Raw genomic sequence first — 56,759 nt, 5'->3', positions numbered from 1 at the left:
GCGGTACGGTGGGAGCGAGGAGGAGTTGGGGAAGTTCATAGACGACTTCTACAAGGTAATCACGTCATCTGGGATCTCGCCCTTCATAGTCTGCTTTAACCAGCCCATAACCATTGCCATGATGATGTACAACAAGCTGAACGAGGTAAGCGATGACAGCAAAAAGGTGATAGCCGAGATGTTGTTGAACTACTTCAGCCCAGTAGAGGTAAACGGGTGCAGGGTACTCATCTCCTACGACGGCGAGGGGAGGCCATACGCCATAGCAGCTAAGTGCAGGAGGGAAGGGATAAAGTTGAACTACTACTGCCCGGAGATCGAGAAGATAGTGGGTAAGGTAAATGCCACACTACCTAGAGGACTACGTTAAAGCCGGTTTCAATCCCTCGACTATCATGGTCACTTGCGACCTGGGTAAGGCATTCTCCTTGTTTTTAGGTAGGGGAAAGGTAAAGCTAGTTTTTGTCAACTCTCCAAAGCCCTACTCCTTTGACGCCCAAGTTGTGATACAGTACTTCTCGCTAAAGCGCGACGAGGCCTTCTCAAGGGAAGTCTCCCTAGAGAGGGAGGGAGGCGTCTCCGCGACTACGCTGAGGTTCGTGGACGTTGGAGTACCTCTGAGCTCCAGGCTCTACGATAGGGTCATGGAGGCCCTCTCCTTAAACCCCCTGGTAGTCAAGGGGGTAGTGGACGACCTACAGTTCACTAGGGAGGATGAGTTCTTCGGGTGGGGCCTCGGAGAAGGTAGGACGAACTTCTCGCTTAAGCCCTGTCAAGCTGAAAAGTACTGCCTCATAGGCGAGCTGGGCGAACTCCTGGCCCTCTCCGTCCACAACAGGGCAGTCCTCGGGATGCTCTCCACTGAGCCCTACCTACTGAAGCAGGGGGAGGAGTTCCTGGAGTCCCACTCCAAGGTATATAAGGAGCTCGGAGAGGTCATAAGGTCTAGGGAGGACGAGCTCCTCCTAAGCGAAGAGGTTGGGCTCAGCAGACCAGTGGAGAGGCTGAAAGGCCTTAAAGTCGACAAGTTTCCCGTAAGGGACCCATTTGCCTTGAGGAAGTACGGGGGGCTAATGAAGGATCCCTTTGCCTCTCCCTTCTTTGCTGTCGTCGTGGGAAAGACTAGGGCAGTGGAGGAGGTCTGCGAAAAGGCCAAGTCCCTCGGACTGAGGTCTGAAATGGGAACGGTTCGGACTCTCACTTCTTAATTAATCTTGTCTTCACTTTTTCGATATGAATGAGAAGCAATATATTGGTTTTTATTCTCATTGTGAGAAGTTAAAATTATGGATGACCCTATAGAGGAGGGGCTAAAGTTATTGGAGGAAAAAAGGCCAGAGGAAGTGTTACGCTTACTTGAGGGAATCGACTTGCCCGAAGCTTACGTCTTGAGGGCAAGGGCATACCTCCTCTCTGGGGACGAGGAGAAGGCGATGAAAGAGCTCGACAAGGGGACGGAGAGGTTCTCGTACTCCCACGCGTTGTACTTCGAGAAGGCCCTCCTGTTCTTCGAGATGAACAAGTCTGAAGAGGCGTTAGAACAAGTGGAGAGGGCCCTGGACATCATGCCCTACTCCTATGACTACAAAAAGTTAAAGGCAAATATCCTATTTAGGCAGGGGAAGTTCGAGGACGCCTTCAACGTGCTTGGCGAGGTGATAAGGCTCAAACCAGACGACGTGGAGGCAAGGCTCATGAGGGCTGAGTGCTTCTACGCTTTGGGGAAGTACTTGGACGCCCTCTACGAGATAAATAGGGCACTGGAGTACGACAACAAGAACCCTTACCTCCACTTCGTGAAGGGGAGGGTCTACCTGGAGACCAAGTACTACAAGCTAGCGGAGAGTGAGTTCAGGATAGCCCTAAGCCTAAAGGCAAACCCCGAGTTCATGGTCAGCTTGGCTGTGGCGGAGTTCTTGGGAGGGGAGAGGGAGAAGGCCCTCCAAGAGGTAGAAAAGGCGATGCAACTCTTCCCGGACTACAAGAGGGCGAGGGAAGTCTACGAGAGCATGTTGAACCAGACTGGAAATATTTCCTCTAAGTAATATCGTTTTCTCGAAAATATCCACTTTAAACCGGGCAATGAGACTAGAACTAGGGTGTAGCTTATCGTCCTTCTTACCGGCGTAGTGGTGTCCAAGAAGGTCAGGGAATACTTGGGAGACGACCTGCTGAGAGAGGTGTTCGAGGAGGGAGGGCTGGCGTACATAGCGGAGTTCGGCGATTACCTAGTGAACGACTTGAGGGATAACGGGGTTCAGTCGTTGGTGGTAGCGAGCGAGAGGGAAAACAAAGAGTTGGAGGACTTCCTTGAAAGAATAGACGACTTTACGCCCATCCACCCACTGTCCGTGGAGAGGGTCTACCTAGACTGGTTCCAGGGGAAAGAGCACGGGAAGGCGCTTCTCCTAGCCTACGTCAGCAAGGCGTCGATGTCCTACTTGGCAAAGAGGGTACAGCCCCTGAGGAGGAAGAGCATCTCCAGGAGGTCTCTGGTCAGGGGGAAGCTCTATTACTACAAGCCCTACCCAGTCCTACAACAGGAGGTACAGTTTGAGAGGGAGATGAACTACCTCTCCTCCCTCTGTCCCTTGATCGAGAAGTCCTTTGAGGGCCCCCATGTCTCAGACCCGGAGAAGTGCTCCGCCTGTGGCTTCTGCTCCGGGATGTCCTTCCTGGGCTACCTCGAGGTACCAAACTTCACGACAGACCAAGTAGTGCACTTCCTCAACGCCCTGAACAAGTACGCCCCAAGGGACAAGCCCAGTATAGTGCTGTTCACATGCAACAAGGCACTCAAGGTACCTAGAACGGATAGCGCGTACGTCTACCCCCTAATCGCCCCTTGCGTCGCCTCAGTCCACGACTCCTTCTTGGCGTTGACCTACGCTTCTGGTTTCTACCCCCTTGTGTACTCTCCTGACAGGGCATGCGAGCTGAGGGACGTGGCGAAGCTCAGGATGGAAGCGTCAATGAGGAAGTTCCCGGGGACCAAGGTCTCCTTCCCCTTCGCCCAGGACGAGGCTGAGGCCAAGGACTGGATGGAGAAGCTGTCCCGCATGCCAGTTCTCCCGGGAAAGCAGGTCCCGGAGGAGCTGGTCATGGGGAGGAGCAGGAGGAGGGGGCTACTGCTGTGGGCAATCAAAGAGACAACCGTGGAGGACGAAGAGGAGGAAGTTCCCGGCGTCTACAAGGTAGCTGTTGACCCTAACAAGTGCGTCCTGTGTGGGGTGTGCGTGAGGTCCTGCCAGATGCTCGTCTTCGAGCAGGTCTCCACTAGGGACTCCACCACCCTCTACTACGACTTGTCCTATTGCATAGGCTCCCAGAGATGCATAAGGAACTGCCCGGAGAAGGCCATAACCCTCGTGGGCCTCTCCAGGATAAAGGACTTGAAGAAGAGCGTCGCCTCCTCCAGCCAAGTAGTGAGGTGCAGGTACTGCGGTAAGCCCCTGGACTCCTACAGCCTCAAGAACAGGGTGAGCATAGTGCTGTCCTCCCTTGGGATAGACGACGTGGAGGACTACACGGACGTCTGCAACGACTGCAAACAAAAGTTATTAACCAAGAGGTGGGTAGAGAGGGTGTTGAAGAATGGACTTCGCGTTAACACTCGTTAACACCTTGGTGTACGTCCCAAACGCAAAGGAACTCCTAGAGAAGGTGGAGAAGGCTAACGACTACTTCGACGTAGACCTAGACCCCAAGTTAGTGAGGGCGAAGGAGGACGCCTACTTCCTCGAGGAACTGTCCTACAGGGGAAGGGTCTTCTTGGTAACTAACGTCAAGAAGTCCACCGCCATGAGGGTACTGGCCAGGCTGAACTTGGACTCGTTCATCACGAGGGTGGTCTCAGCTGAGGAGGTCAAGAGCTTCACCACTTCCCCCAAGTTCTTCGACTACTTCTACAAGGTAACTAACGTCAGAAGGGGGGCGTACTTCGTCACCTCCAACAAGCTCTCCTTGGAGTCTGCCAAGAAAGCCGGGCTAATAGTGGTCTACCAAGAGGGAAACGCCCTGAGGAGGCTCGTGGAGGCAACTGGCAAGAAATACGTGGAGTCTAAGATGGGAGACTCCGCCTTGAGGTGCACGTAATGAACGAGAACGACATCGCCAACTTGTTTGCCGAACTTGGAATGAAGGTGGAGAAGGGCAACGCCCCAGGGGTCTACACTCAGCTCATCATCTCGCCACCCTTAGGGGAGGGCCCCAGGGTCACCGTAATTAGGCCCTCCTCTACTTCCAACTACTTCGTGGTCACCATGGTCATAGAAGCGGACGAAGAAAGGCTAACCCCGAGTAAGGTAAGGGCAATAACCACCGAGCTGGCCAAGATGAACGTGGAGGTGTACTTGACACCTCCAGACAAGCCTAGGCTAATACACATTGCGAAGATAATCTACGCCGAAGGCGCAAACAAGAACGACGCGGTAAACGCGGTGACGTTGGTGAAGAACGCGGGCATAGTGGCCTTCAACCTGCTAGCAGATTGAAATATGTTCATTAAGTAATATTATATAGCTGAAACTAACCTTTATTTATGCTTTAGGAGGACTCACAGTCATGGGACTATTTACTGCACCCGTTCCAGGCACCAGTTTCGGAGTTCAAGCACCAATACTGCAGATAAACCAGTACCCAGAGTGGGATGTCACTGTGGCCCTAGCACTTTTCTTCACGGGGCTAGGAGGGATGCTGATGGCGATAACTGGCCTCCTGGAGGTGACTGGGAAGTACCCTGGGCTAGTGAAGAGGAACTCGGTGTTCGCATTCATCTTCACCGCCTTGTCGCTGATATTCTTCGACATACACCTAGGCAACCCGGAGAGAGGATTCTTCGCTCCCATAAACGCCTTCCCCCAGATGGTACACTCGTGGATGGCTAGGGGAATAGAGTTCGTGGGAGGACTACTGCTCTTTGCGTTCATATTCATGGCGTTAAAGGTCGTGCTAAACAGCAAGAACGTGGTCTTGAACTGGACTTTCGCTATCCTAGGCGTCATAGCGGGGATATTCTCAACTACCTACAGTGGCTTTGAGCTCTCCGCGGCAACTGGAGTGCCCTTCTGGAACAACGGAGGCCTCCCAGCCCTCTTCCTTGCCTCCGGGACAGTGGGAGGGGCAGCGTGGAGCTACATAATGAGCTTTGTTGGTAGCGGAGAAGAGTGGATAAGGGCAAGGAGGTTAACTGCCAAGCTACTGGCCTACTCCGCCATTGCCGAGCTAGCTACGTGGTTCCTGTTCGTGGCAAACGTCAACTTCATCAACGTCTTCGAAGAAGTAGGCTACATCTACTTAGTGACTTCGGCCACCTTCGCCCTAGACCTAGTACTGTTGGGCTTAGGCTTCGTTGTCCCAGGGATAGGGACGCTAATGGCGTGGAGGGCCACTAAGGCTACCGGCGCCGAAACCTTGAATGACTTCTCCACGCCAATAAAGGTGGCCATACTGGTAGTGGCAGTCCTAGCTCTAGTGGCAGGGTTCTTCACCAGGGCTGACGTGCTGTTCGCGGGACAGTACGCGTACCAGCTAGCTCCACTAACCCCGTTCCAGTACACGTCGAACCAGCCAGTGCCAATAGGGTCGTTCGGTTGGAGAAGTTAAGCCGTTTTTTATACCTTTTCTTCCCTTTCTGGCAACTCCTATCTTAGTCGGTCTTCTAGTTAAAAGTAAGAAAAAGGTATGACTTGGTTACTTAGAGGCGGTCCTTCCCTCTACCTTTACTGCTCTCTTGCTCCTCAAGTTCCTCTCTTCAGCTATCCTAACCTTTTCGTAGCACATATCATTATATAAGTTATTTTTCTAAATTATAAATATTTCTTGATTATGTCTCCTTAAAGTACAGCTTCCTGGCCTTTTCCACCCTCTCCCTCCAGTCCACAACAGGTCTTGGATACCCGGGGATATCCCTAGAGTAGGCCTCGTGGATGACGTGGGGCGGATAGTCCCTCAGCTCCTCCACCCACGTCTTAATGTACTTGGCGTTGGGGTCGAACTTCTTCTGCTGTTTCCAAGGGTCAAAGACCCTGAAGGTGTAGTCTACTCCGGTGGACGCCACCCACTGCCAGTTCCCGTTGTTAACGGAGGGGTCGTAGTCCACCAGCTTCTGGGCGAAGTACTTCTCTCCCCACCTCCAGTCCACGAGGAACACCTTAGTGAGGAGGAAGGCGGAGATCATCCTCACCCTGTTGTGCATGTAGCCCGTCTCGTTCAGCTCCCTCATTCCTGCGTCCACTATTGGGTACCCGGTCTTGCCCCTCTTCCAGAGCTCGAAGAGTATCCTGTCGTTCTCCCACTGAACGTCCTTGAACTGCGCCTTAAAAGGCTCCCGGAAAACCCTCTCGTTGTAGTAGGCTAAGAGGGTGTAGAAGTCCCTCCAGTAGAGTTGCCTTATGAAAGCCAAGTTTTCCCTCAACGCGTAGTACACCTCCCTGGGGGACACGGTTCCGAACTTTAGGTGGGGGGACAAGTAGCTCACGTTCCCCTCTGACGGATAGTCCCTCCTGAAGTAGTCTATGCGCTTCGCCCTCTCCACTAGGTACAGCCCCTCCTTCCTCCCTCCCTTGAACCTACCTGCTGATTGTGGCTCCGGCGGCTCCACCTCCTCGAGTAACTTCCCCGTGAAGAAGTTCTTGTATTCGTTCCTCAATGGCTCCCTGACCTTCAAGCCCCTTGCGTAGTTGTAGAAGGAGGTAAAGTTCCTGAACCCCTTGAACTCCGCCTTTGGCGTGAGGAGATAGTCCTCAAAGGAGCGGAAGGCCTTCCCCTTTCTCTTGCACGCCTCCGCTATTGCCGAGTCCCTCCTCTTGCTGAAGGGCGTGTAGTCCTCGTTCAAGTAGACCGCGTCCACCTTGTCGAGGAGCCTCGTTATGACCTCCTCCGCTATCCCCTTAAAGACGAAGAGCTTCCCTCCCCTCTCCCTTATCTCCTGGTCTAGCTCCCTGAGGGAGTTGAACATAAATGCCAACGCCTTCTCGGACTTGTACTCGTTGTCCTCCACTTGCCTCGGGTCTATCACGAAGACCGGGGCCACTTGTTCGCACTCGGACATGGCCGAGATGAGGCCGGCGTTGTCGTCGAGCCTTAAGTCCCTTCTGAACACGAAGGCACAGATCATATGGAAGAAGGGAGGGATAGGTTAAAATCGCTTGTTAACTTTGGACTAACATTGGACCCGCTCCATCTGTCCACTCCAAGTCACTCGACCGTGTACACTATTTCCATCTTGTCCTTCAGGCTCTGGTAGATGGGGCAGTTTTCCTTTACCCCCTCAGCTACCCACTTGGCGAACTCCTCGTCGCACTTCTTAGCGCAGACCTCCACCACGATCCTCTCGAACACGTAGTTCCCAGCGAACATCGCTATGGGGTCGAGCTTGTACCTAATCACTACTTTGAGCTCCACGTCCTCCTTCTTGTTCTCCGCCAATTGGGTGGAGGCCAAGTAAATGCAGTGGGGGATTGAGACCAGGAAGGCCATCAGGGGCCCCCTGGCGTAGAGCTCTATTGCCTTCCTCTTCTCCTTCCCCACGGTGACGTCTGGGTTCTGGGGGTTTCCGCTCAAAGTTATTGTTAATTCCATAAAAAATGATAATATCGCGTATTTTAAAATCTAACCTCTCAAGTACTCCTCGTCCTCCTTGCTCAGGGCCTCTAAGGCCTCGTCCACGTGGGCCTTGTTAGACGCCTTGGGTATTGGGATGGATCTCTTCATCAAGTAGTTCAACGCTATGGCTGAGGAGGGCTTCCCGTACTTCTTGGCTAGCTCAATCACCCTCTTGTCCCTGAGTACCCTCCCCTGTACCAGCGGAGAGTAGGCTATCACGTGTATCCCTTGGGACTGGCAGTAGGGTATTAACTCCCTCTCATGGGAGAGGTTGTACAAGTTGTATTCCACCTCGTCTGCCTCAATCCTTGCGTACTTCTGCGCCTCCTTTAGTAGGGGGAGGTCGAAGTTGCTGACACCGACGCACCTAACGAGGTTCTCCTCCACCAGCCTCTCCATTGCTGAAAAGGTCTCTGACAGGAGGACCTCCCTGCTAGGCCAGTGGATCAAGTAGAGGTCTATGTACTCTGTCTGTAGTCTCCTCAAGCTTGCCTTCGCCGAATTAATGACGTCGCTATACCTCAAGTGGTTTGGCCAGACTTTCGTTATGATCACGAGCTCCTCCCTGTCGAAGCCCTTGATTGCCCTGCCCACGAGCTCCTCCGCGTGTCCCCCTCCGTACATCTCTGCAGTGTCTATTACCCTGACGCCCCTTGAGAGGGCGTACCTTATCGCCTCAACGTCCTCCTGGTCCCTCTCGTAGCTGGGGGACCAGTAGCCCCCTCCCATCTTCCAAGTGCCCAGACCGAGGGGCGGTACTTCCTTTCCACAAAGCTTCATGTGTAGTATTTCGAGAGCGATTAGATATACTTATCTCAGCACTTCTCCAGCTGGATTGCCCTCTCCTCGAAGTCGGGGGTCAAGGACATGGTGCCAAGGATGACCCCGTCAGCCTCTTCTGCCCTAGACAGGAACTTCACCACCTTTTCCTCGAGGCCTAGTAGGAGACCTGCCCCTACAACCTTTCCCTTCCTCACTACGCCTAGGAGAGCCCCCCTCAGCGACTCTGCGTTCACCCTGTAGCCTACGCAGGGGGTCTCGTCCACTAGCTGGACGTACTCCCCCCAAGCGTTGAGCAGGAGCTCGGAGACCCTCTCCCCTAGGAAGTCCTCTAGGGGGATCACGTGGACCCTCCCCTGGCTAAAGTACTCCCTGAACTTCTGCGCCCTGTTCTTCCTCCTCCTCTCAGGGTCCTTTGAGAGCCCAACACCCTTAACCGTTACTACCCTCTGCCTGTATGGAGAGGGCAACCTCTCCCTTATCCTCTCGTCGAAGGCGACGACGAAGTCCGGGTCCACCCTCAAGGTGAGCTCGAACTTGTGGAGCATTGCCTTTACGCCCTTGAACCAGCCGTCTGTATCTACCACGGTTAGCCTCTCCTTCCCCCTGCCAACTAAGGAGGAAACGAGGTTTGCATGTAGCCTGTAGTTAATGGAAGGGGTTATTCCCCCAAAGAACTCCAGGTCCTCTGCCTTGGCCTCCAGCGTCAACCTCCTCCCGGACAGCCTAGTTGAGGCCACGAACCCGGGGAGGAAGAGTGACGACTGCCCCACGTCCCCGTCCACAAAGTAGGAGGGGGAGAGGTTTGAGAGGAGGGTGGAGAAGTAGGTCTTGCCAGAGTCAGTGGCCCCCAATAGTAGTACCTTCCCGCCGGACTGGGCGATCTTCTCTGCTACCTTTTCCCAGCCCAGACTGACCTCCCCTAGGGCCCTGCAGTCCATCTGGAACTTGGTGTTGTCCTCCACCACGACGGTGAAGGTCCTCGGGGGTAGCTTCAGCTCTTCTCCCTTCTCCACAGGTATCCCCACGACCTTGACCCTTCCCTCTAACACCTTAATGACGCAGGGCCCCTCTACCACCACTTCCCTCATAGGTTATTACCCCCCTCCAGGAATTAAAAAGGCGTGAGGAGATTTATAGACGCCAACACCCACTACGGCGTAGAGCTCTACAAGTACACGGCCACGCCTAGGATGGAGGAGGGAGACGTGGTGGTGGAGGGGGTTGTGCTGAACCCCCTCTACAAGTACGCGTGCGAGTGTTGCGTTGATGGGTTCTACCAGCAGTACTTGTGGGCAAGGGACAGGGGTGACAAGTTCCTGAGGCTGAGGTTATACAACCCTAGGTGCAGGGTGCCTGCAGAGACGGAGGTAAAGAGGCAACTGGAGAAGGGAGTAATAGGGTTTGTGCTGAGCCCTGTCCACCACGACTTCTCCCTCCTTGACGACAGACTGGGCTTTCTGTACAATGCAGTTGAAAGGGAGGGGCAACTCCTCTTCATACACGGGGCTAAAAGGGAGGAACTGGAGGAGCTGTTCTCCACTAGGGAGGTGAAAGTCCTCTTGCTCTACTCGTCCTTTACGTTGGACGACAGGAGGGTGTACTACGTAGTCGAGAGCGGGGAGGAGGCCTCGAGGTTCCCAAGGGAGAGGTCGGTCTACGGTAGCGACTCCCCCTACAGGGGCGTTGAGCTATTGGAGTCCGCTAAGGGTTTCCCCTACGACGAGGCAGTAGCGTACAAGAACTTTGAGAGGTTACTGTCCCTCTAACGCCTTCCTTAGAGCGCTGGCGTCCTTCTCGTACAGCCTTAAGTACTGGGAGAACTCCTTCCTGGACGTGAGCTCCCTCATCTGTCGAGTCCCCTTAACGACCTCTCCGTGACGTGTACCTCGTTGGACTTGGCTAGCTCGAAGGCGTAGTCGTGGTAGGCGTAGACGTTAGAGTCCACTAAAACCCTCTTTCCTACAACTTCTCCCTCACGTTTTTCGCGTCTTCCTCCTTCAAGAAACCCCTCTCGTACAGCTCCGCTATGAGGAAGAGCACGTTGAACTGGACGTCGTAGGCGGGGGAGTCCAGTAGGTCGAACAAGTACCGCTTCAGCGCTTCTGCCTCTCCCCTGACCACGACCCCTTCTGATATCATCTGGGGCACCAGCGACCAGCTAGCCACCTTGTTCAGCTCGTTCCCCTTGAGTAAGGAGAGGAATTGGGGCACCTTCTCCTTCAGCTCCTCCTTTGTTACCACCCTGCCCCTCAGCAAGTCCAGCGCTAGCAACCACCCTTCAGCGTCGTTAAGCGCGTCCAAGAAGTAGCCCTTCCTAACCTTTAGGTCCTCCAAGTTTATTACCCCCAGGGGCAGTAGCTTCAGAGATTGTTGCCATGCGTGTAACCTAACTGTCTCGTCCGGGTGCGAGAGCAACTCGAGGAAGTAATCCTTTAACCTCCCTAGCTCCTCCCTAGTCGCCATGCCGTTGTTTAGTAGCCACTCTGCCTTAAACCACGCGTCCAGCCTGTCGTAGGGGTTCTGGGACTTCAAGAGGTTAACGTAATCCATAGGTAGCTTATGGAATTGAACTATTAATTGGTTGTCTCCCTTTCCCTTCCTGCCCTCGTTACGGGGAGGTTAAGAGGACCTCTCAGCATCAAAGAAAGGCTCTCGTCGAACGAGAACTTAGCCTCTCAACTTCTGGACGCCCGCTAGGACCAGGAGTAGAGAGACTAGGGACACCACGCTCAAGCTTAAAGCCAGGGGTAAAGGTAAGAGCGCTACAAGGAAGACTCCGAACCCTCCCCCTAATAGTCTGCCCAAGAAGAAGGCGGTGTTTGTCCCAGTACCCTTGAGCTGTGGGGGGTAGAGTTCGCTTATCCAGACGCCAAAGTATGCGAAGAAAGAAGAGGAGAACATCAACAGGGGGTACACAAAGAGGAGGAAGTAGAAGTCCTTGAGCAAGGAGACCCCTACCAATAACGCTACTCCCACAAGGCCCACTGTGAGGAAGGCGAAGGTAGTCCTCCTCTTCCCTATGGCGTCCGCTATCCTCCCAGCTAGAGTAAAGCCGGCGAATCCCACAAGGAAAGAAACCGTAACAGCGAAGGAGGATAACGCCCTAGGAAACCCGGACTCGGAGAAGAGTGTGTACCCAAGGGACACTAGGGGGACAAGGAAGAGGAACGCTCCCACCACTGCCATGGAGCCAAAGACCGTGATCCCCTTATGTTTCCTGCTGAAGACCTCTACCGGTCTGAACTTCCCTCCCCTGAACTTGGACTCCGGCACCTTTGCCCAGGGCAAGAAGGAGAGCAAGGAGAGCAACGAGATGGTTAGTAAGAACTCTCTGAACCCAAGGAAGGCGGAAAGGCTTGCCCCTATCATTGCACCCAAGAAATAGAACCCCTGCATTAGGCTCCCGAAGGTTGCCCTCAAAGAAGGTGGTGAAAACTCCGCTATTAGGACGTAGCTAACCCCGTTATCCCCGTTCACCCCAAAACCTATCAGGAACCACAGGACGTAGTAGATGGCCAACACTCTGTCCACTAAAACGTTAACTAGGAGGGGGACAGAGAAAAGGGTAATGGAAATACCCAACGCTTTCTTCTTCCCTATTCTGTCGGACGCGAGACCAATCACTAGTCCACCTATCGCTCCCCCAATCCAAGAGGACGATATGATAAGCTCAACCTCTGACAGGGTAGACGACGTCAAGATGGAGACTTCAGTGAGCTTAAAGGTGATCGAATAGATTGCTATTGCGGATATAAGGAAAACGACCATGAGGAGTAATGCTGGGACTACCCTGTCCATTATTCAATTTCTATACAAAACTACTTTTAATTCTTTTCCTAGGACGTGGAGAAGACCAGATTTGACCGATAATAGCATTAAAAAGTTTAACTTTTTTAGTTCAGAAACTAACTATCTCGATGATCGAGAGGTTATTTGAGCCAATAAAGGTGGGCCACGTAGTTCTGAAGAACAGGATAGCCATGTCGCCTATGATAAGCAACCTCGCGACGCCGGAGGGCTACCCCTCTGAGGCGCACATAGCATACCTAGCGGAGAGGGCCAAGGGAGGGATAGGGTTGGTCATAACAGAGTACACCTACGTGGACAAGGTGGACTCCAGGGGGTCTGTAAACGAGCTGGGCATGTACAGCGACGAGCTCCTGCCGAAGTACTTTAGGCTTACCCAGCTCATCCACGACCTGGGTAGCAGGGTGTTCGTGCAACTTGTTCATGCAGGGAGGAAGACGACCAAGGAGGTCATATGGGGCAACACTCCCATTGCGCCTTCAAACCTACCCCTCATGGGAGAGATCAGGGAGATGACCAAGGAGGACGTGGAGAGGGCAAAGAGGGAGTTCATAGAGGCGTCAGTGAGGGCCAAGAGAGCAGGCTTTGATGGGGTCGAGTTGCACGGCGCCCACGGCTACCTACTAGCCCAGTTCCTCTCTCCTTCCACGAACAAGAGGACGGACGAGTACAGGGACGGGGCTAGGTTGGTGGAGGAGATCGTAAGGGGGATAAAGGAGAGGATCGACTTGACAGTGGGGATAAGGCTAAGCGTCACGGAGTTCGACAAGGAGGGCCTTACACCGGAGCTGGTGGCGGAGTACGCGAAGAGGTTCGAGAGGGCAGGGATTGACTACGTCCATTTGTCAGCTGGTAGGGACGGCCCCCTGTCCTCCTCCATGCCCTTCTACTACAGGACAGCGTCGTTTGTGGAGGAGGCAAAGGTCGTCAGGGAGACGGTAAACGTTCCTCTCTTCCTTGTGGGCTCCGTGATCACTGCGGAGGACGCGCTTAAGGTGAGGGAGGTCGCGGACGTCGTTGTGATGGGGAGGCAACTCCTCGCCGACCCCCATTGGCCTAGGAAGGTGCTCAAGGGACTCCCAATAAGGCCGTGCATAAGGTGCAACCAATCCTGCAGGGGAGTGGTGTACAAGGAGGTGAGGTGCGACGTTAACCCGGAGCTAGGCTGGGAGAGCTCTCCGCCCTTAGCAAGGGGAGAGGGAGAAGTGAAGATAGTGGGCGGGGGAGTCAAGGGTATGGAAGTGGCGAGGGTTCTGGCAATGAGGGGCTTCTCAGTGACGCTCTATGAGAAAGAGGGCAGGCTCGGCGGTCAGCTGAACATGGTGAGGGACCCCTGGAAGTACAGGGAGTTCTCCGTCCTCGTCAAGTACTACGAGGACGAGCTGAGGAGGTTGGGGGTAAAGGTAGTCCTCAACACTGCAGAGGAGTGCAAGGGAGGGGACGTATGCGTCTACGCCCTGCCAGAGGAAGGAGCACCAGAGGTACCTAGAGTTGTAGGAAAGAGGGTTTTAGTGGACTCTAACGTCTACGCCTACCACGACTACGCCTTCGAGCTAGCCAAGTCCAACGAGGTACACGTCACGGAGAGGTCGTTAAGGGGACTCGACAGGACTAGGGCGTACCTGCTTAGGGTCAACTTGGAGAGCTACGGGGTCAAAGTAGTGAAGGAACCTTCTGGAGAGTACGACCTCGTGCTGAGGAGGTTCTCCGACGACCAGTACAGCATAGGCAAGGCAATAAGGCAGGGGTACTTAATGGCGAGGGACTTCGGCCTCTCTTAGTTACTTGGCGTGGAGAGGAGAGCCAATTTCAAGGTTTCTGACCTACTCCTCGCCCTGCGAGGGTTCTGCATAGGTCTAAGGCGTTACTCCCCTTTAAGGGAGATACCCCGTGATGTGAAGAGAAAGGAAAGAGCCAAAGCGTTGACAATCTTCTTCACTCCTAGTTTCACAATGTTTAACGCTCCGCTAACGTCGCTGTGAAGTTAACGACCAAAAGGACAGCTAACGACACCCCTTGGGATTTCTGCCAACCTTAACGTTATGGTAAGCGCAGAGCCGCGAAGTGTTATGCTCAATCACTAGGTACGTGATTATGCCGTGCTCGTAGAGTTTGTTCACTGTAGCGCCAACTTGCGATAAGACCAAATGTTCGCAGTAAACTTGTTACCCTTATCTTGAGCGATAAGATATGGATATCCCAAGTAAACTGTGGAGACGCCGAGAGACCACAAAGAGTTAGCAAGATGAGAGGCTAAAGTTCTGTAAATGAAGAAGCCTACGGTAAAGCTTAGTGACTCTTTTCCTTTCCCCTCAACACCTCTTCCCTAGCTTTCACTTCTTGAACCTTTTCTGTCTCGCTCTTCAGCTCGTCGAGTTCGGCGATCTTTTTCTCAAAGTAAAAGTAATTGCTCTTCACTGCTGAACCACGGTAAAAGAGAACAGTACGTTCTCAACAACGACAGTAGCCAACATGTTGATACCTAAGTCAATTGACGCAACCTTTTCACTTTTAGGCTTCTCAACCTGAATCTCTCTCTCGCCGTGGACGACAAGAGAGTTCTTCATTGGCTTACGCTTTTCTTTGCGGTGGTTCTACCAACGTCAACGAAATGTGGGCGTAAAAGTTGTTGCCTTCAACGCGAATCTCCAGCCTACCTTGTACTCCAAACCACCTTAACCTACCTTCAAAGGGCATCTCCATTTCCCAATCCTTCAGAAAGAGAACGTGCCTTTCTTCGTCAACTTCGTAGCGATCTTGCCTAACGACTAGGATTTTCCTCTTACCGCCTTCCAATAGCTTGGCGATAAGACGTGATTCACGAACGGTAGGTCTTTCTTTAGTAAGGAGAAGAAGGACGACCAAGTTGTTCTTCTGAAAACAGCTTGAGCGTTAACTCCTAGAACCTCCTTGTACTTCCTCCACGCGTCATTGAGGTTCACTTTCTTTTCTTGATTGTTGTCTATCGTAGTTTGTCTCGTTCCACAGCTTTTCAGTCACGTCCGCCAACTTCCTCAATTTCCTCTGTTTACCCACTTGGGAAGAGCCTCACAACTGCGGTTTTGACGCTTCCGGAATTGCGGGAGTAATCGGGGCTCCTCATCTTTAGTTCGCCAAAGAAAGTTCCATAAAAGGAAATCGTTTTCATGTTAAAACCTTAACCCCGCCAAGCGAGGTTTGTCTTCTTATTTATAATGCAAGTTAAACGGTGAACGGTGTCTGGTGGACCGGCCGGGATTTGAACCCGGGACCTCGCGGGTGCAAACCGCGCACTCTTCCAGGCTGAGCTACCGGCCCAAGTTAGATTGGGGCAGAAATGGTAAAAAACGTTTTCCTCTTGATAGACTCTCTAGTAGGTCTTTTCTCCGCGAGATTGAAATCGTTTTCAAGCTTTTAGAAGGTAGTCCCGTTAGCCTTGAACGCGAATGCGTAAAAACCTAGGGTTATGAGACCCTTGTCCACGCGTCAAGCTGTTGCCTGTTACAGCGTGATCGTGACCATCTGCGAAACATACTAGGGCATACAGCTGTTGTTATTTAGCACCTTCAAGGGCTATAAGGCTCTGAAGCTAGAACTGTGTATGGCAACCAAAGAACTAAAGCTTACGTAGCAATTTCATAGTATACATATGTATACACCAACTCTTTTATACCTTATTGGAAAATGAGTATCCTAGATCTAGTATGGATATGAGTCGAAAGAAAAAGATAGGTTTAACTCTATTGTTGGTATACGCATTTAGCGTAGCGATATTTTTAACGACTTTAGTAAACGCTGCGAGCCAGCCACTGATACTAAAAGTGGTGAACCCAGTGACTGGTCAAAGCCTTGCGTGGGGCAGAGAGAACATAACGCTAGAGTCTGAATACGGTTCAATAAAAAATGTTAGCTTAACCTACATCCCGCAAACTGCTATACAGGTTACTTTCAAGGTAATCGAGTCCTACATTGATAATTATCCGTTCAATACCACCAACTACACCACTAAGGCACAAGAGTTCGGGATAAATACTGTGCCGTTAACTCCTGGTAAGACTTATACGATCTTGAGCAGGTTCACAGCCACGACTAACGAGACCACAATTAACAGCGGCATTACACCTTACACGTCAAGTGGAAGCTTCTACTACGTACAATTCAACGACACACCTCCAACACCCTTCTACTTCACCTATTCCTCTACTGACACCTTAAACGGCACGTTGAACGCTAACTACGCAAATGTAACTGCCACTATAAGCCAGATACCAATAGAGGTGCAGAACCTAAGTATAGGTAGTGGAGTAACAGTCAACGTTACAGTACAACCAGTCCTAAAGAATGTACCTAATAATTCTATTGTCAACATAAGCTTCTCGGTCAAGTTCAACTACACCAAAGTTGCAGGGGTGTACCTAGTGAACGCCTCATATTACGTAGCTCCAAACACACCTAAGTATAATTTCATCAATTACCTAGTAGATGCCGTAACTTCGGTGCCAGGTACTGCCTCTCAAACTGAGGGCATAACTGTACCGTTTGTCGTACCCAATAATGGTAGTTACATAGCGCTAGTTGGCCTAGGTCTGTGGTCCAACACGACCACGGTATATGTGAAGGGTATAAACCCCACGCTGTCATACAATAACGCAAGCTTCAAGCCAGTCATAATTCCACCGTCAATGAATGTAATCTACTCGATGTTCGGCCAGGGCAACGAGGTATTCGCTAACGTAACTGACAACTACATGATTGCCAATATAACGATATACGCCCCGGACGACATCTTAGATTGGTACTTGTCCACTCCGAACGGAGGGCCTATGGCAGCTTATGCTTATACATACAACGAGCCAAATGACACTGGGAAATATGCAGGGTATCAAGTTAAAAACGCTGGTCTTTACTTGACCCTTTACGTTAACAACAATCCTGTAAAGTCCATAAACGTACCCCTAGAGCTCTACTACACTGGGTCTGGCTACGTACCTTACGTGTTCAAGGCGTACGTCTCGTTCCTGTTGTCTCCAACGAACAACATCGAGGTAGCCCCTAACGCTGCAGGCTCGGTTAGTAACAGCAGCATGGTGTACGTGTTTATCAACCCAGCAGACTTGAAGAATGCTATGATAGTGGCCACGTTTAACGACAGCGACTACGCCGTGCAGTACTACTTCGGCCCATTAGGGAAAGCTTCCGTAAGTGATAACTTAGCTATAAACTTGACTGCTCCGGTGATACAGTTACCCTCAGTTGCCTCGTTAAGCCAGTCCTTCATACCTGGCAACTTGACTGATTATGACTACGGTTATCACTATGTTGTGGAGAACGTCACTACCGTGATGCCAAAGTACCCCGTGTTGATACACTTACCAGGAGACTCTGAGATAATAATTGGGCAGACTACCTCCCCAACTGAGGCCAGTGTGACTTTGTACTACCCCAACACTCCACTTAACTACAACCCATCCCACGAGGTACAAGTAGCTACGCTAACCTCCGTTACCATAAAGTTCCAGAACGGCACAGCGTATAAGATATATATGACCTCCACTAACATATCTAGGCTCTTCACCAGCCACACTTGGTATCAAGTTGGTAACGTACCACTGCAGCTCTGGCAGTACGGATTTGAGATAAGCTTGCTCGGGCTAGAGCAGATACTAGGAATAACACAACAGCAGGCTGTATATGTGTTAAACAACTCTGTGCTATCCGTCAATTACTATGATACTATAACTGGGCAGACCATAACTAAGAACATAAAGTTGATATCCTTGCCGATAGAACTGCAGCTGATTCCACCAAACCAGGGCAAGATACCCATACAGACTATTGGGACACCAATAGCTGACTTACAGCCCGGAGTGAACTTGTTATACAATGTCACTGCGACTACTGGATTTACCGTTGAGGTGAAGTTATCTGACCCAACCTATGCGCAGACAGCACCGGGAACCACGTTAAGCGTGCCAGTGACAAGCATAGAGGTAACTGGCTATACTGGAGCGAAGGCGGAGCTATTGTACCACGTTAACAGTACCTTAGTGTTAACTGAGACTAGTCCAGGTAGTGGGTTATTCGTAGGCTTCATAGTGTTCAATGTGTCTCCGTTAGGAGCTCCAATCAATGAGACCACGCTGTACGTGGATAATGTGAAGGTAGGTACGTTATCCCAGTACATTGAGGCTGGAGAGACCATGACTGTGACCGTTAACATAACTGGCTTAACATCAAAGCCTTTGGTAGCAACTGTGCCTATTACTGGAGAGGTCTACACTAACGTGTTCGAGAACGTGACACCTCTAGTGTACAACCCAGTGACCAACCAGCTGTCCTTCTATATGATGGCCACAATACCCTATAACTACTCCGGATATGTGGCAGTCCAGCTAGTCAATGCTAGTGGAGTCACCGTGTTCGTATATGAGACCTTCTTCCAGCCTCTGCCTAATGAGACCATGAATGAGCTAATAGCCTTCGACTTGAGCTTAGCGCACTTGACTCCGGGGACGTATAAGGTATACGTCTCCGCGTTCACTATCCCAGTACAGTATCCATCCACCGCTGTAGCTCCATCTGCCAAGCCTATAGAGGTCGACTTCGTGACGACGCAGCTGACCATAACCTAAAGTTTTTTTAAATTTTTCTTTAGATGAGTACACTGAATGGTGGTGTGTCCATGAAAAGAGATGGTTTGTATAAACTAGTGTTGGCGATTTCTTTAGCCCTATACGCACTAAGCCTTATGTCTGTGAGTAGTATAACGAGTGCCTCTACGGGAGTTACCATATACTCTCCAATCCAGAACGAGCACATACCCTTGATTAATCCCAAAGAGTTGCAGTTCAATGTATCAATCTATGCTCCTCAGTATCCAGGGTATCCTACCTCCATCTACATATACGGCCCCGATAACATCAAGATGAACGCGCCATTAGGTATAGGTAACATAGGGTCCAATGGCGAGCTAAACTACACAGTAATGTTATTGTCCTCAGCCTTTGAGCAGAACGGCCAGCCCTTAGCTGAGTTCGTCCCTGGGAAGTACGTAGTAGAATTAACCATATCTGACGTATACACGGCTAACATAACCATATACCTTACGCCCGCTAACGAAACAACCTTGGCGGTCACTGCTATCTCTCAAGGCATGCCCTTGCCTGGTGCAACAATAAAGGTCTACGGCTCCACTGGCGTCTTCCTGAACCAAAGCGTAACTGGACCAAACGGAGTTGCTCTAGTTCAAGTTCCCTACAACTACACCACAGGGTCTACTTACAAGATAGTGCTCACAAAGGCGGGATACGAGGAGAACTCCACCACGGTGACTGTGCCACCTAACTTCTTTGGAGAGTACATGGTCAAGATATACACTCAGCCAATAGTGCTCGTGGCTACTCCAGCTTACTTCCAGGACATGGGAATTAGGGAGAATGTTACTACGCCAATTAACGATGTGTACGCTGCAGGAGCGTTTGAGAACTCTACCTTCTCTATAATAGTCAACGTGTCAATGATGGGGAAGCCAGTAACCAACGCGATAGTTACTGCGACCTACGACGGGATAACGGTGACGGGTAAGAGCATTGGCAACGGTCTATACAACGTATCCATAACGATACCCGTGATGACCGACAACATACCTTACGTGCTTGACGTAAACGTGACCGCCACTTATCAAGGTACTACTGCAGAGTTTAGCGTACAAGTGGTGGCTACTCCAAACTTGTACCAGGAGATAGCCACGTTGCAGACTGAGGTATCTCAACTAGAGAATGAGGTATCCCTGCTGAGGTCGGAGCTATCCAGTAACGTGACCTACTTGGAAATGCAGATATCTACCTTGGAGAGCAACATATCCAACATCAACGCCGAGCTAGGTATGTTGAAGAGTGAGATCGACAGCCTCAACAGTACTGTAATTAGCTTGAGCAATACTGTCACCACCCTTAAGGGCGAGGTAAATAGTCTACAGAGTGAAGTGAGCTCCCTGAACAGCACAGTTAGTAGCCTACAAAGCGAGGTCAGCTCCCTAAATGGTATAAAGACCCTCGTGTACGCTGGGTTGGCACTAGCCGTAATTGGCCTAATAATAGCCATAGTAGCAATAGTCCTAGTAATGAGAAAAGTAGCGTAAGGTAACTTTTTTTTCTTTTGTAACTCTTTTTCCTTCTATTTCACGTTCCCAAACTCTATATATATTTTTGCCTACTTTCTTGACTACTTTAGAATGAGCCTATGTCTTCCAAAGGGTGGTGGGCCCGCCGGGATTTGAACCCGGGATCACGACGACCCGAACGTCGCATCCTAGTCCAGGCTAGACTACGGGCCCATGACTTATTATCTCGAACCCATAAAAATCTTTTCTGATGGACGAGGACTTTGTGGTGGAGAACATAGCCAAGAGGATAGCCGGGGACGTGGTGTGGAGCAGGGACGTCGGGGCCTCCATGCGCAAGTGGAGGGAGGTATTCGGAGTCTCGCAGTCGGAGCTAGCTAGGACACTCGGGGTCTCCCAGTCGGTGGTGACAGACTACGAGAGGAACAAGAGGAACCCGGGCTCCGCGTTCATTAGACGTTACATAGAGGCCCTTCTGAGTATAGACGCAAGGAGAGGGTACAAGGTTGTGAAGGAGCTTGCAAAGGCGTTCGCCTTCAGTTTCCCCTTCATAGTGGACATGAGGGACTTCGTTACCCCAGTAAAGCTTCAGGAGGTAATAGTCGCGGTGGACGGAGTGCCAGTGAACTCCTCTTTGGGTAATATAGATGTCTACGGTTACGTCGTCACTGACAGCATTAAGGCCATAACTGCGTTGGACGGCATGGAGTTCTACCAGTTCCTATCAATCTCCCTGAACAAGGTAGTAGTCTTCACTAAGGTGTCAAGCGGTAGGTCCCCATCAATTGCCCTAAAGATAGCACCAGTGAAGCCCAAGGTAGTGGTCCTTCACAGGCCAGTTAGGATGGACCCCCTCTCCATTTACTTGATGGACAGGGAGGGAGTAACAGTCATAGTGTCACTCAGAAGGACGGAGGAGGAGTTGCTCGCCTCGCTCAAGAGGATTGTTCCTTCGTTAGGTTCATGATAGCTTGTGCTATATCCCCATTAGCCTCAATTAGGGCTCTCCTAGCTTCCTCTAGGCTCTTCCCAGTCTGTTCTGCCACGAACTTGACGTCGTCCTCATTTACCTCTGCTCCGCTTTCTCTCTCCTTTACCTCTTCTTCTCTTGCCTTTCCGCCCATCACTACTATGGCCTCTTGGCCCATGGCAACAGTCTTAGTCACAGTAGGCTCCTCTATCACTATCCTTTTCCCTTCCCTTGTCTCTATAGTTACTCTCACCGCGTCTATGTTCTCTGCCTTTATTCCCAGCCTCTCGAGGTTTTTGAGGTCCTTTGGCTTGATCTTCATTAAAGGAAATTACGAAATACTCAAACTTAATATTTGCGGTTGACCAATTAATCAAAATGAACTATAAGATCAAAGTATTAGGTGGAGGACAAGAAGTAGGAAGGGCAGCCATTGAGGTCAGCAACGGTCAAGAAAGCGTAATACTCGACTACGGAGTAAACTTTAACGCCGACGACACGCCCAACTTTCCCTTACAGGAGTCGCCTTCGAAGGTCTCGGCTTTTATAGTCTCCCACGCTCACCTCGATCACGTGGGAGCTCTCCCCATTTACCAGATTTCTGGTTCTAAGCCAATTTACGGCACAAAGTTGACGAGGGAGATAGCTGAGCTCATAATAAAGGACTTCCTAAAGATCTCCGGCCCCAGAGTTCCTTACGAGTGGGTTGAGCTGAGGAGGGCAATGGATAATTTTAGGACTTTTAAGTACAACGAGGAGTTCCAAGTGGGCTCTTTTACGGTAAAGACGTCTAGCGCTGGCCACATACCCGGGAGCGCCATAACCTTGATTAAGACAGAGAAAGGGGACGTTGCATACACTGGCGACATAAACTTGGCCAACACGAAGCTAATGAAGCCTGCAGAACTGGAGGTGATGAAGTCTGCAAAGGTCATCGTCACAGAGGCGACCTACGGTAGGTTCAACCATCCTGAGAGGAAAAACGTGGTTGACGAGTTCTACAACTCAGTCATGGAAGTACTTGAGGGAGGAGGTACAGTACTCATCCCGGCGTTCTCCTTGGCCAGGAGCCAAGAGATCCTTGCAGTATTGGCTGAGAGGAACATACCCTATCCGGTCTACTACGATGGGATGGCCAGGACTATCATGGAGATAATGATGAGCAGCCCAGAGTACCTAAACGACGCGGAGAGCTTGAGGAAGGCGTACGACGAGTTCGTGTACGTCAGGGGCTGGGAGGACAGGAACAAGGCGTGGAAGAGCAATGGGGTGATAGTAGCGAGCGCTGGGATGCTGAAGGGTGGGCCAGCGGTCTACTACTTCAAGAAGATGGCCGACAACCCCAAGAACGCCATATTCCTAGTAAGCTACCAGGCTGAGAACACTCCCGGGAGAAAGCTACTAGAGTTGGGCAAGTTCAGCGAAAGCTCGCCGTTACTCAAGGCGAGGTTCCAACTCTTTGACTTCTCCAGTCACGCAGGGAAGGACAAACTAATGGAGATTCTCAAGGCGTCAAGCTCCCTGGAGAAAGTGGTCATAGTGCACGCTTCACCAGACAGCGGGCAGTACTTTGCCGAAGTAGTGAAGCAGGAGCTCGGCGTAGAGGTTAAAGTCCCCGAGAACGGAGAAGAGATAGAAGTGTAAGGGGATGATAATCCTCTTTATACACGCCGAGACCTTCTCCTTTCAAGTGAAGGAAAGGGCAATAAAGTCGGCGGAGGAGGACTTTTTAAACTCCCTGTCCAAGGAGAACGCCCTTGTAGCCTTTACGACGGTCGAGAAGGAGGACGACGAACAAGTCGCGGAGAGAGCCGTCGAGAACGTAATGGACGTCTATTCCCAAGTTAAGGCCTCGTGCGTTGTTATCTACCCCTACGCTCACCTCTCCAACAACTTGGCCGACCCCAAGACCGCTGTAACACTGCTGAGGAAACTGGAGGAAAAGCTAAAGGGAAGAGTAGAGGTGTACAGGGCGCCTTTTGGATGGTACAAGTCCTTTTCCATCTCCTGTTACGGCCACCCCTTGAGCGAGCTATCCAGGAGGATAGGCAAGGAGAGGGAATTGGAGAAGAGTGAGGAGCTCTCAGTTTGCGAGAAGTTCGGCTTCCCGTACTCCCCTAAGGCAGTCTTCATGAAGAACGCCGTAGTGGAGTTCTTGAAGGATCTCGTGAAGCCAAAAGGGGTCATAATAGGCACAAAGGAGGTGCCCAAGGGATACATGTCCGTGGTCTACTCTAAGCCCTCAGGAAGGACGCTTCCCTGCGTAAACGAGGACCCCATAATAGAGGTTTACTACGAACGCTTCGAGCTGGAGTTCCCTAGGCAGTTCTCAGACTCCAAGAACATGCTTACCATCTGGGAAGAGCACAGGGTGGACGTTGGGAACCTGGTATATTACCTCCTTTTAAAGGCCAAGGCAATGGAGACCCCAATCCTACCCCTTTGGATATCGCCCGTCCACGTTAGGATCCTGCCGGTGAGGGCTGAGCTAGTGGGGAAAGCTATGGAGTTTGCAGAAAGGCTTTACGAAGACGGTCTGAGGGTTGAGGTAGATAACAACGACGAGAGCTTGGGGAACAAGATAAGGAGGGCTGGGAGCGATTGGGTTCCCTTCGTTGGCGTCTTAGGCGACAGGGAAGTGAAGACAAACACCTTGACCGTGAGGGTGAGGGGCAACAACGAACAGAGGAGCATGACGCTGGAGGAGCTGGTAGAGGCGGTGAAGAAAGAGGACAAACTGCTTTTGAGGCAGAACTCCCCAGTGAAGATGAGAGATGATAGTAGCTGAAGTCCCCCTGAAGGTAACCCTGTTTGGGGAGCACGCCGTAGTCTACGGAGAGCCTGCCCTAGCAATGACCATATCCGAGAAGATGGTGGTGAGGGTTAGAGAGAGCGACAAGACCGTCATCAGCTCCCCTACCCTGTCAGTTAAGGGACTAAAGGTCTCGCTTAACGACCTAAAGGTGGAAAGCGAGGAGACGGACAGGATCCTGTCGTACGTGATTAAGGCATTGGAGTACTTTGGGAGGAAGAGGGATGCCCTCATAGAGATAGACTCCCCAGTTGAGCCCTCAGTAGGGTTGGGCACTAGCGCAGCTACCATAGTTGGCGTGGTGGCAGCCTACTCACGTTTTCTAGGTTACGAGCTCACAAAAGAGGAGATAGCCAAAATCTCAAGGGAGGTAGAGCTCTCAGTCCAGGGACTGGGGAGCAGGATGGACACCTACACGATCTCCCTTGGGGGGATCGTCTACTTCCCGAGGGGAACGGAGGGCTACGAGAGGGTTAAGGGCGGCGTCAAGCTCGTAGTTGGCTACGTCAGGAGATCTTCCACTACGAAGGACATACTGAGGAGGGTGAGAGGGCTAAAGGAGAGGAACGAATCCCTCTTTAAGGAAATTGTCTCAACCATAGGAAAGGTAGTGGACGAAGCAAAGAAGGCCCTAGAAGAGGGGAACGAGGAGAGGTTGGGGGAACTGATGTACATTAACCACGGTCTCCTAATGAGTTTAGGCGTGACCTCTCCAATCGTGGACAACTTGGTCTCCACAGCAAGGCTACTGGGGGTAAAGGGTTGCAAGATGAGCGGAGGTGGAGGAGGTGGAGCTATTATGTGTACAAAGGACGTAAAGTCTGAAATCCTTTTAAACAGCGTCGGAGCAGTTCTAGTGAGATCTGAAAAGAGCGAGGGAGGGGTAACGGTAAAGGAAATAAGCTAGGACTTCCAGTTATTTGAATGTGTGCGGGATAATAGGAATACTCTCGAAGGATCCTAGCCTTCCCTTGGCCACGATAACCTACGAGTGCCTGACTAGGCTAGAGTACAGGGGATACGACAGCGTCGGTGTAGCCGCCTTAGGGGAAAAGGGGATTGATGTGAGGAAGGCCAAGGGTTCCGTGGAGGAGTTCGCAAAGAAGTACAACGTCTTCAACATGAGAGGAGAGGTCTTCCTAGGCCATACAAGGTGGGCGACACACGGTCAGCCAACGGACTACAACGCTCACCCCCACTTAGACTGTTCTGGCTCCGTTGCTGTGATCCACAACGGCACCATAAGGAACTTCGTTGAGCTAAAGGAGGAGCTCATCTCCTTGGGCCACAAGTTCAAGAGCGAGACGGACACAGAGGTAATCCCCCACTTGGTGGAGGAGTTCAAGAAGAGGGGCATGGACACCTTCACGGCATTTAAGGCAGCGATAAGCTCTTTGAATGGTACCTACGCCGTCCTCGCGGTGGTTAAGGACGAGAAGAGGATATACTTTGCAAAGAACTTCAACCCCCTAGTAATAGGCCTAGGAGAGAAGGCCATCTTTATATCGAGCGACATCCCCAGCTTCTTACCCTACACTAAAACCATTGTGGTGGTACAGAACGGGGACGTAGGTTACGTAAGCGAGAACCAAGTGTACATAGAGAACAACGGCGTGGCAGTGGACGTGAGGGAGAGGGTGCACCAGGTCGACTGGGACGCTTCCTCAGCATCGAAGGAGGGCTACGAACACTTCATGCTCAAGGAAATATACGAGAGCCCTGAGGCTGTCATGGACACAATATACGGGATGGACAAGGACAGGACAGTGGAGGAGGTAGTGAAGAGGCTGGAGGAGTCAAGGATGGTGATCGTGGTCGCGGCAGGAACTAGTTACCACGCTGGGCTGTACTTCTCCATGTTGCTGCAGAGGTACGGATACACTTCCATACCAGTGGTTGCGTCGGAGTTCTACAACGTCAAGACTAACCCAGACGACACTGTAGTAGCCATAAGCCAGAGCGGTGAGACCTTAGACGTGATACTGGCAATAAGGAGGTTCAAGGAGTACGGGAGCCCCGTTGTTTCATTAACCAACGTAATAGAGAGCGCAGTAGCTAGGGAGAGCGACTTCAAGCTTTACACTAGGGCAGGCCCAGAGATAGGGGTGGCGGCGACAAAGACCTTCACCTCCCAACTTGGGGCTTTAGTCTACCTCTGGGCAAAGCTTGTCGGAGAGAAGGTCGACTTGGAGAAGGTAGAGAAGGTCATAAGGGGCTCCCTAAACTTGAGCGGTGAGGCGAGGAAGGTTGGAGAGGAGCTCTCCAAGAAGGAGAACGCGTACTACCTAGGCAGGGGACTCGGAGTGCCGCTTGCCATGGAAGGGGCACTCAAGATAAAGGAGATAGCTTACATACACGCAGAGGCCTACCCTGCCGGTGAGAGCAAACACGGCCCAATCGCCCTCGTGAGTAAGGGGTTCCCGGTTGTCTTCGTGAACACTGGGGAGTTATTCGAGGAGCTCCAGAGCAACGTCCAGGAGATGAAGGCAAGGGGTGCAGTGACCTTTGGGATCAGCGTTAACAGGAAGTTAAACACCGACAGGGAGATCTTGCTTAGCGTGGAGGACGAGAGGCTGAACCCGTTTGCTGTCGCCCCCATAATTCAGTTAATAGCATATTATGCTTCAGTGTCAAGGGGCCTCAATCCGGATAGGCCCAGGAACTTGGCTAAGACGGTGACCGTGGAGTGAAGGCAGTAGTCCTGGCGGCAGGAAAGGGGGAGGGGCTCTTTCCCTTCACACAGAAGGAACAAAAGGAGTCAATAACCGTTCTGGGGAAGTCAGTGATCTCCTACGTGTTGGAGGGGATAAAGAGGGCTGGGGTAAGGGAGGCCGTGATAGTTGTCAACGAGAACGGAAAACAAGTGCAGGAGGGCATAAACGTCGACTTAAGCTTGGAGTTCGTGGAACAAAAGAGGCCCGGGATAACTGGGGCAGTTAAGGACGGCATGGAAAGGGTAGGGGAGGACTTCCTCCTCACATTCGGCGACATAATAGCTGACCCCGAGTTCTACGTCAGCCTCATGAACGTCTACGCCATGGGAGCAAGGGCCGTCTTCTCGCTCGTGCCAGTATACGAGGGGATGCAGACGTACGGTCTGGCGAAGATTGTGGGGGACAGACTGGAGGTGGTAAAGGAGGGATCTACCCTAGCCCTTGCTGGGGCTTACATACTGCCCTATGGCGATTTTGACGACTTATTGGAGTACTTCTCCAGGGTATCGCCAATGGCTAAGTACTTCATCTGGTCGGGGAACTGGATAGATATAGGTTTCCCAGAGGACTTGATAAACGCTGTAGAGATGTTGCTGAAGTCGGCCAAGACCATCGTGTCAAACAACGCTACGGTTTCCAAGACTGCCTTGATAGGGAAAGGCATCATAATAGAAGACGGTGCGGTGGTGGAGGACTACGCGGTAATTAAGGGCCCGGCCTACATTGGAAGGGACGCGTACGTGGGCTCCTATTCCTTGGTCAGGGACTACTCGTCCATAGAGGAAAAAGCCGTGGTGGGGGCTTACTGTGAGGTCGCCCACTCCCTCATAGAGCCTCATGCTGAGATCGGCTCTAAGTCCTACGTCACCTACTCAGTTATAGGAAAGGGGGCAAGGCTTGGCGCTTCAGTCATCACGTCAAACTACCCTGCGGTAATAGTGAGGGGTAAGGTGAACAAGTTGGGGGCGTTGATCTCCAGTGGGGAGAACATACCCCACGGCACAGTCCTCCCCTCAAACTTCAAGAAGTAAGGTATTGGTTTTTGCGGGGGAAACATTTAAAAAATTTCAATTACATCATTTCTCGTGACAAAGGAGCAAGGGGGAAAGAGACAACGTGATCCTAAGATCCTGTTCCCTTTGAGGGAGAGGACTGTAAAGCTACTAATAGAGGTCTTTGAGAAGAACAAGGACAAGATTTATTCCCCCAATAAGTACGCCTTTGCGAGCGACCTGCTTGATGCCATCCTGGAGGTAGTGAAGAACGGGGACGTTAGGGCCTTGGAGGTCTACCTAAAGTTCCTAAACGCCATGTTTAAGAAGGGCTACTTACCCGTCCCCTTTTCCGTGGTGTCCAAGGGTAAGATGGAGTCGTCTGAGATAAAGGAGAACTTTAGATCCATCTCGAGCTCGCTGGTAGATGGAAAGGGCCCCCAAAGCTTGTTGCAGTTGTACTTCTTCACATTTCTCCACTCCGACAACGTCAATTTAGTGAAGGACGGGGAATCCTGCTACAAGATGGACGCGATACTTGCCTTCCCTATAATGGACGAGGGAGTAATAAGGAACTTTTACCTGCCGTCCTTGGAGGGCCTGGTGGAGGGGATGGGTTACAAGGTAGTAAGCTCGGCCATGGAGAAGGACTTTGTCAAGCTTAAGTTCTGTAAGTGAAGTTAATCTCACGAAATAGATTTATAACTACTAACTCTATAAAGTAAAGTTGATGGTAGAGTTCAAGCAACAGGAGAAGGCCATTTGCCCCATTGTGGAGACAATAAGGCTCATAGGCACCGAACCCAGGCTCATAGTACTGAGGTACTTGTTTGAGGGGCCCAAGGGGTTTAACGCGTTGCTGAAGCAAACAGGCCTCAGTTCCAAGACCCTCTCGTCTACTCTGAAGTTTTTGGAGGAGGCCGGGATAGTGGAGAGGAGGATCATGAGCACGAGGCCCTTCAAGGTAGAGTATTCCTTGACCAAGATGGGCGAGGATTTGAAGGGCTTGTTTGACGTCATGAAAGACTGGGGGGAGAAGTGGGTAATAGGGAACTCCAATATCAAGGAAGGTGGTAGTTTGGTGGAGGAGGCTGACGTTAAGGAAGTTAAGGCGGAGAAAAAGGAGGGTTGAAGGCATAGCCCCTAGGAGTCAAAGCCTCCGTGTAGGCTATTCGAGCGTTTACCAAGCGAATTACGCCGGGATGCTACGTGTAAAGTGATTCGTTCTTCAAACAGTATGCCGTAGGTGAATGAGTAGGGACTGTCAACGTTTCCTTCGGGCCTTTCTGCTGGCTAATTCGTGTAAAGTGGGAAAAGACTTTAAGCAAGTGCCGCTATACCTCTGGGAATCATGTAATAAGGTAGTGTAACTATCGCATTTTCGTGAGGCCTAAAAGTTCGTTTCAACGTCAAGGACTATAAAGGGCCTATAGAACGTAGACCGCTAACAGTACTGGTAAGTCTCAGACCCGGTTTGAGGTATCGTCAGCGTTTTAATCCCCTAAGAATACGTGTGACTTCGATTACGAAGGGAAGAGCTCTAACTCCCTTGCTATTGGGGTCTTTAACATCGCCAAGAACAGCGGAAGCGGTATCACGTTATCGTCTATCGAATCCTTACTTAGGAAGTAGAACTCTTTTACCCTTCCTATTCTCATCTCTCTCCCCCTAACTCTGCCGTACTTCACCTCAAATCCAACTAGCCTTTCCCCTTTTCTGACAATTATGTCTACCTCTCCGTGGTTTGTCCTTAAGTAGTATACGTCAAACAGCCTAGCTAGGTGCGTGACAGCTATAGCCTCAGCGAGTTTAGTCTCGTCCGGTGCCTTTGTTATAGTCCACTTAGAGAACGCATAGTAGAGAAGGGGATCAATAAAGTAAAACTTCTTTTCCTTCCTATGTATTGGCTCTCCTAGGTTGGGGTCTATTGGCTCGACTACCTTCAGTAAAAAGAGCTTCTCAAGTAAATCGACGTAACTTATTGCCGTCTTTACCGTGCCCACGCCAAAGTCCTTGGCGAGAGACTGGAAGCTAAAAGCGCTTGAAGCCTTCTCCACAATTGCTTTAACGGACATCTTGAAGAACCTCTCGCTCCTCCTCAACTTGTTGATGTCTCCTATGACGGAACTTATTAAGTCAGAGATCGTGGTCAGACCAACGTTGCCTGTAGAGGTGAAGTCCTTTATCGCGTTAGGGAAACCGCCAGACGCCAAGTAGTTCTCAAATAGGTTACTCAACTGTGGCAAGTAACCTACGTGCTTGTAGTATTCCTTGAGGACGAAGTCCAGATCCCCTTGTGGTACGTTTACTCCGAAGAGCCTCACGTACTCTGAGAAGGGCAAGGGATACATAATCAAAGTCTTACCCTTACCTCTCCTGCCCGGAAAGGTCTCGATCTCTCCCTTGGCCCTTATGGAGAGCGAGTCACTCAGTATTAGCACGTCGTCTTTGAAGTCGCCCTTGTCAATCCTAGACTTTATTGCTCTATACCATTCCTTTGGAAACGTCACCTCGTCAAGTATTATGTAAGAGGTATTTATCTGCTCTTTCCTCTTCAGCTTCAAGTAGGCTGAGATCACCTCGTCAAGTTACTTGTAGTCTGCCAGCCCATCGCAGGAGAAGTAGAAAACTGCCCTTGGGTTGTCCACCAAGCTCAACAGCTTCTTGACCAGCAGTATGAGCGCTGTGGACTTTCCCACTTGCCTAGGACCGAACAAGAAGTTTAGAGAGAACGGCTCCAAGGAGAGGTTAAGGTCCACGCCCCACTTAATCTGGGAGGCTTCGTACTTCTTGTAATACTCGCTCTGCTTGACGAGCTCCCTTGAGGTCCACCAAGGGTTATACTCTTCGATCATTACTATGTAATGAGACTCCACAACTACTTAAAAACTCTGTTTACTGATACTCCACAAAGATTTAAAAAGATCATGTAATTGGAGTTGGAAGTTACCGCTTGTAGAGAACTCAAGGCACCTTAGCGTGGAGGACATAAGGGCTATTTTCCTTAACCAATTTATGGCGGTGCCAGAAAAATTAACTTGTAACGCGTTACCCTCGCTTAAAAGCCTTGTAGACGGTGATAAATAAGAAGACAAACCTCGCCTGGCGGGGTAAGGTTTTAACATGAAAACAATTTCCTTTTATGGCGCTTCCTTTGGTGAACTAAAGATGAGGAGCCCCGATTACCCCCGCAATGAGGGAAGCGTCAGAACAATCGTCGTAAGGCTATTTCCTAGTGGGTCAACAGAGGAAATTGAGGAAGTTGGCAGACGCAACAGCAAAGCTGTGGAAGGAGACAAACTACGAGAGGAGACAGCAATTCTTTCAGCAAAAGAAAGTGGACCTCAATGACGCGTGGTACAAGTATTACGAGAAGTACAAGAAGGTTCTAGGAGTTAACGCTCAAGCTGTTTTGCAGAAGAACAACGAAGCTTGGTCATCATTCTTCTCGTTACTAAAGCAAAGGAAAGACCTACCATTTGCTAATCACGTTTCACCACCAGGCTATTGGAAGGCGGTAAGAGGAAGTTGATCCTAGTAGTTAGGCAAGATCGCTATGAGGTTAACGAAGAAAGGCACGTCATCTTTCTGAAGGATTGGGAAATGGAGATGCCCTTTGAAGGTTAAGGTGGTTTGGAGTACAAGGTAGACTGGAGATTCGCGTTGAAGGTAACAAGTTTTACGCTTGTATTCCAGTCGACGTTGGCAGAACCACTTCTAAGAAAAGCGTAAGCCAATGAAGGACTCTCTCGTCGTCCACGGCGAAAGAGATTCAGTTCAAAAGCCTAAAGGTGAGTTGCGTCAATTGACCTTGGCGTAAACGCGTTGGCTACTGTCGTTGTTGAGAACTTACTGTTCTCTTTTACCTCTCTTTTACCGCGGTTCAGCAGTGAAGAGCGAACTTCTATTTTCAGGAGAGGATCGCCGAACTCGACAAGTTGAAGAGCTAGGCTGAGAAGGTTCAAGAACAAGAAGCTAGGGAAGAAGTGTTGATGGAGAGGGAAAGAGTATTTGCAAAGTTGTACCGTAGGCTTCTTCATTTACAGAACTTTAGCCTTTCACTTGGCTAAGTCCTTGTGGTCTTTGGCGTCTCCACAGTTTACTTGGGCTATCCATATCTTATCGCTCAAGATAAGGGTAACAAGTTTACTGTGAACATTTGGTCTTATCATAAGTTAATAAACGCGTTAGTGAACAAACTCCACGAGTACGGCGTAAAGACGTACCTAGTTGTTGAGTACAATACCTCGCGGCTCTGCGCTTTCCATGATGTTAAGGTTGACAGAAATCCAAGGGATGTCGTTAACTTCACAGCGACGTCAACAGTGCGTTAAACATTATAATAAGGAAGATTGTCAACGCTTTGGCTCTTTCCTTTCTCTTCACATCACGGAGTATTTCCCTTAAGGGGGAGTAACGCTCAAGACCTATGCAGAACCCTCGCAGGGCAGGGAGTAGGTCAGATGTAATGCGTCAAAATGTCGAAAGAGAAGGCCCATTATAAGTACGGCGACTATATTATACGCCAGATTAGAGGTAAGTATTATGCGTACAGACTAGAGAACGTGGACGGTGAGGTGAAGGAAACTTACGTCGTCCCCTTAATCGACGCCATCGAGACGTACATCAAATTGAAAAATAGCAACTGGAGTGTGGGGGCGTCCCCCACAGTGCGACCGCCGGGATTTGAACCCGGGATCACTGGCTTGGAAGGCCAGCGTCCTACCAGGCTAGACTACGGCCGCACTTAGAGTTGTTATATAAGTAAGGTTAAAAAGCTTACTAGGTGAAGGAGTGTCTTCGATAAAGTGCGTTTTTGTGTTGAAATGTGTAAACTTAATTACAGATCTTTATTTAATGTTAGAACCCAAGTTTCATAAGTACTACGTTCACAATTAGCGTAAGCTTCGATATAGTCTTTTCTGGGCTTTCATTTATTTTCTAAAAAGTTTTTAGGTAGATTACCATATCACCATGAAAATCTAAATTTTATACTTTTATACTCGATTTAACGTAGCTATAATTACGTCAGAACGAACTATATCTGGCGTTAATTACTACTATCTAAGCCTGAAGTTTGTTCATTAACAGATAAATAAGAATATTTACAAGTTTAAATCTACGGTCTATAATGCTCATAATAAACAAGTACCTCCCCATACCCAAGCAAACGGACTCCGAGTTTTGGACGCCAGAGAGAATAGACCACATTAGGAACTTGGCCCTAACAGGTAAGCCCTATAAGGTATTAGAGAACAGGAGGAACTCGCTGAGGATACTGGATAGGGTGGAGTTCTTAACGGACAGGAAGGACGTCTCTGAGTCTCCAAGGGCTATAACGAGGACAAGCTTTTCCGGGATTGACATGGCAGTACCCCTTTACTTGGGCGACATGTCCTACGGTGCCCTAAGTGGGAACCCCAACATAGCAATAGCTAGGGCGGCGGACATCACGGGGACTTTAGCGGGAACCGGTGAAGGGGGGCTTCACCCCGAGGTGGCTAAGCACAAGAGGATATTTGTGCAGTGGGCCTCGGCAAGGTTCGGAGTTGACATAGACGTCCTCAACGCTGGGATGGGGATCGTCATAAAGATAGGGCAGGGGGCTAAGCCCGGAATTGGAGGTCACCTCCCCGGGAGCAAAGTGACGGAGCCCATCTCGAAGACGAGGAGGATTCCCGTCGGGATGGACGCAATCTCACCGGCCCCTCACCACGACATTTACTCCATAGAGGACTTGGGACAGAGGATAGAGGCGTTGAAGGAGGCCACTGGAAAGCCCGTGTTCGTGAAGGTGGCGGCAACGAACTACATACCTTACGTGGTGTCCGGGATAGCCAGGATGGGTGCAGATGGGGTAATAGTAGACGGCCACGGCGCTGGGACCGGGGCAACTCCAGTGGTAATAAGGGACAACCTAGGCATACCCATAGAGCTAGCTGTGGCCTCAGCCGATTCCGTGCTCAGGGAACAGGGGCTTAGGGAGAAGTTCACAATCATCGCAGCTGGGAGGGTGGCTGACGCAACTGACGCCGCCAAACTGTTCGCCCTAGGAGCAGACGTAGTAAGCGTGGGTACGGCGGCGCTAGTAGCGATGGGTTGCGTAATGGTGCACAAGTGCCACATTGGGTCTTGTCCCACTGCCCTCACCAACAAGATTGACGGCACTAGGGAAATGGACGTAGAGTTCGGGACTAAGGCACTCGTCAACTTCATCAACGGCTTCAAGCTCGAGTTGGCCAACGTGTTGGACAACTTGGGCCTTAACGACGTCAACGAACTAAAGGGGAAGAGGGATCTGCTTTACGGCTACGGCCTTTCCAGGGACGTGTTGGACATCTTGGGCATTAAGGGCGAGAGCGAGGAGCTAAACCCCAAGCTGGGGGAGCTATGGAATAAGAGGAGGAGGTTTGAGCTCCACGAGCTCGTGAACAAGGGAGACCCAGTTATAACCAGCATGGGGAGCACTTCGCCCCCAGAGGTTGAGAAGCCGGCGAGGATAATAGACTGGCTCAGGACGGACGGGGCCCAAGTGACGAGGCCCTCCATAGACCCCTATAGGGAGGACATAGATACCAGTTTCCTCCTGGACAAGGGGAGGATCTACCTATCCCTTCCCGTGATAATAGACATCACAGACGCACCAGAGGACGTTAAAAGGGCCTTCTCGTGGGCAGCTCTAGCCACGAGCGCCCTGGTGTTCGACGAGCGCGCCATGTCGCCATATGAGGAGGTCTACATGAGCTCAGACGGAAAGGGGATAGCTAGGTGGAGCAGGATCCCGGAGAGAGGGAGCTATTACCTTGGCAGTACGCTTACCGAGGTCAAGGTATCAGGCTACATCCTCGACGAGGACAGCCTAGACGAGGACTTAGAGATAGCAGTCTCTGACATGGACACCAAGTTAAAGGAGACGGGGATAAGGAACCAGTTCGACGTCATAGCCAAGGCCTCGAGGATCAGGGGTGCAGGGGACGTGTTTAAGCTAGTACTTCTGGGAGCAGACGCGGTCATAGTGCCCTATAAGCTCTTGGAGATCGCAATAGGGGAAGGCAACAGGGGGAACTTGAAGGAGAAGGCGTTTAACTTCATCATTGGCACAAGGAAGGAGATAGCCCTGTTGGCGGGGGCGGCTGGGGTCTTCAGCGTCCAGTCAAGCGTCACCGGGAACAGGGAACTCCTGAGGGCAGTTAACTTAAACTCCTACATAGCGAGGAGGATAAGGGTAAGGCAGGCTGGTTCCTTATGATCTCTCCGTCTGGTTGTGGAGTATTTGGCGTACTTAGGAAGCCGAACGCCCCCAAGGTAGAGGGTAAGAAGGTAGTGGAAGCAATAGACCTAGTGAGGTTCAGGGGTAGCGATAAGGGGGCGGGCTTCGCCGTCTTCAACCTCAGGGAAGGCAACACGTACGTGGTCAAGGTGTTTTACGATGGAGACAAGGAAGAGCTAAAGAGGATCATGGAGGACAACGGGATTAAGGTTGTCAGCGAGTCTGCCACCTACGGCGAGCTCTGCGACTGCAGGTTCGAGATAACCTTGGGGAACATAGTGCAGTTGAAGAAGCTGACGAGGAACTTAAACGAGACCCTTTGGGAGAAGAGGAAGGGGAGGGTCTACAGCGTCGGGAAGGGGTTGGACGTCTTCAAGGGAGTCGGGTACCCCAAGGACATAGCCAACGCGTATGAAGTGGAGAAGTACTCTGGGGACATGTGGCTAGCGCACACGAGGCAACCAACCAACTCCCCAGGCCACTTCCCCTACTGGTCTCACCCCTTCTCCACCTTTGACGTTGCCATAGTTCACAACGGCGACGTGAGCTCCTTCGGGGCCAACGTGGAGTTCCTGACCTCAAGGGGTTGGGGGGGCTTCGTGGGGACGGACAGCGAGGTAATGGCCTTCCTCTTCGAGGAGCTGGTCTCAGAGGGTCTCTCCGTCGAAGAGGCAGTGAAGGTGATGATGAACCCCTCTAGGAAGTCCGGGCTACTCCTGCCAGAGGAGGACTACATGTACCGCAACGCCAGACTTGACGGGCCTTTCACTGCCATCATAGGCTACAACTCGGGGGACGACCTATACATGGTAGGGATAGCGGACAGGTCAAAGTTTAGGCCAGTGATAATTGGGGAAGACGAGCGCTATTACTACATAGCGAGCGAGGAGAGCCAAATAAGGCTGTTGAGCAGGAACGCAAGGGTCTGGACCCTATCTCCCGGGTCTTACTTTATAGCGTCGTTAAAGAAAGGAGTAATAAGTTACGGGAGGACTGCGGAGGAGCTTGAGAGCTTCTCCCCGCCCCCCACATTTACGACGAACGACTACGACGTAGACGCGTCCAGCGTGGGATACAAGGACCTCAACAGGGAGATAATGAAATTGGACAAGAAAGAAGTAAAGGTAATCAACGTGATGTCGCACAGGTTTATAGGCATCTCCTTCCCTAGGGCTGGGAAGGTCGTGAGGTTATACGGAGTCGTGGGAAACGTGTTGGCCAACTTGAACGAGAACAACGAGTTCTACGTCTACGGCAACGTGGCCGACGACTGTTGCGACACCATGCACGGGGGCAAGGTCGTCATCTACGGGGACGCTAGGGACGTCCTAGGTCAAGCCCTTCAGGGCGGAAAGGTATTCGTAAAGGGTAACGCGGGAAACAGGGTTGGGATACAGATGAGGGAGTACCAGAACAAGAGGCCTTACTTACTCATCGGTGGTAGGGTGGACGATTACCTGGGGGAGTACATGGCGGGCGGAGTGATCGTGGTGTTCAACAACACCAGGTCCTCGCCTACGGGGAACTACGTGGGCAGCGGAATGGTGGGAGGCAGGATATACGTCAGGGGGAGGCTAGACCCAGGAAGGTTGGGCCTACAGCCAAACAAGGTGGAAGTGGTAAAGTTGCTTAAAGCGTTACTGTTGGACAACTTGATAACGGAAAAGGAAATGGATGAGCTAAGAGACCTACCTTACATTGAGCTAATGGATAAGCTCCAAGGCGATGCTAAGATGTTTGCCAAGAAGATGTTCGAGGAAAAGGTCGGCATCCCCACCTACGAGTACAGGGAACTTACGGAGGAAGAAGTAAAGGAATTGCTCCCCGTAGTGTCCGAGTACGACAGAGACCTAGGGACGAAATACGTTGATTTCTTGGGTGAGAAGTTCACCGTAGTGAGGCCCAGGAAGGACTAAGACGTTTTTAGCTATGTTAAATGGAGACTCTAACGCGGCTTTCCTTAGAGAGTCCCTAAACTATGAAGGGGTCGCTTTCTCGCGTTGCACGTCTTCTTAAGAAAACTCGAAGTGTAGAATGAGAGTTTAGCCTCGCCCGTGAGGGCGAGGTTTTGGCGGTCCAAAACACGGACCCGCCGGGATTCGAACCCGGGACCCTCGGCTTTCTTCGCCGGTTAGAAGGCCGGCGCTCTGTCCTGGCTGAGCTACGGGTCCACAAATATCATGACTCCTAGCTAAAATAAGGTTAACTCTTTCCTAGTTTTTACTCGTACTCTCTCCAGACCTTTCCGCACCTAGTACACTTGTAGAACCTTGTGGCGGGCTCGTCGGCGCTTCTCGTCTGCAGGATCCAGAAGTACGCCTCGTCGTTCTTGCAACTTGGACAAGTTACACCCCTGATGATCTGGGTTCCAGCGGGCATTGGCACGTCCTCCAGCACGAGGGTCTTTTCCTTTTCGCTGTGCTTGATCTTGGTGGTTATCTTAGCTGTCTCCTTAGCCTCCTCCTCGTAACCGCACTTTACGCACTTATACACGGATCTCCCGTTAGACTTACGGGGTACCATCATGGAGTTGCACTTCGGGCAGAACTTCACGACAGGTCACCGAGACAATAGAGTAACTTACGTCAAGGCTTTATTTATTTTTTCCGTTAATTTGTCTAGAATCATCCTGCACGCCTCTTCCAGTTCTCCCTTGTACTCCACTCCAACTCCAAAGTTACTAGCATTTATTTCCTCCTTTAGCTTTCCTAGCCTACTTAACGCCTCTTCCACGTCCTTTCCCAGCACGAAGTGCTCTAGAAACTGTCCCCTGAAGACGCAAATGCAGGAAAACTTGCCATTACTTGAAAGGATACCTACCCTTGTCTCCCTTTTCATACTGTCCTTATCTCTTGGTCGAACTTGGCTGAGGTCTCCTTGGCCTTCTCTATGGCGTTTATTATGGCTTCCTTGGGCTCTATTGAGCCATCAGTCATTATCTTTAGTATTATTGAGTCTACTAGTGGATGCGGCTGGTAGTAGGAAGCAAAGGTAACTCCCTTTACTCTCCTCAAGTACCCCGCGACTAGGTTGCCTAGAGTGTGGTCCTCTCCCTTGATTTCAATCTCCATATAGGTGTTTGAGGACTTAATTACCCTGATTTCCAACTTTCTTCACCATGTAGTTCCCGAGTTTCCTCCTCTCTATATTCCCACAGTTAGGACACCTTAAATGCTCATCGTCCTGCTTTACAAGAACTGCGCCGCATATGGAGCACTGGGCGTACACCACTCCAAGGTCCTTTCCCTTTATGGTAAGCGATAAGGGTATGTAGTAGGTCATGGGCCTTGCCCTTATGATGTCTCCAGCTTTCACGTAGTCGGTGATCTTCTCTATGAACTTGTTGGAAATTTGGGAAACGTGGAGGAACCCAGACAGGGAGGGGCTAATGAACTTCTCCTCCACGCTGTTTATGGACACAATCGCTGAGTCCTCCCTTACCCCCACTACGACTCCGTACACGTACCTAGCCTTCTTTAGGGTAGAGAGGAGGGGCTTCTTCAGCGTTAGGACGTTGCTCCTCCTGTTTATCATGTCGTAGAACACCTTGCCGAGGGCTGAGGACCTCACCTGTCCGTCGACCTCGTAGGTGTTCTCGCCAGGGGTGAACTCCTCTATTACCGCCAACTCTTCTCCTGGAAAAACAAACTCGTTCTGCTTCCTCATTTTTACCACGGAAATATATATGGTTCTAACTTGTTTAATATTATCATTTTCGCTTCCCCTGGGGTCAAGACGGGTTTCTCATAATTGTACAAGTCGTCTATGGGCAGTCTGGGACACGAGGTGACTACGTATGCGTCTATGTTGCTCCTGTCTATGTTCCTCAGCACATCTACGTTTAGTACCTTGTTGGTTACCACGTACACCGTGTTGCCCATCTCCCTGAGCCTCTTCTCAAGGTACTTCACCATTAAAGGTCTGTTTTGCCCCACCTTTACGCCTTGAATTATCACCCAAGTCCTAGCGTCCATTGCCTTCATTATCTTGGAATACCTCACCCTCAGGATCCTGTTTACCTCTTGGGTCAAGTCCTCGACCTTGTTAGTATACGGGTCGAGCTTTAACGTGGGCTTTAAGGTGGAAAGTCCAAGGCCTAGGGCGTGGAACACTCCCCCTGATACGTTTACGTAGACGTCTGCTTCCACGTTAGCGGCCTTGTAGTCGCATCCAAGTACTTGTCCAGGGTGCATGAAAGGGCTTGAAGGGTTACCTATTACAACTTCAAATCCATCTAACTTGTACCTTATTTTGTCGAGGAGCTTATAGTGCTGTATGGTGGAGGTTAGGGAGACTTTTTTTGTCCCATATTCCCTAAGCTTGTTCTTCAACTGTTTTACAGCCTCCTCGTCCACGTCTAGGTTGCTTTCTGCCTCAATGAAAAGGGTGGGGAACTTCGGGTAGTACCACGTATAGGGGGTGTGGCCAAAGTGCACTATTAGATCTACTCCAACTATCCTTGCCTCGTCTTCAGCTACGTCGCAAGCCCCCCAGCTTGGCTCTCCGGAGATGACGAACTCGACTTCTGGGAGCCTTCTATTTAAGGACTCTACGGCGTCAGTGGAGAAGGGCTTAAGGCCCTCCGGAAACTGAAGGAGAACCCTTTTAGCATTTCTTTTCCGGATCTCTTGCACTATTCTCTCGTAGTCAAAAAAATAGCTCACTGGGTTTGAGCACCCGCGTTGTGTTGAGCCTTTTGTATGGGCTCTACGACTATTTGAGTGTCAAGAGGAAGTTTAGACATGGCCACCTTGAACGCCTTCTTTGCGGCCTCTAGGTGTTCCTTCTTCACCTTGGCTAGCATTAACGTCTCTCCCAGTCTCTCGATCCTGACAGCTGTCCCAATGGGCTTTCCAAAGGACAGCCTCATGCCGTCCTGTAGCCTGTCCGCTCCTGCGAAGGCCATCATCTTGTTCTCCCTAATTACGTGATGCGGGTACTTAAGTACCCATATGAAGAAGTCTGTCTCATTCCCTACTGCCTTGGAGATCTGCTTAACCACAATTACCCTAGCCGCTTCAAGCGCGTTATGCCTTATCTGACCAACCTGCTTGGTCACGAGCTTTACCATGTAATCGTATTCCTTATTTGGGTCGCCCATTGTGAACTTGGTTATCTTTGGTCCAGGGACTCCCGGTATGTACTCCTTTCTAGTATAGGCCGGTCCAGAGAAGTGCCTATAGCATCTTCCAGGTCTTAGTGGCATAATGTAGTGTTATTCCGGGAGTATTTAAAATTTGGTTGTGTGGGCCTTTAGTCCTAGCTTGTTACGAGACTTTGTCAGGGACAACACCATTTCGAGGCGAGGGTCCCCCTAGCTACGGTGAACCTCTTTTTCGTTTCACTCCCCCGCCCGAAGCACTAGAGGCCACCCCACCAATTACCTTTTCGACTAGATCCATGTGGGATATTATCTCGTCAGCGGTGTTCCTTAAAGTGAGCACGTCTTTAGGGGTATTCACGTCCATCTCTATTTCCACGGTAACCTTTCCCTCGCCTTCCTTTACGCTTATCTTCATCGACCTTGGTAGGTCGACGTTGTCTGGTAAAATGGCCTTGACTATCTCCGCGGAGTTAGGGGAGACGTACTCTATCCTAATCCTTGATATCAACCTTAATCAGTCCCTCCTCTGGTGATTCCAAAAAGTACTTAGAGGAGTAATATTCGTTCCCCAGCTTTATTACTACTGGCTTGACGGGTTTGCCCTCTACTTGTTGTGCGACGATGGAGAGGAGCATGGGCGAAGGAAGGCTGGTCTCCACGACGTAGAATTTCCCCTTCTGGTATACTTGGCCCACGGTGAACCCCTTTGCCAGCCTCTCCCTCGTCTTCTCAACCAAGATTTCCAAGACGGAAGGGGTTAGGGCTAGTTGTACAAGTGCCTTACTGCCCACATTGTCTAGGAAGAACGAGACTGCCATGGCCACCTCGGTCAGGTCGTAACCCATGTAGAATACCTTATCTGAGATAACGTCGTCTCTAGTTGCCTTCGGGTTGAGCTTCATAACCAACGTCATGATCTTGTAGAGTAGAGTGTTGAGATGGGACTCACCTAGTTCCCCGAGCTTAGTGGTCTCATCGAGACCTATCTCTTTCACGAGGCTTATGGAGTTCTCCCTGCTCCCCGTCACTCCCTGGAGGTAGGGATCAATTGAGAGCATTAGCGACAGGAAGAGGGGAAGTTCGTTGTAGGAGGGTATCTTGAGGTTTTTCTCGAGGCTTACCCCAAAGTCCTTAGCCATTTCCACTACTCCTAACTCCCACTCCGTCAGCCTCCTCCTCTCCAGCATTACGCTAGAGTATACTCCGGCCAACATTGATGGTAGGTCGTCCTTGCCCAATGGCAAAGTTGACGAGAAAGAGGAGTTGCCTATGTATACTTCCACGCCCCTATGGGATATCCACCTGTCCCTGCCCCTCTGTATAAGCTTTGTCTCGCAGTTTTCAGTAAAGGAGATGAAGAAGTCCCCCTTAAAGTACTTCATTATGACCCCCGAAAACAGTATGGCGTCGGGAGTGTAAGGGATGCTTAAACAGAGGTCGCGTTCAGCGTAAAGGGATTCAATGAGCTTAAGGGCGTCCTGTGGACTAGGGTCCCTTATAAAGTTCTCCATATTTCTTAATTTTATCTAGTTCGTTTTTAAGCTCATCAAGGTTGATTTCGCCTATGAAGACAAAGCCCATGAGGAACTCCACAAAGCCGAGAATTGCGACGTCGATGACGTAGTGGGAAGGAAGGTAAAAGGAAAGTGCTATCTCTGAGACTCCAGCTGCACCAGGTATGGGGAACAGAAATGCAATGAAAAACGTCGTGTTTATTATCACGTCCTCAAGGACGTTCGGCCTTATAAGATAAAAGGGCGATGACTGGACCAAGTAGCCTAAGGCAGTTAAAAAGTAAAAATATATTGAGTTCGTGAAGTTTATCCTGTCCTTCATTGCCTTTTTCCCTGTCTCAAAGATGAAATGATATTTCTCGAATCCAGCCAGCTTAATTATCGCCTGCTCTATTTTCACTGCCTTGTTTGCGGTGAAGAAGACATATGTGATCCCAGAAAGCCAGCCAATCAGGTTTCCTACAGCGTAAAGTACGTATATTATCTCTATATAGATGTATTTCACGGGGATGAAGTAAAGGAGGACAAGGAACATAGCTGTCCCAGTGGTCACGTCAAAGTAGCCCTCCAAGATTGAAAGCGAGAACGCCCTAACCAAGTCTACCCCTTGCTTGTTGTAAATCAACGCCCTAGTCAACTCCTGTCCAACCCACCCAGGAATAAGGAGGCTTACTGCGTTACCCAATAGCCTCGCCTTAAACGCGTTGAAGAAGGACACTCCTACCAGTTTCCTATCCCTAAAGGCTATTATGGCAACTTGCCCCAGGTAAGAAAGGAGGAAAGCCAAGATCAACTGCGGGGACATCGTCCTTGCTGTTTCGAGAACGTTTACTTTGAGGACTACCGTGTAGACTACAATTGCAAGGACTGGAAGTAGGGCCGCTACGATATATTTCAGTTTCACAATTATTTACTTAGTGGTTTTCTTATAACACTTTTCTCCATAGCAAAGGAGTACTCCATCGCCTACCTTGTAGACTTCCACGTCCCCTGAACTGTACGTCAATGTGCCTGAAACTCTAGGATACCTGAACAGTCCACACGAAGTGAACTTGTAGTTGAGGTATCTGTACTCGTGGAGGGAGCACGCCTCGCACTTGGGATTCCTGCTCATTTTTACCCTCTCCATCGACAAGTTGGACATGTCAAGGATTATCATTTCGTCGTCCTCTTTCCCTCTTAAGTAGTTGATGAGGAGTTGGATCTGTACGGAAGCTATGGCGTCTACAGTAGCTATAGTGGTGCCAATGGTCTCGCAGGCGTTGGGGGAGTCCACTGGCTCCAAGAAGCACGAGAGGCAGGCCGTTTTCCCAGGGACGACCAGCTTGGCAGAAGCGTACTCCCCTCCGACCCCTGCGTATATGAGGGGTACGTTGTTCTTAACGCACGCGTCGTTTAGGATCAGCCTGTAGTTTACGTTGTCTAACGCGTCGAATACTACGTCTTTGCCCCTGACCAGCTCCTCTACGTTTTCCGCGTCAACCACGTCTACTACAGCGTTTACCTTAACCTCCCTGTTTACCTTGGACAAGTAGTCCTTGCACGCTAAAGCCTTTGGCCTCATTACGTCCTCCTCGGTGAATATCCTTGTCCTGTGCAGATTAGACAACTCTACAACGTCTGCGTCAACCACTGTTATCTCCTTTACCCCAAGCCTTACCAACATGTCCGAGAGAGTACTGCCTAAAGCGCCGCATCCCACAACAAGGACCTTAAGGGACGAAATCCTCTGTTGTACTTCTAAACCAAGGGCCAGCAGCTGCCTAGAGTAACGTTCCATGAGAAATAATGAAAGCTTAAAAAATAAGAGTTATTCTATACCTAGGGGTAAAATGCAACACCAATGGGTGGAAGTGATGGAACTCCAATATCAATAGAGGAACTAAACAAGTTAAGGGAAAAGGCAGAAAGGGCAAGGAAGAACGTCATTAGGATGCAGTTCTACGACCAGTCTCTTCACGTCGGTTCCTCGTTAAGTAGCATAGAGATACTCACTACTCTTCTCTTCAAATACATAAGGGACGGGAAAGACCCAGTAAACAGGGACTGGTTAATACTCAGCAAGGGACACGCTGCTCCCGCCCTGTACGCTGTTCTCCACGAGAAGGGGCTAATCCCAGAGGAAGAGCTGTGGAAGATACAGAGCATAAACGGCCTTCTCCAGGGGCACCCTGAGATCTTCATCCCTGGAGTGGACATGTCGACGGGTAGTTTAGGGCAAGGGCTAAGCTTCGGCGTTGGCGTCGCTACCGGCATAAAGATGAATAAGGGCACTGGAAGAGTGTTCGTAATAATGGGGGACGGGGAGCAGGACGAAGGAGAGATCTGGGAAGCAATGACGCATGCAGTTGCGAGGAAGCTTGACAACATAGTTGCGTTCATAGAGCTAAACGGTTACCAGTTGGACGCTTCGACGGAGGAAGTGAAGCCAAAGGGATACCTCAAGGACGTATGGAAGGCAGTGGGGTGGGAAGTCTTCTCGTGCGATGGGCACGACATAATGAGCTTAGTGAACACCGTTGAAGAAGCTCTCAAGGCAAGGAAACCAGTTGTAATATTCGCCAAAACGCTTAGAGGTAAGGGCTTCACGCCCATAGAGAACACCAAGAAGCAGAGGGCGAGTCCTAATGTTGCAAGGGAGTACCTTATCAATTCGTGAGGCCTTCGGAAAGACGCTCGTAAAGCTAGGCGAAGAGGACCCAGAGCTGGTAGTGATAACTGCGGACGTTGGCGACTCGACCAGGGCGTCCTACTTCAAGGAGAAGTTCCCAGACAGGTACTTTAACGTTGGTATATCGGAGCAAGACATGGTTAACTTCGCCGCTGGGCTATCGGCAGTAGGCAAAAATCCTGCTGTAGTGGACTTTGCGATGTTCACGATGAGGGCGTGGGAGCAGATAAGGAACACCATAAGTAGGATGAACATGAACGTGAAGATCTTCGTGACCCACTCGGGCTACAGCGACAGTGGAGATGGCTCGAGTCACCAGGCCCTTGAGGATATAGCGCTAATGAGGACATTGACCAACTTCAAGGTTATCGTGCCTGCAGACCCAGCAGACGTTATAAGGAGTTTGCCAGTGGTGATTAAGGAAAGAGGTCCTACCTACTACAGAATGGGAAGGGAGTACTCTCCTCCAATAACTAACGAGATGGACTACAAGTTCGAAATAGGGAAGGCCTACGTGTTGAGGGACGGCGACGACTTAGCCATAATGGGAGCGGGAGTGGTGCTTTGGGACGCGCTCAGGGCTGCAGAGGAGCTAGAAAAGATGGGGATAAGCGTGGCTGTGATAAACCTAGAGACAATCAAGCCAATCGACGAAGCTACCATAGAGTACTACGCTAGGAAGACAGGAAGGATCCTCACAATTGAGGAGCACATGATATACGGGGGCATAGGTTCAGCAGTGGCCGAGGTAGTAGTAAACAAGTACCCTGTTCCAATGAGATTCGTTGGGGCTACGACGTTTGGGAGGTCAGCGAGGAGCCAGAGGGAACTCCTGGACTACTACGGCATAAACTCGCAGACCTTGGTCAAAAAAGCGCTAGAGTTGATGAAATGAAAGAGTTAGAGGAACTCAGGAGGCAAATAGACTCTATAGATGAGAAAATAGTGGAACTCTTAGCACAGAGAATGAGGATAGTGTCGCACGTAGGGAACGTTAAAAGGCGTTTGAACCAGCCTCTGACTGACGAGAAGAGAGAAGAGCAAGTGAGACTAAGGTGGATGTCGTTAGCGCAGAAGAACGGGCTTCCTGAGACAATGGTGGACTCCTTACTGAACTTAATTTTCTTGTACTCTAAGATATTCGAGATAAACCCAAGTTTTTTGAAGAAGGTCGTGGTTGTGGGATACGGGGGAATGGCAAGGTCTCTTGTTTCCCTGTTTAAGCTTTCCTCCCAGGAGGTTGTAGTCACTGGGAGGGACTCTTACAAGGCGGAGAAGCTCGCGAAGGAATTTGGTTACGCGTATATGAATCCAGCTCAAGCGTCTCGGTGGGGGGAGTTCGTAATCTTGGCCCTTCCTCCTTCCGGAGTCCTATCGGACTTCGTGAAGGGGCTTTTCCTCCACTTTTCTGGAAAGGTGGTTATGGACATATCCTCCTCCAAGCAGGCAGTTTACGCCTACTTGGAGAAGGCGTCTTCGGAGCACGGATTCAGCTTCGTCTCAGTACACCCTCTCTTTGGCCCCTACCTATATCCAGTAGGGGAGAAAATAGCCGTGATCCCCTCCAAGACGACGAAGGACGTAGACGAGGTAGTAGAGTTCTGGAGGAACTGCGGGCTAGTACCAGTGAAGACTACTTTGGAGGCTCACGAGAAGGCTATGGCCCTCGTCCAAGTCCTCCCCCACTTTTACATGATGGGTTTAAGTAGGAGCTTGGAGAAGCTCAGAAAGGAGTTCGACGTGGACTTCACCCAGTTCGAGACCACAAACTTCAGGGAAATATACAAGGTGGTGAAGAGGGTGAACGAGCTGAAGAGCGTAATTCTGGAAATCCAGGAAATGAACCCCTTCTCACGTGAAGTGAGGAAGGCTGGAATGGACGAGTTAGAGAATCTATTTCACGAGTTGGACGGTGAAAAGAAATGATCTTGTTTGTATTAAAAGATAGGAAAGACTACTCGACTTTAAAGGAAAAACTACAGGGGTCTTCTGCCTCCTACAAGTTCCTTAACCTCTACGGCAAGAACCTGTTACTAGCGTGGCCAGACAGCGAGGCGGAAAAGATAAGCGACGAGAGCGTTGAGGTAGCCGTAAAGACCAAGAGGTCATATGTGCTGGCAAGCAACGAGTGGAAGAAGGAACCTACTAGAGTTAAGGTTAAGGACGTAGAGGTAGGGGGAGAGAAAGTAATAGTGGCTGCAGGGCCTTGTGCAGTGGAGAGCGAGGAACAAGTGCTCACCGTAGCCAAGGCAGTAAAGAGGGCAGGGGCGTCGCTATTGAGGGGTGGAGCCTACAAGCCCAGGACGAGTCCCTATTCTTTTCAAGGCTTGGGAGAGGAAGGCGTCAAGATACTGAGGAGGGTAGGGGACGAGGTAGATCTACCAGTAGTAACGGAGATCATGGACACGAGGGACTCCGAGGTGTTTAAGAAGTACGTGGACATGGTCCAAATAGGTGCCAGGAACGCCCAGAACTTCTCCTTACTAAAAGAAGTCGCATCCCTTGGAAAGCCAGTTCTTCTAAAGAGAGGATTGGCCAACACTGTGGAGGAGTGGTTACAGGCTGCCGAGTACTTACTTTACGGAGGTAACGGCAACGTCGTACTATGTGAGAGGGGCATAAGGACTTTCGAGAAGGCCACTAGGTTTACGCTAGACGTCGGAGGAATGGTAGCCGCCAAGGTCATGACGCACCTCCCCATATGTGCCGACCCCAGCCACCCAGCCGGAAAGAGGGAGCTAGTACACTCCTTGGCGTTGGCCTCAGTGGCGGCTGGAGCTGACATGCTTCTAATCGAAGTCCACCCAAACCCGGAGAAGGCTTTGAGCGACTCGGAGCAACAGCTAACCCCGGAATCCTTTGAGGTGTTAATGAACAGGATAAAGGCCCTCGCGTCTGCCCTAGGTAGGTCTGCATGAGGTCTTTTCAAGAACAGATATGCTGTTCCCAAGTAGACGTGGTAATAGGCAAGGACTATGCGGAGGAGGTAAACTCCATAAACGGCAGGAAGGCAGTTGTTTTTTCCAAGAACCTCAAGCTTGAAGGGTTAGAGGCAGACCTCCTTATTCCCTTGGACGACGGGGAACAAGCAAAGGACTTGAGCACGGTACTTTCGATAGTCAGGGAAATGTTCGAGAAGGGCTTTGACAGAGGCGATTACGTAATAGCAGTTGGCGGAGGTACCGTTCTTGACGTGGTCGGGTTCGCCTCCTCCATTTACTTAAGGGGCCTAAAGCTGGTCAACGTCCCCACGACGTTCCTGGGGATGGTCGACGCTGGGATAGGCGGAAAGACGGGAGTGAACTTCCAGGGGATAAAGAACGTCCTGGGCACATTCTACCAGCCATCGAAGATAGTGATAGACCTAAAGTTCCTGCGCACCCTCCCAATTGAGGAGCTAAAGAAGGGAATGGCGGAGGTAATAAAGTACTCCTTGACTCTCGACAAAGAGCTCTACGACTACCTCTCTCTAAACAAGGACAGGGTGATGGCAAAGGATGAGGACTCCCTAGAGGAGGTAGTTTACCATTCCGTCAAGGACAAGCTCGACGTCGTGAAGCATGACGAAAGGGAAGAGAAGGGGGTAAGGATAGTGCTAAACTTCGGCCATACCATAGGCCACGCAATAGAGGCCGGTTCTGACTTCAAGGTACCTCACGGCTATGCTATTTCAGTGGGCATGGTGTGCGAGGCTAAGATAGCAGAGGAGATGGGGTACTCCGAGGAGGGGGTAGTGGAGGACGTGATATGGCTCCTACAGCTTTACGACCTCCCAATCTCAGTAGACCAGCTGGGGCAAAATGTTTCCCTGGAGAAGGCGCTAAAGGCCATAGGGAAGGACAAGAAGGTCAGGGGAAGCACGGTGATGATGCCCTTCCCTACCAGGATTGGAGACTGGAAGAGGGTCGACGTTCCACTGGAGACCTTGAGGGGGTTCGCGGAGCAGTGCTTGAAGTAGACTATAACACGAAGCTTTACGGCGTGATAGGGAGGAAGATAAGCTACACTCTCTCCCCCGCTATTCACAATTACTGCTTCAGCGTTATGGGCGTAAACGCGGTCTACTTGGCCTTTGACCTGGAAGAGGACAAAGTGGATAGAGCGATCCCAGGCCTACTGGAGGTAGGTGCGGGGTTTAACGTTACCATACCCTATAAGGAGAAAGTGATGGAGTTCCTAGATAAGCTGGACGACACAGCGGAAAAGGTCGGGGCAGTGAACACGATCAAGGGAAAGGTGGGCTACAACACTGACTACTTGGCGTTGAAGGAGATACTCAGGAGGTACGGTTATTTCGACACCTTGGTCTTTGGGGCAGGAGGGGCCTCGAGGGCGATAGCGGTCGCTGTTGCGGAGGAGGGGGTCAACCTCTACATATACGACAGGACTAGGGAGAAGGGGGAGAGGCTAGCCTCCTACTTAAGGGAAAAGGGCTTCAAGGCCTCATATGTAGACCACTGCAACCTCAGTTACGAGATAATAGTTAACGCCACTCCCGACCCGTCCTTCCCACCGGACCAGTGTATCAAGGGTAAGTTGGCCATAGACTTTGTCTATACGCCCGTTATGACGTCTTTCCTCACTAGGGCTAAGGAAAAGGGAATGGCCACAGCGGACGGGCTAGAGATACTCGTGGGACAGGCGTTGGAGGCCCAGAAAATCTGGCTAGGCAAGAGCGCTAATAAGGACGAAGTGGTGAAATACCTATATGCCAGGAAACTCGTTCGGTAAACTGTTTAGGGTTACCACCTTTGGGGAGAGCCACGGTCCCGCCGTGGGGGCAGTGATAGACGGGGTCCCTGCTGGCTTACCCTTGGGCAAGGAAGACATAGAGTTCGAGCTCTCGTTCAGGAGGCCCGGGAGGTTCTTGGTCTCAGGGAGGAGGGAGAAGGACGAGCCTGAGATACTTAGCGGGATATTTGAGGGGAGGACTACCGGGGCGCCAATAGCAGTGATAGTGAGGAACACTGACGTTATCTCCTCCCTTTACGAGGAAATAAGGCACAAGCCTAGGCCAGGCCACGCCGACCTGCCGTTCATCGTGAGGTACGGCTACGAGAACTGGGACTACAGGGGCGGGGGGAGGTCTAGCGCGAGGGAGACTGTGGGGAGGGTCATAGCCTCAGCCATAGCAAAGAAGCTGTTGATGTTGACTGACACGATAGTAGCTGGGCACTTAAGGAGTATAGGGGACGTGGAGCTTAATGAAGAGCCCACCTTCGAGGAGGTACTCTGCTCCAAGTACAGCCCCGTTAGGGCAGCAAAGAAGAGCCTAGAGGAGAAGTTCACGGAGCTGGTAATGAGGGCTCACCAATCAGGGGACAGCTACGGCGGAGTTGCAGAGGTAGTGGTAAAGAACCCACCAGCTGGGCTAGGAGAGCCCGTCTTCGACAAGATAAAGGCAGACCTAGCTAAGGCGATAATGTCTATCCCTGCAGCGGTGGGTTTTGAGTACGGCCTAGGCTTTAAGTTGGCCAGGATGAGAGGAAGCGAGGCCAACGACGAGATAGTGCTTAAGGAAGGGAAGTTGGGGTGGAAGAGGAACGTGGCTGGAGGTATCTTGGGAGGGATAACGAACGGCGAGCCAATAGTAGTTAGGTGCGCTTTCAAGCCTACTAGTTCGATAAGGATACCGCAGAAGACAGTTGACCTCAACACAATGGAGGAGGCAGAGATCTCAGTGAAGGGAAGGCACGACCCCGTGGTGGCCATAAGGGGGGTAGCGGTGGTTGAGGCTATGGTCTCCCTAGTCCTAGTAGACCACGCCATTAGGTCTGGAGTAATACCCCCTGTCAAGCTTGGCAAGGAACAGGCTAAGGTGATCCAAGAAAGGTGGGAGAGGTATAAAGCGATATGCAGACCTACGGAGGAGTCTCGGTAGTAAACGCAATACCCTCTTGGTACGGCTCCTCTATGGCAGTAGACCTCAAAGTGGAGGTAACGGTAGAGGAGGGCGAGGAAATAGGGGAACAGAGCGTACTCGTCAAGACTATCGTGGATTACTTTAGGCAGAAGTACAACTTGCCTAGGCTAAAGGTCAAGATCCACTCCGAGATCCCACAGATGAGCGGCTTAAAGAGCAGTAGTGCCGTTTCCACTGCCCTAATAGGCGAAATAGCGAGGAAGTACGGCATAGACGTGGACGTGCCCAAGCTTTCCGCCATACTTTCCATCAAGGCAGGGGTGTCGGTGACCGGGGCCCTCGACGACGCAGTGGCCGCGTATCACGGCGGGGTGTCCTTCACATACAACAAGGATTTCAAGGTCATTAAGAAGCAGAGTCCCCCAAACGGGCTAGTTGTGCTCGTCCTAGCCAGGGGCAATAGGCAGAGAGTTGACCCCAATTCCCTAAAAAAGTACAGCGCGTTGTTCCAGGAGATATTTAAGGTGGCTTTAAGCGACGTCATTACGGCAATGAGGTTGAACGGGGTGGCAGTGGCAGAGATCTTGGGCTACGAGAGGGAGCCTATCCTTGAGGCCATGAGGACAGGTGCGTTGGCATACGGGGTCTCTGGAAACGGCCCATCGATGTTTGCCGTGACAAAGGAGGGAGAAGAGGGACCAGTCTACGAAAGGTTAAGTAAGTACGGGAAAGTAACTATAACTAGGGCTGTCGAGCTTGAGAGCAGAGATTGAGAAGTCGCTAATACAAGGGGAGGTCAAGGCCCCCCAGTCTAAGAGCTTTGCCATAAGGCTAGCGTTTCTTTCCCTGCTTACTGAAGTCAAGACTAACTTCTGGGAGTCTGAGGACATAAAGAGGGCACTCGACGCCGTTAACGCATTGAAGAGGGGGAAGGAGCACATTTACGTCGGAGGCTCTGCAACTACGCTCAGGATGTTGATACCCATTGCCTTAGCCCTAAAGAGGAGGGTCACTATCGACGGCGACGAGACCCTGAGGAAGAGGCCAATAAGCGCAATAGTTAAGGCGCTGAAAAGGGCTAGCTTCTCGTCCAATACGTTGCCTGTGACAGTATACGGAGAGCTAGAGGACGAGACAGTCATTGAGGGGAGCGAAAGTAGCCAGTACGTATCTGGGCTCATACTTGCATATGCCCTCCTAGGGAGGGGAAGGATCGTGGTGTTGCCCCCCATTTCGTCTAAAAGCTACATACTCATGACTATGGACCTCGTCAACAAGCTAGGGGGAATGGTGAAGATGGAGGGTAACGTAATTGAGGTAGAGGCGGGCAAACTAAACCCCTTTGAGGGAGAAGTCCCAGGGGACTACCTACTCGCCTCCTTTTACGGCATAGCTTCCCTTACAACTGGGGGTAGGGTAGTTATCCACAACTTGTACGAACCGCCTAAGTACTTTGGGGATCACTCCATAGTGGACGTGCTAAGGGACATGGGAGCAAGAAGCTTTTATCAAGACGGCAAGTGGGTGTTGGAGGGCTCCGGGTCGTACTCGTCAATAGACCTTGAGCTCGACGATTCCCCAGACATGGCCCCCTCGATCGCAGCCTTAGCCTCAGTTGCAATCGGCGTCAGCGTTTTAAGGAATGTGGAGAGATTGAGGATAAAGGAGAGCGATAGAGTCTCCACCATAATAGAGGGGCTAAGAGCCTTCGGAGTAGAGGCCTACTACGCTGAAGGGAGCATATACATTCGCGGTGCTAACCCGAGGAGGGGATACGTGCTGTGCCCTAACGACCACAGGATAGCAATGATGGCCGCTGACATAGCTACGCGTTCCGGAGGGGTAATAGAGGGAGCAGAGTGCGTTAAGAAGAGCAATCCCTACTTCTGGGACGACTTAAGGGCACTAGGAGGGAAGGTGAGGCTTTCGTGAAGACTTACGTAGTCGCAGCCTTGCCTGTTTACAAGGTGGAAGACGTGAAGCTAGTAGAAGCCGTGGAGGCCGACTTTGTGGAGCTAAGGCTAGACTACATGGGTAGGTTGGAAGTAGACCTCGACTTCTTGGAGAGGTTTAAGGACAAGCTGATACTGACAATCAGGGACGTGAGAGAGGGAGGAGTAAAGGAGATCCAGGACGAGGAGAAGGAGGCCTTCCTGCGCGAACTCCACAGGAGGGGGTTCCTCTACGACGTTGAGGCATCTTTCCTGGAAAGGAGAAGGGTAGAGTACATAGGGAAAATAGTATCAGCCCACTACTTTAACTCAGTGCCGAGCGTCGACGAGCTGGAAAAGACGTACGAAAAGTACAAGGAGGCCTTCGTTGTCAAGTTCGCTGTCGTGGGAAGGGGAAACTACAAGGGCGTCTTGGCCTCGATGCTCAAGTACGATAACGTCGCTGTGATGCCCATGGGAGTGCCTCCGTTGGAGAGGATAGCCTTCAGTATCTTGGGCTCGAGGTTGGTATACGGCTACGTTAAGGAACCAACTGCCCCCGGCCAGATGCACTACAAGGCGCTTCTTGAGATCTTGAAGATCCTACGAAATTATTAGATACTCCCCGTCCTCTTTGACGCTGTAGACCTTTAGGGGCTCTTTAGCTGGCCCCTTCCTTGGTTTGCCGTCCTTAACAGAAAAGTGGGAGAAGTGGCATTGGCATACGAGCTCTTCCCTAATCAAGACGCCGTACTTGTAGAGGTCGCACTTCAAGTGTGGGCACTTGTTATCGAAGGCAAGGTACCTACCAGCCCCGAGGTAAATTAAAAGAATCTCTTGGCCTCCCTCTACTACCTTTACCTTCTCTCCCACCTTTACTTCAGGCTTTCTCACCCTTATCATGTGCCTTTCTATTTAATGCTCTGGGCAACACTAAATAAACGCATAAGTCGCCGCACATTGTGCACGACCCTCCTGTGAAGTTCTTGTACTGGGAGTATATCTTGATAGCCCTTTCCTTGTCGAAGGTGAGTTCGAACATCTTGCCCCAATTGAGGGAAGCCCTCGCTCTGCTCATCTCTGTGTCCTTTCTCCTTGCCTTCTCTCCTAGCTTAACTACGTCCCCAGCGTGGGCAGCTATCTTAAAGGCTATCAGCCCTTCCTTTACCTGCTCGGGGTTGGGAAGGGATAGATGCTCAGCAGGAGTCAAGTAGCACAGCATGTCGGCCCCGCTCATTGCCGCTATGGCGCCTCCTATCGCCCCAGCTATGTGGTCGTACCCAGCCGCTACATCAGTTGGGAGGATTCCCAACACGTAATAAGGTACACCCCCAGTTAGCTCCTTCTCCAGTTTTACGTCCATTGCTATGTGGTCCAAGGGCATGTGCCCTGGACCCTCTATCATTACTTGAACTCCTCTCTCTATTGCCCTTTTTGCGAGCCTTGCGTTGACTAACAGTTCACCCACTTGAAGCTCGTCGTGGGCGTCGTCTATGCCTCCTGGCCTAAGGGCGTCTCCGAGGCTCAGGGTTACGTCGTATTCCTTCGCCAACTCCAAAAGGTAGTCGAAGTTTGAGTAGAGGGGGTTCTCCTTGTCGTTGTATATTGACCAAGCAGCCATTATCGTCCCTCCCCTGCTCACTACGCCAGCGGTCCTCTTTATTTCCGCGGCCTTTTTGGCCAGCTCAAAGGTGATCCCAGTGTGAACCGTCACGAAGTCTACGCCGTCTCTGAAGTGCTTCTCTATGACGTTAAACAAGTCGTCTTCTGTGAAGTCAATTACGTACTTTCTCTTGGCCACCATCTCGTAGTACACTTGGTAAATTGGGACAGTCCCTACTGGCATCATCGCCCTCTTGAGCACGAGACTCCTCATGTAGTCTATGTCTCCCCCGTCGGTCAAGTCCATGATGGCGTCCGCCCCGTACTTGTTTGCGATCTCCACCTTCTTCATCTCCTCCTCTACGTCGTAGTGGTCGGTGGAAGCCCCTATGTTCACGTTTACCTTAGTGGACAGGCCTTCCCCCAGTGCAGTGTACCTCTCCAGCTTCCTGGCAACGTTTTTGAGTATTACCGCCTTTCCCTTTGCCACCTTGTCCCTTATCTTGTTTGGGTCTTCGTCCTCTACTTTGGCTATTATCTTCATCTCCTCCGTTACGTTACCGCTCCTCGCTTCTGTTATTTGAGTCATTATTATAAGCCAATTATAAACCGGCTTATATCCCTTGCTCTCCCACCATGGCCCACGGAGGGAAAAGGTTTTATAATGTTAAAATAGCATATTATCTTTAGAAGAGGTGTAGTAGAGAATGTCTAATGTGAGAGAAATAACGAGGTCGAAGGTGGACTATAGGATAGTCCAGATAGCTGAAAACTCTCCAAGCACCGAAGTTAGAGCTACTGTAATCCTTGAGGTACCCCCATCAGAGGAGGTAGTGAGGGAGATATCACAGCTGGTAAACGTCGAGAAGGTCTTCAACTTCATGTTCACCGTTAAGGTAAGGGGGAAGGCCAGGGAAGTTGTAAAGCTGTCAGAGAAGCCCTTCGTTAAGTATATAATGATGGACGAGATTGTTGTGAAGACAGAAGAGTGGATCTAAGGCACTGGCAGAGAGCGATCAAGGACAAGGTGGTCGAACACCTTAAAAACGGGTTTTTAGTAGCCCTTCAAGCTCCTACCGGGAGCGGAAAGACCCTATTTTCCCTTTTAGTTTCTTTTGATGTCAAGCCCAGAGTTCTCTTCGTAGTGAGGACTCACAATGAGTTTTTCCCAGTGTACAGGGAGGCCAAGAGGCTGGGCAAGACGTTTTCCTTCTTAGTGGGAAAGACCACTGCTTGCCCCTTTTCAGACGGGAACGCGGATCCAGAGGACATTAAGTGTTCCTCGTGCGACATATTCGCCCCAGCAAAGGTGGAGGTAAGCGACACTCCCTTTAACTTCCTTAGGAGACTCAAGAAGGAAGGAGTGGAGAAGGGATTTTGCCCGTATTACTCCTTGCTGGAGAACTTGGGCGAATCTGAAGTAGTCGCAGTGACTTACCCGTACTTGTTTCTGCCGTACTTAAGGGAGGGACTGGGGCTCGACTTGAGGGAGTTTGCAGTTGTAGTAGACGAGGCACATAACCTAGACTACTTGAACGACTTGGAGGAAAGGAAGCTGACCCAGAACGTAATAAACATGGCAAAGCGCGAGGCTACATCAGAGGAGGCAAAGAAGGTCTTGGAGAAGGTTGAGGCTAACTTCAAGCAGGTGGTGAAGGCTGAGGAAAAGTACATCCTCGTGGAGGGGTTTTCTCCCCTGGAGGACTGGGAGCTAGAGGTCCTACAAGGGGAGTACGACAGGGTAAGGGAGGAGGCGATAAAGAGGAGGAAGGTGTCGAAGATACACTTGGGCTCAGTAATAAAGTTCTACAAGAGCGCTAAGCTCAACAAGGTGTTTTCCTACAGGGGGAGCCTAGTGTCGAAGCCTCTTACACCTTCCCAGTACCTTTCAGTTCTAAACGAGGACACCGCCTTCCTCCTCATGTCTGGGACGCTTCAGCCCCTAGAGTACATGAGGAAAGTAATGGGGATTACGAGGAAGGTTCTTTACGTCGACGCAGAAAAGGAGGTAAAGGAGAGGCTAACGGGTAGAGTGAATTGCCTCTTGGCCACGGACGTCACTTCCTCCTATCCCCTCAGGACAAAGGAGATGTGGAAAAGGTACGCCAGCTACGTGCTTAAGGTATTCTACTCCTCTAGGGGCAACGTCTTGGCGGTGTTTCCCAGCTACCAAGTAATGGAGGAGGTCATGGAATACGTCAAAGTGAGGAAGTTCGTGGAGGGGGATAGCTCAACTTTGGAGGAGTTAGAGGAAAAGGTCAAGGAAGGGAAAACGGTAATAGCAGTGGTAGCGAGGGGAAAGTTCTCCGAGGGAATAGAGCTCACGGAAAACGGGAAGAGCTTGATCTCAGACGTTGTCATAGCTGGGGTACCCTATCCCCCTGTGGACGACTACCTAAAGCTGAGGGCCCAAGAGGTCGCTAAGCACGGTGACGGAAGAGTGGAGGAACTCCTAGTTAAGATACCGGCCTCGATCTCCGTGAAACAGGCTATAGGCAGGGCCATCAGGAGCCCAGAGGACGAGGTAAACGTGTGGCTATTAGACAAGAGGTTCGAGAACGTCTGGTGGAAGATGAGGCTCAAGTGCTTCAACCCCGCTAAAGTTAAATTATAGCTGTTTGAAATTGTGTGGAAATGAAGGTAGAGATATTTACGCATAAAAACTGTACTGAGTGCAACCTACTAATTGAGTTCCTTGATCAACGTGGTCTATTGGGTAAAGTCCAGCTGATCGACACAGAGCTCTACCCGTTCCTCGCAATCGAGAGGGGAGTAATATCGACTCCTTCGGTCTTCATAGACGGCAAGCTCGTCTACGCGGGAACGGTAGACTTCGAGGAGCTCGCTAGGATACTGTCAGGGGAGCGCGTGAAAAAAGAGGTAAACAAGGAAGAGCTCGTCAACAAGCTCATGTACGGAATTGTGGACTCCTTCGCTGCTACCGCGTGGCTATACGTCAACAGGGACTTCGACTCCTTCATGGCCCAAAAGGACTTCCTGATGGCGGTGACCGGGTTAGT

General features: G+C 50.8%; 60 protein-coding genes, 4 tRNA genes and 1 pseudogene (2 of these 65 only partly in view). 37 read left to right on the top strand and 28 right to left on the bottom strand.

Annotated elements, in window-relative coordinates; all coding sequences use genetic code 11:
* The 7 genes from MPF33_01225 to nrfD all read left to right on the top strand — a co-directional run.
* A protein-coding gene (locus MPF33_01225) for a MarR family transcriptional regulator (GenBank protein MCI2413863.1) crosses the window boundary here: on the top strand, positions 1-370 show its 3' portion. Its footprint begins 269 nt before the window's first position; only the last 370 of its 639 coding nucleotides appear in the window; its start codon lies off the left edge, out of view; its stop codon occupies positions 368-370.
* Positions 342-1,208 carry a hypothetical protein gene (locus MPF33_01220; protein MCI2413862.1) on the top strand — a complete coding sequence of 289 codons (867 nt, stop codon included), beginning with the start codon at positions 342-344 and terminating at the stop codon, positions 1,206-1,208. Before MPF33_01225 ends, MPF33_01220 begins: the two co-directional genes overlap by 29 nt.
* A 78-nt stretch (positions 1,209-1,286) precedes the next feature.
* On the top strand, positions 1,287-2,045 hold the full coding sequence (locus tag MPF33_01215) for a tetratricopeptide repeat protein (GenBank protein ID MCI2413861.1): 759 nt from the start codon (positions 1,287-1,289) through the stop codon (positions 2,043-2,045).
* Between the two features lie 84 nt (positions 2,046-2,129).
* Positions 2,130-3,620, top strand: coding sequence for a (4Fe-4S)-binding protein (locus MPF33_01210; GenBank protein MCI2413860.1), 1,491 nt, complete (start codon positions 2,130-2,132; stop codon positions 3,618-3,620).
* The gene (locus MPF33_01205) at positions 3,595-4,095 is read left to right on the top strand and encodes an HAD family hydrolase (protein ID MCI2413859.1); all 501 of its coding nucleotides are present in this window, start codon (positions 3,595-3,597) and stop codon (positions 4,093-4,095) included. Before MPF33_01210 ends, MPF33_01205 begins: the two co-directional genes overlap by 26 nt.
* Entirely contained in the window at positions 4,095-4,493 is a 399-nt protein-coding gene (locus tag MPF33_01200; protein MCI2413858.1) for a DUF2299 domain-containing protein, read from the top strand. Before MPF33_01205 ends, MPF33_01200 begins: the two co-directional genes overlap by 1 nt.
* A gap of 70 nt (positions 4,494-4,563) precedes the next feature.
* The gene (gene nrfD, locus MPF33_01195; GenBank protein ID MCI2413857.1) at positions 4,564-5,604 is read left to right on the top strand and encodes a polysulfide reductase NrfD; all 1,041 of its coding nucleotides are present in this window, start codon (positions 4,564-4,566) and stop codon (positions 5,602-5,604) included.
* Between the two features lie 220 nt (positions 5,605-5,824).
* Here the strand turns inward: nrfD and MPF33_01190 are convergent, their stop codons facing one another.
* From MPF33_01190 to MPF33_01175, 4 genes are all read right to left on the bottom strand, one after another.
* A complete protein-coding gene (locus MPF33_01190) occupies positions 5,825-7,117 on the bottom strand; it encodes a DNA photolyase family protein (GenBank protein MCI2413856.1) in 1,293 nt (430 codons plus the stop codon).
* Positions 7,118-7,197: 80 nt separating this feature from the next.
* A complete protein-coding gene (locus tag MPF33_01185) occupies positions 7,198-7,581 on the bottom strand; it encodes an OsmC family protein (GenBank protein ID MCI2413855.1) in 384 nt (127 codons plus the stop codon).
* Between the two features lie 30 nt (positions 7,582-7,611).
* Positions 7,612-8,385: an aldo/keto reductase gene (locus tag MPF33_01180; GenBank protein ID MCI2413854.1), complete on the bottom strand. Its 774-nt coding sequence runs from the start codon at positions 8,383-8,385 to the stop codon at positions 7,612-7,614.
* A 35-nt stretch (positions 8,386-8,420) separates the two neighbouring features.
* Complete coding sequence (locus MPF33_01175) at positions 8,421-9,476, bottom strand: GTPase (GenBank protein ID MCI2413853.1); 1,056 nt, start codon at positions 9,474-9,476, stop codon at positions 8,421-8,423.
* Between the two features lie 33 nt (positions 9,477-9,509).
* Between MPF33_01175 and MPF33_01170 the strand changes: the two genes are divergently transcribed.
* Complete coding sequence (locus MPF33_01170) at positions 9,510-10,154, top strand: hypothetical protein (protein ID MCI2413852.1); 645 nt, start codon at positions 9,510-9,512, stop codon at positions 10,152-10,154.
* 193 nt (positions 10,155-10,347) lie between these two features.
* Here the strand turns inward: MPF33_01170 and MPF33_01165 are convergent, their stop codons facing one another.
* Together MPF33_01165 and MPF33_01160 are read right to left on the bottom strand one after the other, a co-directional pair.
* The gene (locus tag MPF33_01165) at positions 10,348-10,938 is read right to left on the bottom strand and encodes a hypothetical protein (GenBank protein ID MCI2413851.1); all 591 of its coding nucleotides are present in this window, start codon (positions 10,936-10,938) and stop codon (positions 10,348-10,350) included.
* Positions 10,939-11,055: 117 nt separating this feature from the next.
* Positions 11,056-12,186 carry an MFS transporter gene (locus MPF33_01160; protein ID MCI2413850.1) on the bottom strand — a complete coding sequence of 377 codons (1,131 nt, stop codon included), beginning with the start codon at positions 12,184-12,186 and terminating at the stop codon, positions 11,056-11,058.
* Positions 12,187-12,305: 119 nt separating this feature from the next.
* Here MPF33_01160 and MPF33_01155 point away from each other — a divergent pair, with 119 nt between their 5' ends.
* Positions 12,306-13,976 carry an NAD(P)-binding protein gene (locus tag MPF33_01155; protein ID MCI2413849.1) on the top strand — a complete coding sequence of 557 codons (1,671 nt, stop codon included), beginning with the start codon at positions 12,306-12,308 and terminating at the stop codon, positions 13,974-13,976.
* A gap of 222 nt (positions 13,977-14,198) precedes the next feature.
* Here MPF33_01155 and MPF33_01150 read toward each other — a convergent pair whose 3' ends face one another.
* The 4 genes from MPF33_01150 to MPF33_01135 all read right to left on the bottom strand — a co-directional run bounded on the left by MPF33_01150 (position 14,199) and on the right by MPF33_01135 (position 15,492).
* Positions 14,199-14,342 carry a hypothetical protein gene (locus tag MPF33_01150; GenBank protein ID MCI2413848.1) on the bottom strand — a complete coding sequence of 48 codons (144 nt, stop codon included), beginning with the start codon at positions 14,340-14,342 and terminating at the stop codon, positions 14,199-14,201.
* Between the two features lie 267 nt (positions 14,343-14,609).
* Positions 14,610-14,762: a transposase gene (locus MPF33_01145; GenBank protein MCI2413847.1), complete on the bottom strand. Its 153-nt coding sequence runs from the start codon at positions 14,760-14,762 to the stop codon at positions 14,610-14,612.
* A gap of 4 nt (positions 14,763-14,766) precedes the next feature.
* Positions 14,767-14,991 (bottom strand): hypothetical protein, encoded by a 225-nt coding sequence (locus tag MPF33_01140; protein ID MCI2413846.1) that lies wholly within the window; start codon positions 14,989-14,991, stop codon positions 14,767-14,769.
* Positions 14,992-15,415: 424 nt separating this feature from the next.
* A tRNA-Ala gene (locus MPF33_01135) sits at positions 15,416-15,492 on the bottom strand.
* Positions 15,493-15,917: 425 nt separating this feature from the next.
* Here MPF33_01135 and MPF33_01130 point away from each other — a divergent pair.
* Together MPF33_01130 and MPF33_01125 are read left to right on the top strand one after the other, a co-directional pair.
* A complete protein-coding gene (locus MPF33_01130; GenBank protein ID MCI2413845.1) occupies positions 15,918-18,806 on the top strand; it encodes a hypothetical protein in 2,889 nt (962 codons plus the stop codon).
* Between the two features lie 50 nt (positions 18,807-18,856).
* On the top strand, positions 18,857-20,314 hold the full coding sequence (locus MPF33_01125; GenBank protein ID MCI2413844.1) for a hypothetical protein: 1,458 nt from the start codon (positions 18,857-18,859) through the stop codon (positions 20,312-20,314).
* 116 nt (positions 20,315-20,430) lie between these two features.
* Here the strand turns inward: MPF33_01125 and MPF33_01120 are convergent.
* A tRNA-Pro gene (locus MPF33_01120) sits at positions 20,431-20,509 on the bottom strand.
* Between the two features lie 37 nt (positions 20,510-20,546).
* On the opposite strand from MPF33_01120, the gene MPF33_01115 reads away from it, so the two are divergent.
* Complete coding sequence (locus MPF33_01115) at positions 20,547-21,263, top strand: helix-turn-helix domain-containing protein (protein MCI2413843.1); 717 nt, start codon at positions 20,547-20,549, stop codon at positions 21,261-21,263.
* Here MPF33_01115 and MPF33_01110 read toward each other — a convergent pair.
* A complete protein-coding gene (locus MPF33_01110) occupies positions 21,232-21,588 on the bottom strand; it encodes a nascent polypeptide-associated complex protein (GenBank protein MCI2413842.1) in 357 nt (118 codons plus the stop codon). The two genes, MPF33_01115 and MPF33_01110, sit on opposite strands and share 32 nt — an antisense overlap.
* A 56-nt stretch (positions 21,589-21,644) precedes the next feature.
* Between MPF33_01110 and MPF33_01105 the strand changes: the two genes are divergently transcribed.
* The 7 genes from MPF33_01105 to MPF33_01075 are packed head-to-tail and all read left to right on the top strand — an operon-like array spanning position 21,645 to position 28,916.
* The gene (locus MPF33_01105) at positions 21,645-22,910 is read left to right on the top strand and encodes an MBL fold metallo-hydrolase (protein MCI2413841.1); all 1,266 of its coding nucleotides are present in this window, start codon (positions 21,645-21,647) and stop codon (positions 22,908-22,910) included.
* Between the two features lie 4 nt (positions 22,911-22,914).
* A complete protein-coding gene (locus MPF33_01100; protein MCI2413840.1) occupies positions 22,915-24,054 on the top strand; it encodes a His/Gly/Thr/Pro-type tRNA ligase C-terminal domain-containing protein in 1,140 nt (379 codons plus the stop codon).
* Positions 24,041-24,985 (top strand): mevalonate kinase, encoded by a 945-nt coding sequence (gene mvk, locus MPF33_01095; GenBank protein ID MCI2413839.1) that lies wholly within the window; start codon positions 24,041-24,043, stop codon positions 24,983-24,985. The genes MPF33_01100 and mvk overlap by 14 nt, the downstream gene beginning before the upstream one ends.
* A 19-nt stretch (positions 24,986-25,004) precedes the next feature.
* Entirely contained in the window at positions 25,005-26,768 is a 1,764-nt protein-coding gene (glmS, locus tag MPF33_01090) for a glutamine--fructose-6-phosphate transaminase (isomerizing) (protein MCI2413838.1), read from the top strand.
* Positions 26,765-27,823: an NDP-sugar synthase gene (locus MPF33_01085; protein ID MCI2413837.1), complete on the top strand. Its 1,059-nt coding sequence runs from the start codon at positions 26,765-26,767 to the stop codon at positions 27,821-27,823. The genes glmS and MPF33_01085 overlap by 4 nt, the downstream gene beginning before the upstream one ends.
* A 54-nt stretch (positions 27,824-27,877) precedes the next feature.
* The gene (locus MPF33_01080; GenBank protein MCI2413836.1) at positions 27,878-28,462 is read left to right on the top strand and encodes a hypothetical protein; all 585 of its coding nucleotides are present in this window, start codon (positions 27,878-27,880) and stop codon (positions 28,460-28,462) included.
* A 52-nt stretch (positions 28,463-28,514) separates the two neighbouring features.
* Positions 28,515-28,916, top strand: coding sequence for a helix-turn-helix transcriptional regulator (locus MPF33_01075; protein MCI2413835.1), 402 nt, complete (start codon positions 28,515-28,517; stop codon positions 28,914-28,916).
* 391 nt (positions 28,917-29,307) lie between these two features.
* On the opposite strand, the gene MPF33_01070 is transcribed toward MPF33_01075, so the two are convergent.
* Together MPF33_01070 and MPF33_01065 are read right to left on the bottom strand one after the other, a co-directional pair.
* On the bottom strand, positions 29,308-30,363 hold the full coding sequence (locus MPF33_01070; protein MCI2413834.1) for an ATP-binding protein: 1,056 nt from the start codon (positions 30,361-30,363) through the stop codon (positions 29,308-29,310).
* A 9-nt stretch (positions 30,364-30,372) separates the two neighbouring features.
* On the bottom strand, positions 30,373-30,639 hold the full coding sequence (locus MPF33_01065) for a hypothetical protein (protein ID MCI2413833.1): 267 nt from the start codon (positions 30,637-30,639) through the stop codon (positions 30,373-30,375).
* 380 nt (positions 30,640-31,019) lie between these two features.
* Between MPF33_01065 and MPF33_01060 the strand changes: the two genes are divergently transcribed.
* The 3 genes and pseudogenes from MPF33_01060 (at position 31,020) to MPF33_01050 (ending at position 32,424) form a co-directional block, all read left to right on the top strand.
* On the top strand, positions 31,020-31,316 hold the full coding sequence (locus MPF33_01060; GenBank protein ID MCI2413832.1) for a hypothetical protein: 297 nt from the start codon (positions 31,020-31,022) through the stop codon (positions 31,314-31,316).
* Positions 31,317-31,860: 544 nt separating this feature from the next.
* Positions 31,861-32,118 (top strand): transposase, encoded by a 258-nt coding sequence (locus tag MPF33_01055; GenBank protein MCI2413831.1) that lies wholly within the window; start codon positions 31,861-31,863, stop codon positions 32,116-32,118.
* Positions 32,119-32,262: 144 nt separating this feature from the next.
* Positions 32,263-32,424: pseudogene (locus MPF33_01050) on the top strand (putative integrase).
* Between the two features lie 31 nt (positions 32,425-32,455).
* On the opposite strand, the gene MPF33_01045 reads toward MPF33_01050, so the two are convergent.
* Positions 32,456-32,529 (bottom strand) — tRNA-Gly (locus tag MPF33_01045).
* A gap of 386 nt (positions 32,530-32,915) precedes the next feature.
* Here MPF33_01045 and MPF33_01040 point away from each other — a divergent pair.
* Positions 32,916-35,033: a glutamate synthase-related protein gene (locus tag MPF33_01040; GenBank protein ID MCI2413830.1), complete on the top strand. Its 2,118-nt coding sequence runs from the start codon at positions 32,916-32,918 to the stop codon at positions 35,031-35,033.
* Positions 35,030-36,970, top strand: a complete 1,941-nt coding sequence (locus MPF33_01035; GenBank protein ID MCI2413829.1) for a glutamate synthase — start codon at positions 35,030-35,032, stop codon at positions 36,968-36,970. The genes MPF33_01040 and MPF33_01035 overlap by 4 nt, the downstream gene beginning before the upstream one ends.
* Before the next feature lie 168 nt (positions 36,971-37,138).
* Here MPF33_01035 and MPF33_01030 read toward each other — a convergent pair.
* The 11 genes from MPF33_01030 to MPF33_00980 form a co-directional block, all read right to left on the bottom strand.
* Positions 37,139-37,225, bottom strand: a tRNA-Arg gene (locus MPF33_01030).
* Positions 37,226-37,274: 49 nt separating this feature from the next.
* Positions 37,275-37,607 (bottom strand): transcription factor S, encoded by a 333-nt coding sequence (locus tag MPF33_01025; GenBank protein MCI2413828.1) that lies wholly within the window; start codon positions 37,605-37,607, stop codon positions 37,275-37,277.
* Between the two features lie 27 nt (positions 37,608-37,634).
* Positions 37,635-37,892 (bottom strand): hypothetical protein, encoded by a 258-nt coding sequence (locus MPF33_01020; GenBank protein ID MCI2413827.1) that lies wholly within the window; start codon positions 37,890-37,892, stop codon positions 37,635-37,637.
* The gene (locus MPF33_01015; GenBank protein MCI2413826.1) at positions 37,889-38,161 is read right to left on the bottom strand and encodes a DNA-directed RNA polymerase subunit L; all 273 of its coding nucleotides are present in this window, start codon (positions 38,159-38,161) and stop codon (positions 37,889-37,891) included. The genes MPF33_01020 and MPF33_01015 overlap by 4 nt, the downstream gene beginning before the upstream one ends.
* Complete coding sequence (locus MPF33_01010; GenBank protein ID MCI2413825.1) at positions 38,142-38,720, bottom strand: exosome complex RNA-binding protein Csl4; 579 nt, start codon at positions 38,718-38,720, stop codon at positions 38,142-38,144. The genes MPF33_01015 and MPF33_01010 overlap by 20 nt, the downstream gene beginning before the upstream one ends.
* A 2-nt stretch (positions 38,721-38,722) precedes the next feature.
* On the bottom strand, positions 38,723-39,718 hold the full coding sequence (gene dph2 / locus MPF33_01005; protein ID MCI2413824.1) for a diphthamide biosynthesis enzyme Dph2: 996 nt from the start codon (positions 39,716-39,718) through the stop codon (positions 38,723-38,725).
* Positions 39,715-40,260 (bottom strand): 50S ribosomal protein L16, encoded by a 546-nt coding sequence (locus MPF33_01000; protein MCI2413823.1) that lies wholly within the window; start codon positions 40,258-40,260, stop codon positions 39,715-39,717. The genes dph2 and MPF33_01000 overlap by 4 nt, the downstream gene beginning before the upstream one ends.
* Positions 40,261-40,372: 112 nt before the next feature.
* Positions 40,373-40,666: a hypothetical protein gene (locus tag MPF33_00995; protein MCI2413822.1), complete on the bottom strand. Its 294-nt coding sequence runs from the start codon at positions 40,664-40,666 to the stop codon at positions 40,373-40,375.
* Positions 40,650-41,669 (bottom strand): hypothetical protein, encoded by a 1,020-nt coding sequence (locus tag MPF33_00990; protein MCI2413821.1) that lies wholly within the window; start codon positions 41,667-41,669, stop codon positions 40,650-40,652. Before MPF33_00990 ends, MPF33_00995 begins: the two co-directional genes overlap by 17 nt.
* Positions 41,644-42,576 carry a flippase-like domain-containing protein gene (locus MPF33_00985; GenBank protein ID MCI2413820.1) on the bottom strand — a complete coding sequence of 311 codons (933 nt, stop codon included), beginning with the start codon at positions 42,574-42,576 and terminating at the stop codon, positions 41,644-41,646. The genes MPF33_00990 and MPF33_00985 overlap by 26 nt, the downstream gene beginning before the upstream one ends.
* 6 nt (positions 42,577-42,582) lie before the next feature.
* Positions 42,583-43,452, bottom strand: a complete 870-nt coding sequence (locus MPF33_00980; protein MCI2413819.1) for a HesA/MoeB/ThiF family protein — start codon at positions 43,450-43,452, stop codon at positions 42,583-42,585.
* A gap of 63 nt (positions 43,453-43,515) precedes the next feature.
* Between MPF33_00980 and MPF33_00975 the strand changes: the two genes are divergently transcribed.
* The 10 genes from MPF33_00975 to MPF33_00930 are packed head-to-tail and all read left to right on the top strand — an operon-like array spanning position 43,516 to position 52,755.
* On the top strand, positions 43,516-44,331 hold the full coding sequence (locus MPF33_00975) for a transketolase (GenBank protein ID MCI2413818.1): 816 nt from the start codon (positions 43,516-43,518) through the stop codon (positions 44,329-44,331).
* On the top strand, positions 44,300-45,238 hold the full coding sequence (locus MPF33_00970; GenBank protein ID MCI2413817.1) for a transketolase family protein: 939 nt from the start codon (positions 44,300-44,302) through the stop codon (positions 45,236-45,238). Before MPF33_00975 ends, MPF33_00970 begins: the two co-directional genes overlap by 32 nt.
* Positions 45,235-46,269, top strand: coding sequence for a chorismate mutase (locus tag MPF33_00965; protein ID MCI2413816.1), 1,035 nt, complete (start codon positions 45,235-45,237; stop codon positions 46,267-46,269). Before MPF33_00970 ends, MPF33_00965 begins: the two co-directional genes overlap by 4 nt.
* Positions 46,266-47,261, top strand: coding sequence for a 3-deoxy-7-phosphoheptulonate synthase (aroF, locus tag MPF33_00960; protein MCI2413815.1), 996 nt, complete (start codon positions 46,266-46,268; stop codon positions 47,259-47,261). The genes MPF33_00965 and aroF overlap by 4 nt, the downstream gene beginning before the upstream one ends.
* Positions 47,258-48,301: a 3-dehydroquinate synthase gene (aroB, locus tag MPF33_00955; GenBank protein MCI2413814.1), complete on the top strand. Its 1,044-nt coding sequence runs from the start codon at positions 47,258-47,260 to the stop codon at positions 48,299-48,301. The genes aroF and aroB overlap by 4 nt, the downstream gene beginning before the upstream one ends.
* Positions 48,289-49,074, top strand: coding sequence for a shikimate dehydrogenase (locus MPF33_00950; GenBank protein MCI2413813.1), 786 nt, complete (start codon positions 48,289-48,291; stop codon positions 49,072-49,074). Before aroB ends, MPF33_00950 begins: the two co-directional genes overlap by 13 nt.
* Positions 49,052-50,224, top strand: a complete 1,173-nt coding sequence (aroC, locus tag MPF33_00945) for a chorismate synthase (protein MCI2413812.1) — start codon at positions 49,052-49,054, stop codon at positions 50,222-50,224. Before MPF33_00950 ends, aroC begins: the two co-directional genes overlap by 23 nt.
* Entirely contained in the window at positions 50,197-50,979 is a 783-nt protein-coding gene (locus MPF33_00940; protein MCI2413811.1) for a shikimate kinase, read from the top strand. Before aroC ends, MPF33_00940 begins: the two co-directional genes overlap by 28 nt.
* Positions 50,963-52,138 (top strand): 3-phosphoshikimate 1-carboxyvinyltransferase, encoded by a 1,176-nt coding sequence (locus MPF33_00935; protein MCI2413810.1) that lies wholly within the window; start codon positions 50,963-50,965, stop codon positions 52,136-52,138. The genes MPF33_00940 and MPF33_00935 overlap by 17 nt, the downstream gene beginning before the upstream one ends.
* Complete coding sequence (locus MPF33_00930; protein MCI2413809.1) at positions 52,135-52,755, top strand: type I 3-dehydroquinate dehydratase; 621 nt, start codon at positions 52,135-52,137, stop codon at positions 52,753-52,755. Before MPF33_00935 ends, MPF33_00930 begins: the two co-directional genes overlap by 4 nt.
* On the opposite strand, the gene MPF33_00925 is transcribed toward MPF33_00930, so the two are convergent.
* The gene (locus MPF33_00925) at positions 52,741-53,040 is read right to left on the bottom strand and encodes a Rieske (2Fe-2S) protein (GenBank protein MCI2413808.1); all 300 of its coding nucleotides are present in this window, start codon (positions 53,038-53,040) and stop codon (positions 52,741-52,743) included. The two genes, MPF33_00930 and MPF33_00925, sit on opposite strands and share 15 nt — an antisense overlap.
* The gene (gene thiC / locus MPF33_00920) at positions 53,018-54,328 is read right to left on the bottom strand and encodes a phosphomethylpyrimidine synthase ThiC (GenBank protein ID MCI2413807.1); all 1,311 of its coding nucleotides are present in this window, start codon (positions 54,326-54,328) and stop codon (positions 53,018-53,020) included. Before thiC ends, MPF33_00925 begins: the two co-directional genes overlap by 23 nt.
* Positions 54,329-54,446: 118 nt before the next feature.
* Here thiC and MPF33_00915 point away from each other — a divergent pair, with 118 nt between their 5' ends.
* The 3 genes in view from MPF33_00915 to MPF33_00905 are tightly spaced (at most 20 nt apart) and all read left to right on the top strand, a layout consistent with a single transcriptional unit that may run on beyond the window.
* Positions 54,447-54,737, top strand: coding sequence for a hypothetical protein (locus tag MPF33_00915; protein ID MCI2413806.1), 291 nt, complete (start codon positions 54,447-54,449; stop codon positions 54,735-54,737).
* Positions 54,728-56,353 (top strand): ATP-dependent DNA helicase, encoded by a 1,626-nt coding sequence (locus MPF33_00910; protein ID MCI2413805.1) that lies wholly within the window; start codon positions 54,728-54,730, stop codon positions 56,351-56,353. The genes MPF33_00915 and MPF33_00910 overlap by 10 nt, the downstream gene beginning before the upstream one ends.
* Positions 56,354-56,373: 20 nt before the next feature.
* Positions 56,374-56,759, top strand: the 5' end (the start) of a protein-coding gene (locus MPF33_00905) for a thioredoxin family protein (protein MCI2413804.1). It continues 397 nt past the right edge of the window; the window shows 386 of its 783 coding nt (coding positions 1-386); its start codon is at positions 56,374-56,376; its stop codon lies off the right edge, out of view.

Origin of the sequence: Candidatus Aramenus sp. CH1, assembly GCA_022678445.1 — an archaeon.
In the GTDB taxonomy this organism is placed as follows: domain Archaea; phylum Thermoproteota; class Thermoprotei_A; order Sulfolobales; family Sulfolobaceae; genus Aramenus.
The sequence above is the reverse complement of the archived record's forward strand: the minus strand, read 5'-3'. Positions and strand labels throughout refer to the sequence as shown.

Coding starts and splice junctions, on each gene's coding strand:
- MPF33_01220 (MCI2413862.1), top strand. CDS start 342: ATGCCACACTACCTAGAGGACTACGTTAAAGCCGGTTTCAATCCCTCG.
- MPF33_01215 (MCI2413861.1), top strand. CDS start 1,287: ATGGATGACCCTATAGAGGAGGGGCTAAAGTTATTGGAGGAAAAAAGG.
- MPF33_01205 (MCI2413859.1), top strand. CDS start 3,595: ATGGACTTCGCGTTAACACTCGTTAACACCTTGGTGTACGTCCCAAAC.
- MPF33_01200 (MCI2413858.1), top strand. CDS start 4,095: ATGAACGAGAACGACATCGCCAACTTGTTTGCCGAACTTGGAATGAAG.
- nrfD (MCI2413857.1), top strand. CDS start 4,564: ATGGGACTATTTACTGCACCCGTTCCAGGCACCAGTTTCGGAGTTCAA.
- MPF33_01190 (MCI2413856.1), bottom strand. CDS start 7,117: ATGATCTGTGCCTTCGTGTTCAGAAGGGACTTAAGGCTCGACGACAAC.
- MPF33_01185 (MCI2413855.1), bottom strand. CDS start 7,581: ATGGAATTAACAATAACTTTGAGCGGAAACCCCCAGAACCCAGACGTC.
- MPF33_01180 (MCI2413854.1), bottom strand. CDS start 8,385: ATGAAGCTTTGTGGAAAGGAAGTACCGCCCCTCGGTCTGGGCACTTGG.
- MPF33_01175 (MCI2413853.1), bottom strand. CDS start 9,476: ATGAGGGAAGTGGTGGTAGAGGGGCCCTGCGTCATTAAGGTGTTAGAG.
- MPF33_01165 (MCI2413851.1), bottom strand. CDS start 10,938: ATGGATTACGTTAACCTCTTGAAGTCCCAGAACCCCTACGACAGGCTG.
- MPF33_01160 (MCI2413850.1), bottom strand. CDS start 12,186: ATGGACAGGGTAGTCCCAGCATTACTCCTCATGGTCGTTTTCCTTATA.
- MPF33_01155 (MCI2413849.1), top strand. CDS start 12,306: ATGATCGAGAGGTTATTTGAGCCAATAAAGGTGGGCCACGTAGTTCTG.
- MPF33_01145 (MCI2413847.1), bottom strand. CDS start 14,762: ATGAAGAACTCTCTTGTCGTCCACGGCGAGAGAGAGATTCAGGTTGAG.
- MPF33_01125 (MCI2413844.1), top strand. CDS start 18,857: ATGAAAAGAGATGGTTTGTATAAACTAGTGTTGGCGATTTCTTTAGCC.
- MPF33_01115 (MCI2413843.1), top strand. CDS start 20,547: ATGGACGAGGACTTTGTGGTGGAGAACATAGCCAAGAGGATAGCCGGG.
- MPF33_01110 (MCI2413842.1), bottom strand. CDS start 21,588: ATGAAGATCAAGCCAAAGGACCTCAAAAACCTCGAGAGGCTGGGAATA.
- MPF33_01105 (MCI2413841.1), top strand. CDS start 21,645: ATGAACTATAAGATCAAAGTATTAGGTGGAGGACAAGAAGTAGGAAGG.
- MPF33_01100 (MCI2413840.1), top strand. CDS start 22,915: ATGATAATCCTCTTTATACACGCCGAGACCTTCTCCTTTCAAGTGAAG.
- mvk (MCI2413839.1), top strand. CDS start 24,041: ATGATAGTAGCTGAAGTCCCCCTGAAGGTAACCCTGTTTGGGGAGCAC.
- MPF33_01075 (MCI2413835.1), top strand. CDS start 28,515: ATGGTAGAGTTCAAGCAACAGGAGAAGGCCATTTGCCCCATTGTGGAG.
- MPF33_01065 (MCI2413833.1), bottom strand. CDS start 30,639: ATGATCGAAGAGTATAACCCTTGGTGGACCTCAAGGGAGCTCGTCAAG.
- MPF33_01040 (MCI2413830.1), top strand. CDS start 32,916: ATGCTCATAATAAACAAGTACCTCCCCATACCCAAGCAAACGGACTCC.
- MPF33_01035 (MCI2413829.1), top strand. CDS start 35,030: ATGATCTCTCCGTCTGGTTGTGGAGTATTTGGCGTACTTAGGAAGCCG.
- MPF33_01020 (MCI2413827.1), bottom strand. CDS start 37,892: ATGAAAAGGGAGACAAGGGTAGGTATCCTTTCAAGTAATGGCAAGTTT.
- MPF33_01010 (MCI2413825.1), bottom strand. CDS start 38,720: ATGAGGAAGCAGAACGAGTTTGTTTTTCCAGGAGAAGAGTTGGCGGTA.
- MPF33_01000 (MCI2413823.1), bottom strand. CDS start 40,260: ATGCCACTAAGACCTGGAAGATGCTATAGGCACTTCTCTGGACCGGCC.
- MPF33_00990 (MCI2413821.1), bottom strand. CDS start 41,669: ATGGAGAACTTTATAAGGGACCCTAGTCCACAGGACGCCCTTAAGCTC.
- MPF33_00980 (MCI2413819.1), bottom strand. CDS start 43,452: ATGGAACGTTACTCTAGGCAGCTGCTGGCCCTTGGTTTAGAAGTACAA.
- MPF33_00975 (MCI2413818.1), top strand. CDS start 43,516: ATGGGTGGAAGTGATGGAACTCCAATATCAATAGAGGAACTAAACAAG.
- MPF33_00970 (MCI2413817.1), top strand. CDS start 44,300: ATGTTGCAAGGGAGTACCTTATCAATTCGTGAGGCCTTCGGAAAGACG.
- MPF33_00965 (MCI2413816.1), top strand. CDS start 45,235: ATGAAAGAGTTAGAGGAACTCAGGAGGCAAATAGACTCTATAGATGAG.
- aroF (MCI2413815.1), top strand. CDS start 46,266: ATGATCTTGTTTGTATTAAAAGATAGGAAAGACTACTCGACTTTAAAG.
- aroB (MCI2413814.1), top strand. CDS start 47,258: ATGAGGTCTTTTCAAGAACAGATATGCTGTTCCCAAGTAGACGTGGTA.
- aroC (MCI2413812.1), top strand. CDS start 49,052: ATGCCAGGAAACTCGTTCGGTAAACTGTTTAGGGTTACCACCTTTGGG.
- MPF33_00940 (MCI2413811.1), top strand. CDS start 50,197: ATGCAGACCTACGGAGGAGTCTCGGTAGTAAACGCAATACCCTCTTGG.
- MPF33_00925 (MCI2413808.1), bottom strand. CDS start 53,040: ATGATAAGGGTGAGAAAGCCTGAAGTAAAGGTGGGAGAGAAGGTAAAG.
- thiC (MCI2413807.1), bottom strand. CDS start 54,328: ATGACTCAAATAACAGAAGCGAGGAGCGGTAACGTAACGGAGGAGATG.
- MPF33_00915 (MCI2413806.1), top strand. CDS start 54,447: ATGTCTAATGTGAGAGAAATAACGAGGTCGAAGGTGGACTATAGGATA.